Origin of the sequence: Microcoleus sp. S13_B4 (genome assembly GCF_036700885.1) — a bacterium.
Classification (GTDB): domain Bacteria; phylum Cyanobacteriota; class Cyanobacteriia; order Cyanobacteriales; family Microcoleaceae; genus Microcoleus.
Window position 1 is genome coordinate 1 of the sequence record NZ_JAUBPU010000014.1, and the last position, 57671, is coordinate 57671.

General features: G+C 46.7%; 54 protein-coding genes and 1 pseudogene (1 of these 55 running past the window's edge). 31 read left to right on the top strand and 24 right to left on the bottom strand.

The annotated features are described in order from the left end of the window. Positions 1 to 302 precede the first annotated feature (302 nt). On the bottom strand, positions 303 to 1961 hold the full coding sequence (locus QT994_RS10790; protein ID WP_333174293.1) for an alpha/beta hydrolase: 1659 nt from the start codon (positions 1959 to 1961) through the stop codon (positions 303 to 305). Positions 1962 to 2808: 847 nt separating this feature from the next. Continuing rightward, a complete protein-coding gene (locus QT994_RS10795; RefSeq protein WP_333174296.1) occupies positions 2809 to 4206 on the bottom strand; it encodes an amidase in 1398 nt (465 codons plus the stop codon). A 306-nt stretch (positions 4207 to 4512) separates the two neighbouring features. Here QT994_RS10795 and QT994_RS10800 point away from each other — a divergent pair, with 306 nt between their 5' ends. Then, positions 4513 to 5775: a type IV pilus twitching motility protein PilT gene (locus tag QT994_RS10800; RefSeq protein ID WP_333044101.1), complete on the top strand. Its 1263-nt coding sequence runs from the start codon at positions 4513 to 4515 to the stop codon at positions 5773 to 5775. Between the two features lie 61 nt (positions 5776 to 5836). Further along, the gene (locus tag QT994_RS10805; RefSeq protein WP_333174299.1) at positions 5837 to 6637 is read left to right on the top strand and encodes a circadian clock KaiB family protein; all 801 of its coding nucleotides are present in this window, start codon (positions 5837 to 5839) and stop codon (positions 6635 to 6637) included. A gap of 339 nt (positions 6638 to 6976) precedes the next feature. Here QT994_RS10805 and QT994_RS10810 read toward each other — a convergent pair whose 3' ends face one another. Beyond that, a complete protein-coding gene (locus QT994_RS10810) occupies positions 6977 to 8617 on the bottom strand; it encodes a thioredoxin-like domain-containing protein (RefSeq protein ID WP_333174302.1) in 1641 nt (546 codons plus the stop codon). A 213-nt stretch (positions 8618 to 8830) separates the two neighbouring features. Here QT994_RS10810 and QT994_RS27805 point away from each other — a divergent pair, with 213 nt between their 5' ends. Both QT994_RS27805 and QT994_RS10815 read left to right on the top strand, forming a co-directional pair. Continuing rightward, positions 8831 to 9082 (top strand): helix-turn-helix transcriptional regulator, encoded by a 252-nt coding sequence (locus QT994_RS27805; protein ID WP_333040048.1) that lies wholly within the window; start codon positions 8831 to 8833, stop codon positions 9080 to 9082. Continuing rightward, the gene (locus tag QT994_RS10815; RefSeq protein ID WP_333174304.1) at positions 9060 to 9809 is read left to right on the top strand and encodes a hypothetical protein; all 750 of its coding nucleotides are present in this window, start codon (positions 9060 to 9062) and stop codon (positions 9807 to 9809) included. Before QT994_RS27805 ends, QT994_RS10815 begins: the two co-directional genes overlap by 23 nt. Here QT994_RS10815 and QT994_RS10820 read toward each other — a convergent pair. From QT994_RS10820 to QT994_RS10830, 3 genes are all read right to left on the bottom strand, one after another. Then, positions 9772 to 10929, bottom strand: coding sequence for a DNA cytosine methyltransferase (locus QT994_RS10820; RefSeq protein ID WP_333174306.1), 1158 nt, complete (start codon positions 10927 to 10929; stop codon positions 9772 to 9774). The genes QT994_RS10815 and QT994_RS10820 overlap by 38 nt on opposite strands. 176 nt (positions 10930 to 11105) lie before the next feature. Continuing rightward, positions 11106 to 12074 carry an arsenosugar biosynthesis arsenite methyltransferase ArsM gene (gene arsM / locus QT994_RS10825; protein ID WP_333174309.1) on the bottom strand — a complete coding sequence of 323 codons (969 nt, stop codon included), beginning with the start codon at positions 12072 to 12074 and terminating at the stop codon, positions 11106 to 11108. A gap of 83 nt (positions 12075 to 12157) precedes the next feature. Beyond that, the gene (locus QT994_RS10830; RefSeq protein ID WP_333174312.1) at positions 12158 to 13795 is read right to left on the bottom strand and encodes a hypothetical protein; all 1638 of its coding nucleotides are present in this window, start codon (positions 13793 to 13795) and stop codon (positions 12158 to 12160) included. A gap of 642 nt (positions 13796 to 14437) precedes the next feature. On the opposite strand from QT994_RS10830, the gene psaA reads away from it, so the two are divergent. The 5 genes from psaA (at position 14438) to QT994_RS10855 (ending at position 21136) form a co-directional block, all read left to right on the top strand. After that, complete coding sequence (gene psaA, locus QT994_RS10835) at positions 14438 to 16732, top strand: photosystem I core protein PsaA (protein ID WP_333044014.1); 2295 nt, start codon at positions 14438 to 14440, stop codon at positions 16730 to 16732. Between the two features lie 110 nt (positions 16733 to 16842). Continuing rightward, on the top strand, positions 16843 to 19071 hold the full coding sequence (gene psaB, locus QT994_RS10840; protein ID WP_333174313.1) for a photosystem I core protein PsaB: 2229 nt from the start codon (positions 16843 to 16845) through the stop codon (positions 19069 to 19071). Positions 19072 to 19239: 168 nt separating this feature from the next. Then, positions 19240 to 19770: a GxxExxY protein gene (locus QT994_RS10845; RefSeq protein WP_333174315.1), complete on the top strand. Its 531-nt coding sequence runs from the start codon at positions 19240 to 19242 to the stop codon at positions 19768 to 19770. A 9-nt stretch (positions 19771 to 19779) separates the two neighbouring features. Further along, positions 19780 to 20598, top strand: a complete 819-nt coding sequence (locus QT994_RS10850) for a ParA family protein (RefSeq protein ID WP_333174475.1) — start codon at positions 19780 to 19782, stop codon at positions 20596 to 20598. A gap of 1 nt (position 20599) precedes the next feature. Continuing rightward, positions 20600 to 21136, top strand: coding sequence for a hypothetical protein (locus QT994_RS10855; RefSeq protein ID WP_333174319.1), 537 nt, complete (start codon positions 20600 to 20602; stop codon positions 21134 to 21136). A 79-nt stretch (positions 21137 to 21215) separates the two neighbouring features. Here QT994_RS10855 and QT994_RS10860 read toward each other — a convergent pair whose 3' ends face one another. After that, complete coding sequence (locus QT994_RS10860) at positions 21216 to 21410, bottom strand: hypothetical protein (protein WP_333174320.1); 195 nt, start codon at positions 21408 to 21410, stop codon at positions 21216 to 21218. 370 nt (positions 21411 to 21780) lie between these two features. On the opposite strand from QT994_RS10860, the gene QT994_RS10865 reads away from it, so the two are divergent. Together QT994_RS10865 and QT994_RS10870 are read left to right on the top strand one after the other, a co-directional pair. Then, on the top strand, positions 21781 to 22320 hold the full coding sequence (locus QT994_RS10865) for a group 1 truncated hemoglobin (RefSeq protein WP_333174323.1): 540 nt from the start codon (positions 21781 to 21783) through the stop codon (positions 22318 to 22320). Position 22321: 1 nt separating this feature from the next. Then, complete coding sequence (locus QT994_RS10870; RefSeq protein WP_333174325.1) at positions 22322 to 22663, top strand: hypothetical protein; 342 nt, start codon at positions 22322 to 22324, stop codon at positions 22661 to 22663. Positions 22664 to 22771: 108 nt separating this feature from the next. Here QT994_RS10870 and QT994_RS10875 read toward each other — a convergent pair whose 3' ends face one another. The 3 genes from QT994_RS10875 to QT994_RS10885 all read right to left on the bottom strand — a co-directional run bounded on the left by QT994_RS10875 (position 22772) and on the right by QT994_RS10885 (position 23709). After that, complete coding sequence (locus tag QT994_RS10875) at positions 22772 to 22966, bottom strand: hypothetical protein (protein ID WP_333174328.1); 195 nt, start codon at positions 22964 to 22966, stop codon at positions 22772 to 22774. Positions 22967 to 23196: 230 nt separating this feature from the next. Then, positions 23197 to 23409, bottom strand: a complete 213-nt coding sequence (locus tag QT994_RS10880) for a helix-turn-helix domain-containing protein (protein ID WP_006631308.1) — start codon at positions 23407 to 23409, stop codon at positions 23197 to 23199. 87 nt (positions 23410 to 23496) lie between these two features. Then, a complete protein-coding gene (locus tag QT994_RS10885) occupies positions 23497 to 23709 on the bottom strand; it encodes a helix-turn-helix domain-containing protein (RefSeq protein ID WP_006631306.1) in 213 nt (70 codons plus the stop codon). Positions 23710 to 23837: 128 nt separating this feature from the next. Here QT994_RS10885 and QT994_RS10890 point away from each other — a divergent pair, with 128 nt between their 5' ends. From QT994_RS10890 to QT994_RS10905, 4 genes are all read left to right on the top strand, one after another. Beyond that, positions 23838 to 24308: a hypothetical protein gene (locus QT994_RS10890; RefSeq protein WP_333174331.1), complete on the top strand. Its 471-nt coding sequence runs from the start codon at positions 23838 to 23840 to the stop codon at positions 24306 to 24308. 83 nt (positions 24309 to 24391) lie between these two features. After that, complete coding sequence (locus QT994_RS10895) at positions 24392 to 24631, top strand: hypothetical protein (protein ID WP_333174333.1); 240 nt, start codon at positions 24392 to 24394, stop codon at positions 24629 to 24631. After that, complete coding sequence (locus QT994_RS10900; RefSeq protein ID WP_333174335.1) at positions 24628 to 24891, top strand: type II toxin-antitoxin system RelE/ParE family toxin; 264 nt, start codon at positions 24628 to 24630, stop codon at positions 24889 to 24891. The genes QT994_RS10895 and QT994_RS10900 overlap by 4 nt, the downstream gene beginning before the upstream one ends. An 80-nt stretch (positions 24892 to 24971) precedes the next feature. Then, positions 24972 to 25190, top strand: a complete 219-nt coding sequence (locus QT994_RS10905) for a type II toxin-antitoxin system HicB family antitoxin (RefSeq protein ID WP_333174338.1) — start codon at positions 24972 to 24974, stop codon at positions 25188 to 25190. Here QT994_RS10905 and QT994_RS10910 read toward each other — a convergent pair. The 8 genes from QT994_RS10910 to QT994_RS10945 all read right to left on the bottom strand — a co-directional run bounded on the left by QT994_RS10910 (position 25187) and on the right by QT994_RS10945 (position 34900). Further along, on the bottom strand, positions 25187 to 25393 hold the full coding sequence (locus QT994_RS10910) for a hypothetical protein (RefSeq protein ID WP_333044023.1): 207 nt from the start codon (positions 25391 to 25393) through the stop codon (positions 25187 to 25189). The two genes, QT994_RS10905 and QT994_RS10910, sit on opposite strands and share 4 nt — an antisense overlap. Positions 25394 to 25672: 279 nt before the next feature. Then, positions 25673 to 26995 carry a CO2 hydration protein gene (locus QT994_RS10915; protein WP_333174340.1) on the bottom strand — a complete coding sequence of 441 codons (1323 nt, stop codon included), beginning with the start codon at positions 26993 to 26995 and terminating at the stop codon, positions 25673 to 25675. Positions 26996 to 27193: 198 nt separating this feature from the next. Beyond that, positions 27194 to 28744, bottom strand: a complete 1551-nt coding sequence (locus tag QT994_RS10920) for an NADH-quinone oxidoreductase subunit M (RefSeq protein WP_333174341.1) — start codon at positions 28742 to 28744, stop codon at positions 27194 to 27196. A 244-nt stretch (positions 28745 to 28988) separates the two neighbouring features. Next, on the bottom strand, positions 28989 to 29708 hold the full coding sequence (locus QT994_RS10925) for a carbonic anhydrase (protein WP_333174343.1): 720 nt from the start codon (positions 29706 to 29708) through the stop codon (positions 28989 to 28991). Between the two features lie 104 nt (positions 29709 to 29812). After that, the gene (locus QT994_RS10930; protein ID WP_333174346.1) at positions 29813 to 31672 is read right to left on the bottom strand and encodes an NAD(P)H-quinone oxidoreductase subunit F; all 1860 of its coding nucleotides are present in this window, start codon (positions 31670 to 31672) and stop codon (positions 29813 to 29815) included. Positions 31673 to 32081: 409 nt separating this feature from the next. Further along, the gene (locus QT994_RS10935; protein ID WP_333174349.1) at positions 32082 to 33074 is read right to left on the bottom strand and encodes a glycosyltransferase; all 993 of its coding nucleotides are present in this window, start codon (positions 33072 to 33074) and stop codon (positions 32082 to 32084) included. Between the two features lie 340 nt (positions 33075 to 33414). Continuing rightward, positions 33415 to 34530 (bottom strand): phospho-N-acetylmuramoyl-pentapeptide-transferase, encoded by a 1116-nt coding sequence (mraY, locus tag QT994_RS10940; RefSeq protein WP_333044029.1) that lies wholly within the window; start codon positions 34528 to 34530, stop codon positions 33415 to 33417. Between the two features lie 130 nt (positions 34531 to 34660). Beyond that, entirely contained in the window at positions 34661 to 34900 is a 240-nt protein-coding gene (locus QT994_RS10945) for a DUF3134 domain-containing protein (RefSeq protein WP_333044030.1), read from the bottom strand. A 433-nt stretch (positions 34901 to 35333) separates the two neighbouring features. Here QT994_RS10945 and QT994_RS10950 point away from each other — a divergent pair, with 433 nt between their 5' ends. Further along, on the top strand, positions 35334 to 37010 hold the full coding sequence (locus QT994_RS10950) for a glycosyltransferase family 4 protein (RefSeq protein ID WP_333174352.1): 1677 nt from the start codon (positions 35334 to 35336) through the stop codon (positions 37008 to 37010). 148 nt (positions 37011 to 37158) lie between these two features. Next, positions 37159 to 37743 carry a PAP/fibrillin family protein gene (locus tag QT994_RS10955; protein WP_333174355.1) on the top strand — a complete coding sequence of 195 codons (585 nt, stop codon included), beginning with the start codon at positions 37159 to 37161 and terminating at the stop codon, positions 37741 to 37743. Between the two features lie 119 nt (positions 37744 to 37862). Here the strand turns inward: QT994_RS10955 and QT994_RS10960 are convergent, their stop codons facing one another. Further along, entirely contained in the window at positions 37863 to 38102 is a 240-nt protein-coding gene (locus tag QT994_RS10960) for a helix-turn-helix transcriptional regulator (RefSeq protein WP_333174357.1), read from the bottom strand. Between the two features lie 164 nt (positions 38103 to 38266). On the opposite strand from QT994_RS10960, the gene QT994_RS10965 reads away from it, so the two are divergent. From QT994_RS10965 to QT994_RS11000, 8 genes are all read left to right on the top strand, one after another. Then, entirely contained in the window at positions 38267 to 38491 is a 225-nt protein-coding gene (locus QT994_RS10965) for a hypothetical protein (protein ID WP_333174360.1), read from the top strand. A 72-nt stretch (positions 38492 to 38563) separates the two neighbouring features. Beyond that, a complete protein-coding gene (locus QT994_RS10970; protein ID WP_333174363.1) occupies positions 38564 to 38719 on the top strand; it encodes a hypothetical protein in 156 nt (51 codons plus the stop codon). Between the two features lie 164 nt (positions 38720 to 38883). Further along, positions 38884 to 39138, top strand: coding sequence for a type II toxin-antitoxin system ParD family antitoxin (locus QT994_RS10975; protein ID WP_333155264.1), 255 nt, complete (start codon positions 38884 to 38886; stop codon positions 39136 to 39138). Next, positions 39135 to 39440, top strand: coding sequence for a type II toxin-antitoxin system RelE/ParE family toxin (locus QT994_RS10980; RefSeq protein WP_333174366.1), 306 nt, complete (start codon positions 39135 to 39137; stop codon positions 39438 to 39440). Before QT994_RS10975 ends, QT994_RS10980 begins: the two co-directional genes overlap by 4 nt. A 211-nt stretch (positions 39441 to 39651) precedes the next feature. Next, the gene (locus QT994_RS10985; RefSeq protein WP_333174367.1) at positions 39652 to 40467 is read left to right on the top strand and encodes a PD-(D/E)XK nuclease family protein; all 816 of its coding nucleotides are present in this window, start codon (positions 39652 to 39654) and stop codon (positions 40465 to 40467) included. A gap of 186 nt (positions 40468 to 40653) precedes the next feature. Next, the gene (locus tag QT994_RS10990; protein ID WP_333174369.1) at positions 40654 to 43209 is read left to right on the top strand and encodes a DHH family phosphoesterase; all 2556 of its coding nucleotides are present in this window, start codon (positions 40654 to 40656) and stop codon (positions 43207 to 43209) included. 348 nt (positions 43210 to 43557) lie between these two features. Then, positions 43558 to 45861 carry a serine/threonine phosphatase gene (locus tag QT994_RS10995; protein WP_333174371.1) on the top strand — a complete coding sequence of 768 codons (2304 nt, stop codon included), beginning with the start codon at positions 43558 to 43560 and terminating at the stop codon, positions 45859 to 45861. Between the two features lie 809 nt (positions 45862 to 46670). Next, the gene (locus tag QT994_RS11000) at positions 46671 to 47912 is read left to right on the top strand and encodes a protein kinase domain-containing protein (protein ID WP_333174374.1); all 1242 of its coding nucleotides are present in this window, start codon (positions 46671 to 46673) and stop codon (positions 47910 to 47912) included. A 172-nt stretch (positions 47913 to 48084) separates the two neighbouring features. On the opposite strand, the gene QT994_RS11005 is transcribed toward QT994_RS11000, so the two are convergent. Continuing rightward, complete coding sequence (locus tag QT994_RS11005; protein ID WP_006631282.1) at positions 48085 to 48303, bottom strand: DUF4327 family protein; 219 nt, start codon at positions 48301 to 48303, stop codon at positions 48085 to 48087. A 651-nt stretch (positions 48304 to 48954) separates the two neighbouring features. Here QT994_RS11005 and QT994_RS11010 point away from each other — a divergent pair. Further along, positions 48955 to 49935, top strand: coding sequence for an aspartate carbamoyltransferase catalytic subunit (locus tag QT994_RS11010; RefSeq protein WP_333037021.1), 981 nt, complete (start codon positions 48955 to 48957; stop codon positions 49933 to 49935). A gap of 137 nt (positions 49936 to 50072) precedes the next feature. Here the strand turns inward: QT994_RS11010 and QT994_RS11015 are convergent, their stop codons facing one another. Continuing rightward, a complete protein-coding gene (locus QT994_RS11015; protein ID WP_333174377.1) occupies positions 50073 to 50447 on the bottom strand; it encodes an SH3 domain-containing protein in 375 nt (124 codons plus the stop codon). Positions 50448 to 51081: 634 nt separating this feature from the next. On the opposite strand from QT994_RS11015, the gene QT994_RS11020 reads away from it, so the two are divergent. The 3 genes from QT994_RS11020 (at position 51082) to QT994_RS11030 (ending at position 53093) form a co-directional block, all read left to right on the top strand. Further along, complete coding sequence (locus tag QT994_RS11020) at positions 51082 to 51573, top strand: molybdenum cofactor biosynthesis protein MoaE (protein WP_333174478.1); 492 nt, start codon at positions 51082 to 51084, stop codon at positions 51571 to 51573. Between the two features lie 115 nt (positions 51574 to 51688). Continuing rightward, complete coding sequence (locus QT994_RS11025) at positions 51689 to 52348, top strand: sigma-70 family RNA polymerase sigma factor (RefSeq protein WP_006631278.1); 660 nt, start codon at positions 51689 to 51691, stop codon at positions 52346 to 52348. A 139-nt stretch (positions 52349 to 52487) separates the two neighbouring features. Continuing rightward, positions 52488 to 53093, top strand: coding sequence for a zf-HC2 domain-containing protein (locus tag QT994_RS11030; protein ID WP_333174380.1), 606 nt, complete (start codon positions 52488 to 52490; stop codon positions 53091 to 53093). Positions 53094 to 53262: 169 nt separating this feature from the next. Here QT994_RS11030 and QT994_RS11035 read toward each other — a convergent pair. Then, positions 53263 to 53520: pseudogene (locus QT994_RS11035) on the bottom strand (NACHT C-terminal helical domain 2-containing protein); the annotation flags it as partial. A 21-nt stretch (positions 53521 to 53541) separates the two neighbouring features. After that, a complete protein-coding gene (locus QT994_RS11040) occupies positions 53542 to 55791 on the bottom strand; it encodes an NACHT domain-containing NTPase (RefSeq protein ID WP_333174385.1) in 2250 nt (749 codons plus the stop codon). 542 nt (positions 55792 to 56333) lie between these two features. Between QT994_RS11040 and QT994_RS11045 the strand changes: the two genes are divergently transcribed. Both QT994_RS11045 and QT994_RS11050 read left to right on the top strand, forming a co-directional pair. Continuing rightward, a complete protein-coding gene (locus QT994_RS11045; RefSeq protein WP_333174387.1) occupies positions 56334 to 56576 on the top strand; it encodes an ATP-binding protein in 243 nt (80 codons plus the stop codon). Between the two features lie 57 nt (positions 56577 to 56633). Next, entirely contained in the window at positions 56634 to 57353 is a 720-nt protein-coding gene (locus QT994_RS11050; RefSeq protein ID WP_333174389.1) for a response regulator transcription factor, read from the top strand. Between the two features lie 20 nt (positions 57354 to 57373). Here the strand turns inward: QT994_RS11050 and QT994_RS11055 are convergent, their stop codons facing one another. After that, positions 57374 to 57671, bottom strand: partial view of a gamma-glutamylcyclotransferase gene (locus QT994_RS11055; protein ID WP_333174391.1) — the 3' portion only. It continues 107 nt past the right edge of the window; the window shows 298 of its 405 coding nt (coding positions 108-405); its start codon lies beyond the right edge, outside the window; the stop codon is at positions 57374 to 57376.

Sequence of the window (57671 nt, forward strand, 5' to 3'; positions counted from 1 at the left end):
GGTTTTTAGCTGGCATTTTTGTAGAGATTGACTAAACTCATTTTTTATTATACCCTATTTAAAGGCACAACAGCTTAAGGGGCCGCGCATACAAAAGGAAAGGCTGCTAGTCGCAATATGATGTCCCCTCTAACTACCACTACAAACACCTTTATTATAGGTGTTGGAGCGGAAATCCGATTATTAGCTAATGACTCATAGCGGTAAGGTGCGCCTAGCACACCCTACATCATTAGGTACTGAGTCGAGAACTGTACAAGATACTATGGTATTTGGGCGCTTACCTACTTAAGGACTAATGACTACTTATTCCCTTGAATAAAAGTTTGCACTACTGCATTAATTTCTGGAGTAATTTCTGTTACCAGCCGCACCGGGATTGCATTTGTAGAAGCAAATTGCGCGTATTCTGGCGTTAGAAAAACTGCATATTTGTCAGCTTCAGCAGTTAGTTGAGCGGCGGTAGCTAAACTTACAGCTTTTATATAATTGCGTATGCTAGCAGCTTGGTCGCCGACAACTTCATCCCCGGTAATTACTGTGCTAGGTCTGCGAAGTTGGTCTAAAGTTGTACTCGGATCTTTGACGCTTAAGTGGGTTCCTCCTACAAAACCGACTAGCCATTTGGGAGAGGGAATCTTTGGGAATCCGGCAATTTGTTCGGCTAAGGCGGGAGTTGTTTTGTCGGCAGAAGATGCTACTATTAAGGTGGGAATTTGAATTGCACTTAAACCCGTTTCTCCAAATAGTAATGATGTGATCGGATTCATGGCGATCGCCCTTTTAATCCTTGCATCCCGCAATTGATACCGTTCTTCGGGCAATCCCGCCGCCGCGCACTGAATTCCTTCGCCTAAGCTGAACCCTATCAAATCTCCCTGACACCGCTGTTTGAGTCCGCTCAATTGCAGTTCGGCGCCGGCCACGGACAAGGCTGTGGCACCGCCAAATGAATAGCCAATTATTACGGCTCGGTCGATCGCGATTTTCCCCTGCAAGCTATCATCAGTTTGGTTCAATTTTGTCAGTTCGTCGAGCACAAAACTGATGTCTTTGGGACGGTCTAAAAACTCTTGAGGAGCTAGCAAGGGAGACTTACCCGCCATCGCAGCATTGGTATTCGTTTCATTGCTTCCCGGATGTTCTAAAGCTGCTACCACATAGCCGTGAGACGCCAAATGCTCGGCTAAGTAGCGCAAATCGGTGCGGACGGAACCCAACCCGTGAGAAAAGACGATCGTCGGTTTGTCGGCTGTCGCAGCTCTCGACCAGTACACATCAACCGGAATAGGTCGATTGCGGGCGCTATCGTTCAAATCTAGCGCCCGTACCTTCACGGAATTAGGGCCTGGTTGGCTGGGGTCGAAAGGAAGGTTGAGGGCTGGTTTAACCGCTGCTAATTGAGGTGCGATCGCCGCCATAAAGCGCTGAGTTTGCCAAAAACTTGCGTTCATATTTCCCAAAACTGCGAAAGCTCGATCGAGATCCACCACCACCCGCGAGCTCGGATAAGATTCAATGAAACTCAATATCGATAACCCTTCCGGCGCCTTTGCTCCCTGCACCAGAGCGGCTCGCAGCGCTTCCACACCCCCACCGTCGCGCCTGGGTATCACAGTAGTCAAATCCGTCAGGATGCCAGTGCCGATGCCCGTATTTAGCAAGTTGCTCAGGCCGACTACATTTAGGGGAATTTTCGCTTGCAGTGCCCGAAAAATTTTACTCCGCTGTTCCTCAGACAGGAGATTGGCATAAGCTTGCAGTTGGGCGGGGACTTTTCCTGTTTCTGCGAGTTCGCGCAAATCCGCAACCGATATCGAGGATTCTAAAATACCTTTGCGGACAACAACAGTTTCAGCAGCTTTTACAGGGGATGTCACGTCGCTGAAAGGATTAATCGAGATTGAACCCAAAACACTCGCTACCGAAGAAAACCATCTGAAATTTGGTCTGATGCTCATTTTTACGTTATTGAACTAGAGGGGGTAGATCACCATATTCTCAAAATTCTCCCAGATACCGAGATATTGTTCTAGATGCCGAGAAATTGCCTCCATCGGAGTGCGATCGGCAATGCCTCTACGCATATTTACTTGCCGATCGCACATTCCCTACCTAAGTGCACTTCTTGTGCGGGTGCTAATGATGATGAGTTGAAGGATTTTTTAATCGACCGCCCAAAAAATACAAACTTCGCGAGTGAAAAAAGCGATCGGTTCTTAACTGTCAGGTTTTCTTTTTTGGGTTAATCCTGTTATCCTGGAACTTCACAACTATCCACATTGAATAATTTTCCTAGTTTTTGCCTAAAAACTGATCGGCAATTTTGGCATTCATTCAATATTATTAGGAAATACCGCACCTAAATACAAGATTCGCTTCATTTATTCGAGCCATTTATGGCAAACAAAATTTAGGTTATGGCAACCGTGTTGGCGGTTGCCATAACCTAAATTTTTACCCTAAATATTGGCAGGGATCGACCACCTGTTTTCCGATAAAAAAATCACAAGCATCTATCAATTCCCAGAGGTATTAGGGAAAATTTGCAGCAGGTAATTGATAATAAGTAGGACTTGCCCGGAGCAACCCGATTTCTTGGCAAAATATGGGTTTGCTAACCCGAAATATCTGAAGAAACCTGGTTTCTAGTTCCCGGTTTACCTGGAACAACCCGGTTTTTTTAGTAAAATCTGGGTTGGCTAACGAGAAATCTCTGAAAAAATCCGGTGTCTAATTCCTCGCACATAAATCCAGATTTGGAACACCAGTAAAAAGGGGAAACGTGCTTTTATCCGTTGCCCTTCCCTATTGAAAATCTAAAACCGGGAAAGGTTTCGCCGCTTCCATCTGCGCCGCTAAAGCAATTAAAGTTGCTTCCGCCGCCGGCCGCCCGATAATTTGAATTCCCACGGGCAAACCGTTGTTATCTAAAATGGCAGGAAGTGCGATCGCAGGCAAACCACTAGCATTAAATGGCGGACAAGGAGCTACCCAATTAATAATGCGCTGCAAAGTTTCTTCAAAACTCAAATCCGCCCACTCCCCAACCCGGATTGGCGAGTGCATATAAGTTGGCAAAACTAACACATCAAATTTTTCAAAGAATCCCACAATCCGCCGTGAAATAACCTGCATTTGATTCACCGCCCGCAAATATTCCCCAGCGGAAATAGTTCTTTCTAACAGCCAGCGATTCATCGGTTCCAAAGCAGGGCCTGGAATGCCACTTGCCGCCGCCCCCGACTGCCAAATTGCTATAAACGGTTCGATTAAACCCGTAAAATCTGGGCATCCAGGTTCGACATCATGACCCAAATCTGTCAGTAACTTGACGGTTTCGAGTACGGCTTGCTGACAGATAGCCGAAGCCTCGCCCACAGGGGAAATACTCGTAGAAAACGCAATTCGCAGCTTGCCCGACTTTTGACGGGAAGCCTCTAAAAACGTCGGATTTGAATCAGGTAGCCAGTACGGATCGCCCGTTGTGTAGCCTGACATCACGTCCAAAAGTGCGGCGGCGTCAGCTACAGTGCGCGCCAGTGGGCCGTTTGCAGAAATGCCGCTGAGGTAATCTCCGACAGGTGCCCAGGAAACTCGCCCTCGCGACGGTTTAATGCCCACTAAACCGCAGCAGGAAGCTGGGCCTCGAATCGAACCGCCGCCGTCTGAACCTTGGGCGATCGCGCACAAACCCGCTGCTACAGCCGCCGCTGAGCCTCCGCTGGAACCTCCGGGCGTATAGTCTAAATTCCAGGGATTGCGCGCGGGCGGGAAACCTTCTGGTTCGGTGTAAGGTAATGAGCCAATTTGAGAGGTTGCTGTTTTCCCCAGAATGTTAAATCCTGCTGCTTTGATCCGCCATACTACTGACTCGTCGTAGGCAGAGATGTTATCCAGCAAAGCCTGAGTGCCGTATGTACACGGAACGCCCGTAACTGGTGTCAAGTCTTTAATGGCGATCGGCACTCCGAAAAAAGGTGGCAATTCCTGTGGCTTGTTTAACCCAGCTAGTTTTTCGGTTTGAGATTTAGCTAGGGCGATCGCCCGCTCGGCCGTTACAGTAAAATAACTGCCCAGCTCAGGGTTTAATCGCTCAATGCGTTCCAAGTACAGATTGACAATTTCTAGGGGCGACACTTCCAGAGCGCGGATCGACTCCGCCAACTCCAGAGCTGGAGTAAAAGCCCGATCGACAGAATTCATCTGTTTAAGTCCTTAATATTTGGCTAAAGTATCCATTTATACTGCTTGGTTGCGGAAAACTCTTTTCCTTAAAAAAAATTCTCCAAAAATGTGGAAAATCCATATTTGGTCGTAGATAGAGAGTGAGCGCATCCTCCTATTGGCAGAATATTTCCTTTGTATTGCACCAGTAGAACCTGATCTTGCGATAGACTGAGTACAACAGTTAAGCTTTTGTGCAAGACCCGCACAATGGCGATCAGCATTGTCCAACTCCTACAAATCATCTGTTCGAGTCAGCCTTCTCACCAACTTAAGGTAGCGCATATGACACAGCAGCATCCGCCAGCTCCTCGCCCGCCCGTACCCGGAGCTCCCCCACCGCCAGGAATGCCCCGCCCTCCAGCTCCAGGGATGCCTCCCAGAGCAGCAGGAATGCCGCCCGCACCGCCGCCCGCACCCGCACCAGCACCAGCACCGCCGCCACAATCCTTCGCCACACCTAAAAACCCGATCTCTAGCAGCGGCGGAGCTCCGACTTTGAAAGAGCTCGTCCTCCGAGCCAAAGATGAAGGGGTATCCGACCTTCACCTCGGCGTAAACGAAGTGCCCCGCTTCCGCACGCGAGGCGAAATTGCAGACATCGGCTATCCACCAACAGATTTAGATACGTTTTTTGGCTGGTTGCGGGAGTGCATGAGCGATGAAGAAATTGAAATTTTCCAAAAAACCCTAGACTTTGACGGCGCTTTCGACTTCGGGTTCGTGCGGATTCGGATTAGTTGCATGGACTCCTTAGCCGGGCCGGCGATGGTGCTGCGGCTAATTCCTGCCAAAATAATGACACTGGAGGAATTGAAGCTGCCGGAGGTCTTTAAGAAAATATCCGGCTACCACAAAGGGCTGATTTTGGTGACAGGCCCGACAGGTTCGGGTAAGTCTACCACCTTGGCTGCGATGATCGACTACATCAATAAGAATAAAGCCTACAATATCATCACGATCGAAGACCCGGTAGAATTCGTACACGAAAGCAAAAAATCCTTGATCAAGCACCGGGAAGTCGGCAGGCACACCCTGAAGTTTATGAGCGCTCTCAAAGGCGCTCTGCGGCAAGACCCGGACATGATGCTAGTAGGAGAAATTCGGGACAGAGAGACGGTGGAAATCGCCCTCAAAGCCTCTCAGACCGGTCACTTAGTTGCAGGAACCCTGCACACCAACAGTGCGATTAAAACTCTGAACCGGATTCTGGATATGTTCGGGCCCGAAGAACAGGAGGCCATACGGGTTTCACTTTCCGAATCCCTAGTGGCAATTATTGCTCAACTGCTGTGCAAAACCACAGACGGGAAGCGGGCTGCTTTCCACGACGTTTTGATCAATACCGACGTGGTTAAGGAATACATTCTGAAGGGCCAGAATGAGGAAATTAATCAAATTATGATCAAAGATACTTATGAAGGCATGACGACGATGAATAAGTCGCTCTATGGCCTTTATCAAGAAGGTCGGATTACTGAAGAACTTTGTGTAGAAAACTCGCCGTACCCGAACGAAATGGCTCAGATGCTTCGAGGTCGAGTCTAAAGGTCGAGTGTTAACAGTTAACTGTTAACAGTTAACTGTTAACTTTTATTGGTGTACTGAATTGAAAGTCGATCGCCCGATTTTGCCAGAAATTTTCAAAGGCATTGCGCTGTTTACACCAGGGGGAGACTTAATCTATTGCATAGACCCCCGCAAGCAAACTCGGTGGCACTTGCAGTTGTGCGTAGCTCTACAGGAGATGCTCGGTTTGTCGGAACCGCCGCATTTTCTGATACCTTGCTACACGGCAACCGTTGACTGCTGGCTCGATCCAGGCGATCGGCAGGTGCGGGTTGCTGCGGAGGCCTACCCCCCGGTTCTGCGACATCAAACGCTGCTGAACGCTATTTTTGGGACTGGCGACTTGGTGTGGCATCCCCGCAGCGAAGAAATGTGCGAACCGATGGCAATTGCTACTTATCACGAACAATTCCCCGAACTTTGGGAAAATCACGACTTAGTTGTACAGTATGCCAGCCCCGAAGCTCGATCGGACGGGAGCACTTCGATAGTAACTCCCTTGTGCTTTCCGCAATCGCAGCAAACTCGGCTTCCCACACCAACAGCACTCACCCCAGCGCCACAAACTCAAGGGTACGTTTTGCGTCTGTTTGTTTCTGGCAGCAACCCCAGCACTGAACGCACTCTGGAAACTTTACACCAGTTTTTAGAGAAATGCCTCGATCGTCCCTACACTTTAAAAGTAATTGATGTTTTGAAACATCCAGAACAAGCGGAGGCAGATCAGATTTCAGCAACTCCTACTTTGATTAAAATCTGGCCGCAACCCGTGCGGCGAATAGTCGGCGAATTGAACGATGCTGAAAAAATAGTGCGGCTGCTGAGCTATTCGGAATTTTAGATTGGGGCGATGATTTTTGGGATTATTTACTAATGGCGATCGCGGTTTTAGTAGCGATGGAATTAACAACATTTAGTAATTCAGTCCTGGACGCAAAAAGTGGTTGGGCGTTCTACTTATATTGGTTAGGGGTTCTTGAGCCGTACACCCTAAATATAGAAGTTCTGCATCCCGGAGTGAATTGCGGCTAAGGCAATGCACTCGCCGCGAATAATTAGGTTAATTTACTTGGCTTGAAAATTGTGGTAAGGTGCGCCGAAGAGCACCCTACGTTACCACAATCAATCTGGCAATCAGGAGAATTGAGAACCGTGCCTGATGTCAAAAAAGTCGATCGACTTAATCAGGCAAACAAACATCGGGAGGGCACAAATTGGGGAAATCCAAAGTTGTCACTTCCAGGGTATCCAACTCTACTCTCCGAATTACATGATTGTTCGTATCAGCAACAAACAAGTGAGGCCCGATCGCGCTCAACCCTGAAGGTTCAAAAAATCGAGCCTTAAGGCCTTTAGCGTCAACCAAACCCGCTGTACCCTCTCCAATCATAGTTCTGCACGTACCGCCCCGGTGGTCGATCCGCTTAATTTTGTGATTATAAGTATCAGCCACCCATAGGTAATTTTGAGCGTATTCAACACCCAAACAATGCTGCAACCTTACCTCATCAGCGCGACCATCTTTATCCCCAAAACCAAACAATTCACCGCTACCGCAAACAGTTCGCACCTTCGGTTCTTCATCTATACCCACAGCGCGAATCGAACTAATTTCGCTGTCAGCAACAAACAACTCCGATCGATCGGTAGACAGACCACTGGGCTGAGAAAAAGCAGATTCTGCCAGATTCCCGTCCACACAGGATTCTCGGCCAATACCCGCATAAGTGCCGATCGTGCCCGTGTCTAACTGCATTTCCCAAATTTGGTGGGAACCCGCCATTGCAATAAAAAGTCTATTTCCAACTCTTTCTAAATCCCAAGGCGAATTCAATTGCGTTTCTAAACCCTTGCCGCTGCGGGGTGAAATTTCGTGACTTTGTTCGCCGGTACCAGCAACAGTTTCCACCCGTTGAGTCGTAAAATCAATCTTTCTGAGGGCATGATTTTCCGTATCAGCAACATATAGAATTTGACTTTCTGCATCAAAAGCCATACCTTGAGGTGCAAAAAACTCAGCCTCTTCAAAGTCCCCATCAGTTAAACCCGGCTTGCCACTACCGATGACGTGCAGCACCTCACCTTCGAGGGTGCTGACAACAATCCTATTGTGGCCAGAATCCGCAATAAATAAGCAAGAACCGACTAAGTTTTGTATGACTGAATTAGCAGGCCCGGGCAATACAGTTTCATCTACAGATTCATTTTCCTGACTCATTTCGCCCAAAAGCGCTACCTGTTGGTGAAGCTGTTTTGCCTCCGTTGCAGCGATCGCAAATGCCAGCACTTTTCCGGGAAAAGCCAGCGGTGTTGATACAGGTTTGCGCTGTTTTTCTAAGCGAAAACTGAGTTGTTTAAAGTTAAGTGCATTTTTATCTTTGTATTCAGCAATTAACTTGCCAACTAACTCGTCAAGTGCTTCTCTATTGCCTTCGCCCGAAACAAAGCCGACGACATAACTTTCAGGATCGATCACCATTAAAGTCGGCCAAGCGCGAACGGCATAGCTTTGCCAAACTTTCATGCCGCTGTCTACAATTACCGGATGTTCGATATCGTAGCGGAGGATAGCTTGGCGGATGTTTTCTACTTCTTTTTCGTTTTCAAATTTAGCCGAGTGAACGCCGATAACGGTGAGGGAATCTTTATATTTTTGTTCGAGGTATTTTAAGTCGGGCAGGACGTGCAAGCAGTTGATGCAGCAGTATGTCCAGAAGTCGAGAAGGACTACGCGCCCTTTTAAGGATTCAATGGATAAAGGTTTTTCGGTGTTTAGCCAGGGGTAGTTTCCGGGGAATTCTGGTGCTCTGACGCGAGGCATGGCATCTCCTGGGTAGGACGTGAATGATTTTTTTACTTCTTTAATTTAGCGGGAAGTTTGGCAGGATGGGAAGAAAGCTTACTAAACCGGGGCTTGTGGAGACAGCCAAGATGGCTGTGGCACTCCTAGGAGGGCGAACTCAGTGCTCATAGTGCGGCATTGAATACTTTAGTCTGTAGAACTTTGGTATTCAAAACCTTAATATTTCTCTTCATGCAGCCTAGCAAACTAGACCAAACTTTAGGACTAGAAATACAACGTCGTCGCATAGAGAAACGTTGGTCACAAGAATATCTGGCAGAAGTCACAGGTCTGCACAGAACCTATATCAGCCAGCTTGAGCGAGGACTGAAAAGTCCATCTGTTAGAGTTCTTAGTCACATTACAAATGCTCTGGACATAACAATGGGTGAATTTTTACGCGTTGTAGAGGAACTCTTGAGTGCTGACGGAAAACGAGATTGAAAGATTGAGGCAAGCCATTATTGCTACCATTGCATCTCCAGTTATAGGCTCGATAGAGGATTATACTTGGGAAGCTATTTTTCATTATGTCAAGCATATTCCTTTATCAGATCCAGCATTAGGACGTAGCAAACTCCTCTATGATGCTGTTGACACCACGACTGCAACGGGTTGGTCACTCAAATCTCTTCAACTGAATAGTCTTAGTGTTGTAAATACATTTTTGTTTGTCATTCAGAGAGCAGATGTTATCAAAAAGGCTGCCAAACTTGGTTTTCCTGGTTTGACTGAACAATCCTCACCTGCTGAACTTGGAGCAGCTATTGTTCAGCATTGGAACGAGAAAATTATATCGAGTCAAGCAGCACAGAGCATTACCAATAGCTATGAAGGCATACTGCTGAAAACCATTAGAGGATATGAATATATTTACTGTGAATTCCCTCTTAATCCACTTGACCCAAATGCTTTTTCTTGGGCTTGGACAGTTGATAGAGTTACGGGAAGATCGGGAGCAGGCCTACAAGGCAACGTTGCAGGTAAGCTAGAGTTAGTTTGGTACAAGAATCAAAAGCAACTTTTTAGAGCTAGAACCATTCCTCCAGAAGCAGTTCACATCAGGGTTAAGCGAACTCGTATTACAATTGATCGATATGTGCAAACTGTTCTATCTGCTTTGCAAGAGCAACTCAGTACACAGTCTTTTGACAGTGAACTTGGAGAATAGATGCAGCTATTGCTTTGCCTAGAAGTGGGGGTACTGATTCTCCGATTTGAGAAGCCATATCAGTGTATGTTCCCAGAAAGTGAAAGTTATCGGGGTAAGAGTGCAATCTTGCAGCTTCACGGATTGTAATTGTCCGATTTTGGGTAGGATGAAAAAACCTGCCCGATCCTGGATGGAAAACCCACCTTGTGATAGTTCTTGCTGGTTTATCCCAGTAAAGCCTTCCATATGCACCGCTATAGTGCTTTTTAGGAGCTAATTCTGGTGGCAAGTCTCTAGCATCTTGCCCTTCACTAAGAAGACGCACTCTTGACATTTGAATGGGACTCAAAGCACGAGCAACGTGATTGAAAAGTTTCGTACTTCCATTACGTATCATTGCTTGGTACGCAGTTTGGGGTGGAAAAGGATAAACTTCAGCATTATATTCGTCTCCTGCGTTCAATGACGGCAAATCTCCAACCGCATCTCTAACTGTGACGACTGAAGAAATGTTTGATGTTAGGAGACTAAGTTGGTAACAAGATTTAGTAGCTCTGTAATCGCTTCTAATCTCGCCAGCGTGTGTAGGTTCAGGGAATTGAAGTGGTTTATCTAAACTAGCCAGGAAAAAAGCCCTCGATCTGGTCTGCGGTACTCCATAATGCGCGGAGTTTAGTGAGCCATAAGTGACTTTATAACCTTGCGACTCAAGTTGCTGTGTAATTTCATTCTTAACTACACCACCATAAGCTTTCAAGATTTCAGGTACGTTCTCCATAACAACGTAAAGGGGTCTAAATTCCTGTACGAATTCTAAAAATGTCCGATATAACTGATTGCGAGAGTCGCTGAGGTAGCGATAGTCAGCAGGAATATTTCTTGAAAACCCTTGACATGGGGGGCCACCTATCAACGCTGTTAGTTCCTCCCTCTGCAAACCCAAACATAATCGCAAATCCAAAGGATTGAGCTCACGTATATCCTGATGAACAATTTTGGTGTTAGGGTAATTGTGCTTATAGGTCGCTAGAGCTTTCGCATCCACCTCGATCGCACATAAAGATTCAAAACCAGCCAGGTGAAATCCTGTAGTCAAGCCACCCGCACCAGAAAATAAGTCAATAGTCTTATATGTCATTATCGAATACTATAGTATTAGGAAGCTATTGTCAACCAACTTCAGCAATTGGCGTCTCTTATCTTCTGCTAAATTTTATGCTTGCTTTTCCCTGCAATTATTTTCCAAAATAACCAATACACCGTTAATTTTATTCTGGTCGATCGCACTTGCGATCGACTTCACCCACACAAAATCTAACAGCAACCGCCACCGTTATAATGCCAAGTCGAATCAGTAATTAATACCTTATCGGGCATTAATCCCCCCAACTTCCCAGCAGTTTTATCGCAGACAGCCGCCGGCACGCCCCGCTGCAAAACGTGACCCGCTCCGTCATCAAACAGCTCCTCAGACCCCGCATAAATCGCCGTCTTGCCAGTGAAAATGCAAGCTCCATCATCCGGTACAGGCACTTTGAAAGACACCGAATCCAGGCTTTCTAACAGCAAATCCGCATCTAATTGATAATTGTGTTTGTCGAGCAGCCGGTAAGGACGGCGCGCCCGCACTTCGACTTGCCCAAAACCAACGTCTACAAGGTGTTGAACGTATTCTGCGTATGTCAAAGCGCCGGACAAACACAAGGCCCGCAAGCGTTGGTCTTCCTTCAAATGCTGCGGAATGGGGCGAGTTGCGATCGGATCGCTCATCAACAATCTGCCACCGGGTTTTAACACCCGATAAGTCTCTTTTAATGCTTTAGCTAAATCCGCCGGTTCAAAGATATTAAACAAGCAATTTTGTGCGACAACATCTACAGAAGCATCCGGCACTGGCAATGCAAAAGCATCGCCTTCTATAATTTCCACAAAACTCGCATCAAACCAATCATTTTCTTGGGCGGCCATTTGCAAGTTTCGTGCAGCCGCTTCTCGCATTGCTGGAACCGGATCGACGGCAATAACTGCTCCTTTGTGTCTTGAAAAATATGCAAATTGTAGTGCTTCTAAGCCGCCGCCGACGCCTACATAAAGTACGAATGGATTGCCGACGAGTTCGGCGGCGTGAACGGTTGTGCCGCAGCCGTAATTCATTTCTTGCATTTGTTCGGGAATTTTTAATCCTGGCAATTGCAAGGGGCTGCTTTGGACGCAGCAAAGTCCGATTTGGGGTGTTTCGGCAACATCGCTGTAGAATTTGGCTGCAGTTTCAAGGTAAGTCATTTTCGATTGTCCTGATTTTTAATTTTTGACCGCAGATGGATCACGGGCGGGACGCCCATGCCACGAAGCCCAGAAAGTTTTTGTTAGGTGGCAAATTCGACTTTTTGTTCGGATTTGGGCTGATTTTCGGGTTCGGACACTGTTGTTTCGGGAGGGGCTAATTCGCTGGTTGGCTGGCTAGGAGTTTCAGCGGCAACTGGTGGCGTTGGCGGTACAAGATTGGGAGACGGTTCTGGTATCGCGGGAGCAACTACTTTTACTTTTGGTACTGGAGCTTTTTCTGTTATTTCGGGCAGGGTTGGTGGATTTGAAGGAGTAGCAGGTTGGGGTTCTTGATGCAAGAAGTTGCGGAACCGATTGTAGTATCCTTTATATTCCTGTTTTTTTGTTTGGGGAGATGCTGTTGGGGTCGGTTCTATTATTTTAACGGGTGCAACAGCTTTCGGGGTTTCTAACGGTGGAGCTGCTGTCGGTGTCGGTTCTATTATTTTAACGGGTGCAACAGCTTTCGGGGTTTCTAACGGTGGAGTTGCTGTCGGTGTCGCTTCTATTACTTGAACTGGTTCTACAATAATTTTCGGCGCTTCGAGTTGGGGAGATGTTGTCGGTGTCGTTTCTATTACTTGAACCGGAGCAACTTCGGGAGCAACTGTTGGCTCTAAGCTGGGTTGGGTAACAGGGGTTTCTTGAACCGCTGGTGAGGGTTGGACAACTGGTGTTTTTTCTAGTTCAGGTATCGGTTTTGGTTCGGGGGTTGGCGTGGGTTCGGGCTGGGGGGCTTGGTAGGTGCGATCAACTATACCGCGAGTTTCTGCTGCTGTTAGTTCGCCCCGCACTAATTTTGAAAGAGGATCTTGACCGAGCGGTTGGAAATTTATCAGTCTGACTGTATTATTAAAGGCGTTTGTGACAATTTTTCCCCGTTCGTCAATTAATTCTAGCTGTACCCAATTTTTCCCAGGCTTGAATCCTTTAAGATATATAGGTTGCCATTGGTCGATCGCAAAGCTTTCGCCATTGACTGTGGCTCGAATTTTCCAATCGAGTATTTCATCTTGGGAATTTTCTTGGGCCACTTGGTGCGGGGGGGCATTTGTCAAGTAAAAGTCGAGCAGGATGGGTTGTTCCCCGTAGGTGCCTTGGGGGCTGTTGTACGTTAATAGGGGCAATGTTCGATCGGGATTATTGTCGTCGGTTTTGGTAAAGACGTGAAAGGTGGTTTGAGCCGCCGCACCTTCGTTTTTAAAACTTTCTTCCCAAGGGCGAGCGGCGAACACTTGCAGGGTATGGGTTCCGGGTTCTAAATTCGACAGCGTTACAGGTTGGTTGATGTCGTAAACTGCTGCATAAGGTTGGTTGTCTAATAAAACTTGCAGATGGGGCCCCAAACCCAAGTTTGCATCTTTAAAAATGGGGAAGTCCTTAACTTGGAACTGAACAGACACATTTATATCCTGAAGCACTTCGTCAGGTAATGGATTCAAAATACTAATTTGAGGCCGGTAGATTTCTAGAGCCTTACGCAGTTGTTGAATGGCTTCTGGGGGAGAAACCTCTGAGATTCTGTTTACCTGGGCGGTAGCTGAGCCGCTCTTGTTCCCTGATTTGGGCAATTCGGGATTGCCCGCGCCACAACTTGCTAAACCCAAAATTAATACTGCTGCTGCGAATAATGCCAGCAGCCTGCCTGCAACCGTTCTGTGCCAATTGATGCCAATCACGCAACCATACTCCTAGAAGCCTTCTCATAGGGAACTATAGCCCAAAACCGAATTTAGTATTTGGGAATTGCCGATCGGGAATTCGCCATGCCCGTCTGAATCGGATGGAGGCAGCAGCGGGCAACCCATCCTCTCGGACTCATAACTCCCGCCGCCGTTTTCCCAAACATCTGTCTACAAATCACTATTCCTCCATTACCTTATCTTTGAGTTTTGTAAAGTTAATGGCAGTACCTCTTGACTTTTTCGAGGGACTGTGGAATTTAAAGGCGTTATTACATCAAGAATTGAGCCTTTTTTAAGTATTGTTAACAAGCGATTAATACTCCTCTAGCAAGCTTATAATTCATAAAACTCCCTCAAAAGGAGCAGTCGCATCAAGTCTGAATCAAGGACGCGATCGACCGCTCATCTGGTGAGAAGAGTTGGCAGTACCCCGTCACATTGTTAGCGACACTGGGAAACTGGCTTCTTCAAAGAAGCAAAATGCTTGGGGAGACGATGCACCGGGGTCTAGCTCTGCAAAGAGTAAAGTCCATTACAGTGTCGGCTTTCCTGAGAATCCCCCGCCTAATCAAGCGCGGGGAGTGTCCGGTACATTATTCAGTTCTCGTTCCTTGTCTTACCGAGAGGAGAGTCTTCATGACCATTAGTCCTCCAGAGCGAGAGGTAAAAGCTAGGGTAGTAGTCGATAAAAATCCGGTTCCAACTTCCTTCGAGAAGTGGTCAAAACCCGGTCATTTTGATCGCACTCTAGCTAAGGGGCCAAAAACCACCACTTGGATTTGGAACCTCCACGCTAACGCTCACGACTTCGACAGTCATACAAGTGATTTAGAAGACGTTTCGCGCAAAATCTTTAGCGCTCACTTCGGCCACTTGGCAGTAATCTTCGTCTGGTTGAGTGGCGCATATTTCCACGGCGCTAAATTTTCCAATTACGAAGCTTGGCTGACAAATCCTACAGCCATCAAGCCCAGCGCTCAAGTGGTCTGGCCGATTTTTGGTCAAGAAATTTTAAATGCAGATGTAGGCGGCGGCTTTCACGGGATTCAGATCACCTCTGGTCTGTTCCAACTGTGGCGCGCCAACGGCATCACTAACTCATACCAGCTATATTGCACTGCGATCGGCGCCCTGGTAATGGCAGCTTTGATGCTGTTTGCCGGTTGGTTCCACTATCACGTCCGCGCTCCGAAACTGGAATGGTTCCAGAACGTGGAATCGATGATGAACCACCACTTGGCAGTGTTGTTGGGCTGCGGCTGCTTGGGCTACGCGGGACAGCAGATTCACGTTTCGCTGCCGATCAATGCTTGCATGGACGCGATCGATGCAGGTTCACCGCTGACAGTCGGCGGCAAGCTGATCAAAACAGTTGCTGACATCCCTCTGCCGCACGAGTGGATTTTGACACCGGGCTTGATGGCTGACATCTACCCGAGTTTCGCTAAAGGTTTAACCCCCTTCTTCACCCTCAACTGGGGCGCATACACAGACTTCCTGACCTTCAAAGGCGGTCTGAACCCGACCACAGGCGGTTTGTGGCTGAGTGATACAGCACACCACCACTTAGCTTTGGCAGTGCTGTTCATCGTTGCTGGTCATATGTACCGCACGAACTGGGGCATTGGCCACAGCATGAAAGAAATCCTAGAGAACCACAAAGGCCCCTTCACTGGTGAAGGTCACAAAGGTCTCTACGAAATCCTGACTACTTCTTGGCACGCGCAACTGTCCATTAACTTGGCACTGATGGGCTCTCTGAGCATCATCGTGGCTCAGCATATGTACGCGATGCCTCCCTACCCCTACATCGCGACCGACTACCCGACTCAGTTGTCCATCTTCACCCACCACATGTGGATCGGCGGATTCCTGATTGTTGGAGCAGCCGCTCACGGAGCAATCTTCATGGTTCGGGACTACGAACCGAGCGGTAACGTCAACAACCTGCTCGATCGCGTGATCCGTCATAGAGATGCGATCATTTCCCACCTGAACTGGGTTTGTATATTCTTGGGCTTCCACAGCTTCGGTTTGTACGTTCACAACGACACGATGCGGGCTTTCGGTCGTCCTCAAGATTTGTTCTCGGATACCGGGATTCAGTTGCGTCCGATATTTGCCCAGTGGGTGCAAAACATCCACGCCTTAGCTCCTGGCACAACGGCGCCTAATGCAACGGAAATCGTCAGCCACGCTTTTGGCGGCGGTGCAGTAGTAGTCGCCGGCAAAGTAGCGATGATGCCGATCGAGTTGGGTACGGCGGATTTCATGATCCACCACATCCACGCTTTCACCATTCACGTTACAGTCCTGATTCTCTTGAAGGGCGTGTTGTTTGCACGCAGTTCTCGCTTGATTCCTGACAAAGGCAACTTGGGCTTCCGGTTCCCTTGCGACGGCCCAGGCCGTGGCGGTACCTGCCAAGTTTCGGGTTGGGATCACGTGTTCCTCGGCTTGTTCTGGATGTACAACTGCATCTCGATCGTGATTTTCCACTTTAGCTGGAAAATGCAGTCGGACGTGTGGGGAACAGTATCGCCAGACGGCACAATTTCTCACATCACCGGCGGCAACTTCGCACAAAGTGCGATCACGATTAACGGCTGGCTGCGGGACTTCCTGTGGGCGCAAGCTTCTCAGGTTATTCAGTCCTACGGTTCGGCACTGTCGGCCTACGGTCTGATGTTCTTAGCTGGACACTTCGTTTTCGCCTTCAGCTTGATGTTCCTGTTCAGCGGCCGCGGCTACTGGCAAGAACTGATTGAGTCCATTGTTTGGGCTCACAACAAGCTCAAGGTCGGTCCCTCCATTCAGCCTCGCGCTCTGAGCATTATTCAGGGTCGGGCTGTGGGTGTAGCTCACTACCTCCTAGGAGGAATTGTCACTACGTGGGCATTTTTCCTAGCGCGAATCATTTCGGTAGGGTAAACTACCCCTAGGTTTTGGATTCTGGATTTGGGAAGAATCTCAAACCCGGAATCCAAACTCAGAACCGAATCCCTTCAACTTTGTTCAGGATTCAGGATTAATCAAGGCTTATGGCAACGAAATTTCCAAAATTTAGCCAAGACCTTGCCCAAGACCCGACCACACGGCGGATCTGGTACGGGATTGCCACAGCACACGACTTTGAAAGCCACGATGGCATGACGGAAGAAAATCTTTACCAAAAGATTTTTGCTTCTCACTTCGGCCACATAGCAATCATTTTCTTGTGGACTTCGGGCAGCCTGTTCCACGTAGCATGGCAAGGTAACTTTGAACAGTGGATTAAAGACCCCCTAAACGTCCGCCCGATCGCTCACGCGATTTGGGACCCGCAATTCGGCGCTCCTGCAGTAGAAGCTTTCACTCAAGGGGGCGCTTCTAACCCGGTGGATATCTCTTACTCCGGTGTCTACCATTGGTGGTTCACCCAAGGGATTCGGACAAACGCCGACCTGTATCAAGGAGCTATCTTCTTGCTACTTCTGGCCGCTGTCTTCCTGTTCGCAGGTTGGTTGCACCTCCAACCCAAGTACCGCCCCAGCTTGTCTTGGTTCAAAAATGCTGAATCTCGCCTCAACCACCACTTGGCTGGTTTGTTCGGTGTCAGCTCTTTGGCTTGGACTGGTCACATGGTTCACGTTGCTATCCCCGAATCTCGCGGACAGCACGTAGGTTGGGACAACTTCTTGTCTACCCCGCCTCACCCGGCCGGTTTGGCTCCGTTCTTCAGTGGTAACTGGGGCGTATACGCCGAGAATCCAGATGCAGCGAACCATGTCTTCGGTACTTCCGAAGGCGCAGGAACCGCAATTCTGACTTTCTTGGGCGGCTTCCACCCTCAAACAGAATCCCTGTGGCTGACAGACATCGCTCACCACCACTTGGCGATCGCAGTTCTGTTTATCGTTGCCGGTCATATGTACCGGACTAACTTCGGTATCGGTCACAGCATCAAAGAGATGTTGGATTCTAAGGCTGGTTTGGTCGGCGGTAAGAGTGAAGGGCAGTTCAACTTGCCTCACCAAGGCTTGTACGAAACCTACAACAACTCGCTGCACTTCCAACTGGCATTTCACCTCGCTGCTTTGGGCGTAATTACCTCCTTGGTAGCACAGCATATGTACGCGATGCCTCCCTACGCTTTTATAGGTAAGGACTTCACGACTCAGGCTGCGCTTTACACCCACCACCAGTACATTGCTGGATTCATCATGGTCGGCGCTTTCGCCCACGGAGCTATCTTCTTGGTGCGGGACTACGATCCTGAAGCAAATAAAGGCAACGTGCTCGATCGCGTGTTGCAGCACAAAGAAGCGATTATCTCTCACTTGAGCTGGGTGTCGCTGTTCTTGGGCTTCCACACTCTCGGCTTGTACGTTCACAATGACGTTGTAGTGGCTTTTGGTACTCCTGAAAAGCAAATCTTGATTGAACCAGTGTTCGCACAGTTCATCCAAGCTGCTCACGGAAAAGCTCTCTACGGCATGGACGTGCTGTTGTCTAACCCTGACAGCATTGCTTCTACCGCTTGGCCCAACTACGGCAACGTATGGCTCCCAGGCTGGTTGGATGCGATTAACAGCGGTACTAATTCTCTGTTCTTGGCGATCGGACCTGGCGATTTCTTGGTTCACCACGCGATCGCACTAGGCTTGCACACCACCACCTTGATCTTGGTCAAGGGAGCTCTCGACGCTCGTGGTACTAAGCTGATGCCGGACAAGAAAGACTTCGGTTATGCTTTCCCCTGCGACGGCCCCGGCCGTGGCGGTACTTGCGATGTCTCTGCTTGGGACTCTTTCTTCCTGGCGATGTTCTGGATGCTGAACACCCTAGGTTGGGTAACGTTCTACTGGCACTGGAAGCACCTAGGCATCTGGCAAGGTAACGTGGCTCAGTTCAATGAGTCTTCTACCTACCTGATGGGCTGGTTCCGCGATTACCTCTGGCTGTATTCTTCTCAGTTGATCAACGGTTACAACCCGTATGGTACTAACAACTTGTCAGTCTGGGCTTGGATGTTCTTATTCGGACACCTTGTGTGGGCAACTGGTTTCATGTTCCTGATCTCTTGGAGAGGTTACTGGCAAGAGTTGATCGAGACTTTGGTTTGGGCTCACGAGCGCACTCCTTTGGCTAACTTGGTTCGCTGGAAAGACAAGCCTGTTGCTTTGTCGATCATCCAAGGTCGTGTTGTTGGTCTGGCTCACTTTACTGTGGGATACATCCTCACTTACGCGGCTTTTGTAATTGCCTCGACGGCCGGGAAATTCGGGTAACTCTGAACTCTGGTTTCTAGGTAATTAAATGAAATCCCCTGCCTTCTGGCGGGGGATTTTTTTAGGTATTTTGGTTGATGGAAGCTGTTAATCAGGAATCTGAGGGCGATCGCCCTGTCCTCTAAACCTCATTTTGGGTAATAATAGAGAAAAGCCTGAGTCTTCAACATGGTTCAACTGTCTTCTGACTGGAATAATGAGGCTTATGTGTCTCTGCATCTGGTTCAGACAATGCTAGAGATGGCGGGTTTGCCTCGCAAGAGCAGTTATTCTCACTGGATTCCAGAGTTTAAGGTTAAAGTACCTAAACTGACTGCCCATAGTCAGTTAGTTTGGACTCAAAAAGAGGTTGATTTCTTAGTAGAAGACTTGAGTCGGTATATTAACTTTCTGGTTGAAATTAAGACGGCTAAAACTAGACTTGATGCGGCAGCTCGCATTCAGTTACAAACGTATCTCAAATACTCTAATACAAGATTTGGGATACTGATCGATCCGTTTTTAGTGGAGATTTACGAATATACACAAGGGCTCGCAACTCTAAAGTGTAAGCAGAATATAGAAAACCCAGAACAAGTTCAACCAGTAGCAAATTTCGTTAGAAATTTTTTGGATACAGTTAAAATGCGTACAATTGCAATTTACACAGCTAAGGGTGGAGTTGGCAAAACCACTTTAGTTGTTAACATCGCTTATTAATTAGCCAAAATAGGTAATAGAGTTTTAGTTGTTGACTTGGATGAGCAAGCCAATGCTAGTCTATCTTTGGGAGTTAATAAAGCTGATGAGTTAGATAAGGCTACAACTTTGAAAGAGTTCGTGCAAATCTTAGATTCTTTGAAGGAACGAAAAGAATTGATAAATTTTCTCAAAGAATACGATCAACCTGGATTTAAACCTAATGAATATATTCAACCTTCAGCTTTGAATAAAATATTAAGCCTCCATAATCAGGCCAACGGTAAAATAGATGTTCTCCCAAGCAGCTACCAAACAACCGATAGTAGCATCTTAAGTTTGGGTTTATATTGCAATAAAAAGCTCGATAATGCCCTGAGAAAAACGGGTTTATCAAAAGAATATGATTATGTAATTATTGATACCCCACCTAGCTTGACTGCTGTTAGTCAGAACGGTCTCCTTGCTGCTCAGTATATTATTATACCTTCGCAAATGGAGTATTTCTCAGTATATGCAATTAGGAGACCCATAAAAAATGCAGAAGAGATTCACGACGATACCAACGGTAAGAGAGGAAATATCTTAGGAATAATTCCTATGATGGTTGAAAATGTCAATCTACACACTACTATAAAATCTTTAGTTTCTAAGGTATTTAAAGATATCCCTCTTCTTCCAGAGATAAAGCGAGCTACCGCTGTTGGTCAAGCTTCTCATGAGCGCAAACCTCTTTCTTTATTTGCTGAGCAGAATAAAGGAGCGAGTAGTGTAGCAACACAATTTTCAAATTTGACAAAACAAATCGTCACGCAAATAGATCACTTAGAAAGGAATAGCAGTAAGTAACATGGTCAACTTTTACAAAAAAATTGAGAGCCAACCTTCTTTTGTAGTCTTAAATCAGATAGAAATTGCTAGAGAAAATTCAGGCACTTCAACCTCAATCATCAAAAAAGTTTCGCAATCTCTAACAGATTGGAACTTTAACCTATCTCTGCCGATTGTTTGTCTCACCGATGAAGAAGATCACTACCATTTGTTAACGGGTTTACCCATCTATGAAGCAGCTAAGGCAGCTAATCTAGTCAGGCTGTGGGTGTTTGTGATTGCAGCCAAACAACCAGAAGCAGAAAAGGCTATTGAACAAGCTGTTTTGCAGTCAAAGCTGAACGAAAGAGTTGTTGAGCCTCAAGACGTTACAGATTTCTTGGATTTTATTAACAATCCAAAATCTGACCTTACCTCAATCCCTGGAGTTAAAGATGGATACGCAAAGCTGATCCGCGATAAGCGTGTTTACAGTTCTCTGGAAGATATGCAAAAAAAACTAGGTGCTAAGCGGGGCTTAAATTGGCTAAGAGCATACAAGCCATCAAAAAGTTAAGCTCGCCAGTTATTGAAGTTTTGAGAAGCGCGATCGCCCCGAACCTCACTTCACCAAAATGGCGATCGCCCTCAACCTCTCAAATCTCGCCATTCACCTGCATTTGATGCACCTTGTCGGCTAATTCTTGCAGGCGCTTTTCGTCCAACTCCTCAATCGCCAGCATCCCGACATAGAAAATTTCCTTCAGCGTTAGTCGGGTTGCTAGCGCCTTTTTCTGCACAATATCCTTGATAATGTGGCTGACTCCAATGGCGGTACTTGCTCTGGTCACAAAACTAACCGGAGATTAACAACTTCGATTAAATCTTAGGACTTTTAACCTGAGTTTTTAGCTGCGATGCAACTTGTTTAACCGCGTTTGGACAAGAAGCAACACAATGTGAAGTCAATCAATCAGCAAAGGCTGACTTATCTAAGAAATATTACAAAATCTACCGTAAGATGATTTGATGGTAAAGTTATGAATTGATGTAGAAAGCGATCACTCTTTACCCTCGCATCTTTACGATCGCACAGAGCGAAAGACTAAGTTTAGTTCTGCTTATACTTCGGTTGTCGGCTTCTTAAGCCTATGTATCTCTAAATCACTTAGTGCTGAAGATTCAATTAACCATATTACCATCACAATTGGAGATTTTTCAATGAAACTCAGTAAATCTTTGGCAATGTTGTTGACATTAATTTGTATGACAGTCATAGTTGTGACTACTTTCAGATTAAGCCCTAGTTTCGCTCGTTCTACGCCGGTGACGCCAGCACAAGAATCAGCAGAAAAAGTAACTACAGATCTGATTGCACAAGTTCCCGGAGGAAATTCTCTATACACTAGGCTAGGAGGCTACAACGCGATCGCAAAAGTCATTGATGATTCAGCAACTTTCATATTCGCTGACCCAGTAATTGGTAAATACTTTATTGGCTTGGGCACCAACTCACAACAGAGGCTGCGTCAGTTGTTAGTGGATCAATTCTGCCAAGCGGCAGGGGGGCCTTGTGTTTATACAGGGCGGACTATGAAGCTTTCCCATAGTGGAATGGATGGAGGTCTCTCGAACAATGAATTTAACGCTTTTGCTAATGATGTGTCCCAAGCTCTCGATAAAAATAGCGTCAATCAATCAGAGAAAGCCGAAGTCCTGGCATTTGTTAATAGTCTCAGAAGCAAGATTGTCGAAAAGTAATATGAAACGCTCGAATCTCGTCCTGCTTTCGGTGGTATTTCTCCTACTGTCAGGAATGGTAATGGCCGACGCAGCCCGTGCAAAACCGTCAGAGCCAACCACCGAGATGAAAGTTCCAGTATCCCCAATGCCGAGGCAGTCTTCTGAGCGCTTTTCCATGCCTGCTCTTTTTGCTCCACCCCAAGCTCAATCCAACGATCGACCTTTTTGTTTTTATCAGCGCTCCGATAGCACGATAGTTGATTTAAGCAGACTTTGTGGGGCTAAGAGCACCGAAACAGGTATCAATACTAGATGGGAGAACGCTCCTGTTGATGAGAAGAAGACCCCCATTTATTGGTAGAAAAATGAGAATTTGTTTTAGTAGACGAATTCCATAGGAACCCCCTTGCCTTACTTGACCCGAAGTACGCGCGGCGTAACTATCCCGTAGGGAATCGCCCTCATCCCCTCAAATTTCACCATTCACCTGCATCTGATGCACCTTGTCAGCCAACTCTTGCAAGCGCTTTTCGTCCAACTCCTCAATCGCCAGCATCCCGACATAGATAATTTCCTTCAGCGTTAGTCGGGTTGCTAGCGCCTTTTTCTGCACAATTTCCTTGATGAGGGGACTCACCCCGATGGCGGTACTGGCTCTAGTCATCCAATTTTAGATTTTAGATTTTAGATTTTAGATTTTAGATTGATCCCACAGATGAATCCCAGGCCCCGAACCAAATTGCTTGATTGTCACAAAGGTAACGGGAGATTAACAACTTTGACTAAATCTTAGCACCTTTAAGCTGAGCTTTTAGCTGCGATGCAAAATGCTTAAGCGCGTCTTGACACGACGTAACGCAACGTTTATAGTGGAAATGTGGAAAGGTCGATCGCCTACTCCTCAATAATCTCAACCAAGTCCTCAATCATCACATCAAATGCCCGCGCTAACTTGTACAGGGCGGTAAAGTCAACCATTGATATTTCTGAACGACGAGCATAGCTAGTTATGGTGCTATAGATCACGCCCGATCGCTCAGCCACCTCCTTGAATGTCCAGCCCCTCTCGGCCGCTAACTCTCGCACTTTTACTCTGACTAAACCCATGCTTGACAAATAATGCAGTTGCGTTTTAAGATAATTGCATCTGAAAAAGCGATCGCCCCCGGGCGTAGAAAACTCAAGGTCGATCGACTATTCCTCCAAAACCTCAACCAAATCCTCAATCATCACATCAAAAGTCCGAGCTAATTTCAGCAGCAAAGTAAAGTCAACTGTTGTTAGCCCTGGACAGCGAGCATAATGCTTGACCGTGTTGTATACCACCCCAGAACGTTCTGAAACTTCCTTGAATGTCCAGCCTTTCTCTGCTGCTAGTTCTCTGACTTTAATTCTTACTAAACCCATGCTTGACAATGGGTGCTATAACACCTTAGAATAAATTCATCTAAAAAGCCGATCGCCCCCGGTCTAGACAACTAAAGGGCGATCGTTTTCAAAACTTAAATAGACAGTTACTAGCTGTCTGACTTACTATGATAGCATTATCCCAGCTAAAATCAAGCACTTTCGCCTGCTCCAAAATAATTCACCAATCTCCCATCCTGCATCCGCTGGCGAGATTTGTCACAGAAGAAACAGTTGCACTCCTGTTCAATATATCCGCAGACGAGATTTATCGCATCGAATGCTGCCGCTACATGGTTTACGTTCACGCCAAAGGCATTAGTCGCTTTGTCAGCTACGCCGATTTTCCGCCGATTGTCGGAGTAAATGCGATCGCACCTCAAGATTTTGGCAGATGGTACAAACGCTGGAAAAGCAAGCAAGCACCAGCATTTTGGATGAAATTCTATACGTACAAGTTCAAAAAAGCTGTTTCTGTTGACAGCTTGCTGGAGTGGGGCCAATTGGTAGCTACTGTTAAATCGGCAATTTCTGGGGCGGCGCTGCAACAGCTACGAGATGTCTATGCCAAAGAAAAAGATTTGATGGAGAAATTTTAAACTGCGATCGCCCCGACGAGCAATTTCGAGAATGGGTACAGGCACAATTAAAAATGTAAAACTAAATAGGGAGAAAAGTTTGAATGGCTGAGAATACCGTGAAAGTAGACATCTCATTTCAATCATTGCTAGAAGCAATTTCGTCACTGGAAATTGCTGAAAAACAGAAGCTTTGGGAACTGTTGGAAGCTGAATTATTCCCGGATGACGAAGATTCTCCAGAAGATATTGCTGAAATTGAGGCCGCCCGTGCTGATTACAAAGCCGGTGAATACACCACGTTCCACCAATACACGACTCAACGGGCAAGAAAGTCAACATGACTTATACAATCATTATACCCAAAGCTGTGCAAAAGCAGCTAGATGCCTTGCCTGATGATGTTTACGAGCGTATCGCTGTCAAAGTCCAGCAACTTGCGGAAAACCCGCGCCCAGATGGAGTGGTTAAACTGAAAGGTTCTGAAAATGAATACCGTATTCGCATCGGTGATTATCGCCTTCGATATGAAATTGAAGATGAAGAGCTCAGGATTCTGCTGTTGCAATGCAAACATCGGCAGGAAGTTTACAGAGGAGGTTGACTCCTCACCCACTATCTCACCCATTCCAAGCAGTTGGCAATATTGTTAGCCGAACTCGACGAATTAAAGGAGGAAGATTCATGAATCGATACAGTATGATCGTCCAATGGTCTGACGAGGATGAACTTTTCCTCGTGACGATTCCAGAGTTTGCCGATCGCGTTGTCATGCCCTGTACCCACGGCCAAACCCGCGAAGAAGCCATCCGACATGGCGAAGAAGTGCTCGAAATGTATCTAGAAGCTTGGCAGGAAGAAGGTGAACCCATCCCCGCACCTAGCATTCTTCAAATCGCCTAGAAAACCTCATCCTCGATTCCCAGCCACCATTCCCCCAGATTCATTAAATCTTTGTGAATGTCCGTAAGTTCTGTCATATACTCTTCAGCAGAAATCTCCGATCGCCTTTCTTGCAATTTTTTGAGTCGCAGTTGCACCAACAGCCAAGGTTTGGAAATCCCGTCCTTTGCTTCGATATATTTGGCTAGATCGTTGCTGTCCATAGTTATTGGTTATTTGTTATTGGTTATATCATTTCCGGTTGTATCGGAAATGATATAACCGCAGAGAACGCAGGGAAATTAGAGGAAAAGAAGAGAGAGAGATGAATAATTACGATGCCAACTGGCTTAATATTATAGGACTTTTGAAACGGTTTAAAAAAGCTCTGATTTTTCCCAGTCGGTTTCAACCGACTCGCAGCTTTGAGCCAGGGGTTTCAACCCCTGGCGGACTAACGGACTGGCGGAATTTTCAGGTAAGATGTCTCCCGCAAACATCCTTTACCTATAATCGGAAGTCTGAATGTTCTTCAACTTCGCAGCATATTTCATGCCGTATTCCGGGCGACAGAAGCGATCGATCTGAGACTCAAAGAAAGCTCGATTTGCCTTCAAATGCTTTGGATTAGGGTCATCTAAAGGATACAAAAGAGCAGTCCGCAAAGCTTGAATCACCGCCGAAGTAACGCAGTACATCGATCGCTGAAATGTCACCCCAATTTGATTGAGGATATCATCTTCGCCGCGACAGCGCTGTTTGTAGAAATCCATCAAATAAGGTGGCAGGAAATGCAGCATATCTTGTGCTAGCAAAGTCGGCGGAATCCCCGCCGTACCTACCGGGAATTTGTCTGCATACAAAACTCCGAAGTGGAAGTCTTTTTGGTCGTCAGGAACTTCCTTAGCTTGAGCGTTGTAAGATTTGGTGCCTCGGAATGGCGAAGTGCGGTAAAATACAGCTTCCACGTAAGGTAACGCTGCTTCATAAAGCCAAGTGAAACCTTTAGATTTCGGGATGATTTCGTAGGTTTCGCCGTCGATGTAAACGTGGTGGTAAATCGGGCGTCCGGCGATCGCAAATATGCCATTTACTATGAAATCCATCGCCTGCGGGACTGTGGTAATTTTCCCTTCGTCGTACAAGTCGGAAACCTCAAAAAACACCGGGGCCATGACTTCCCAGAATAAACCGAGATTGCTGTAATAAGACATTTGGCGGCACTGTTCTAAAAACATTTCTGGAAATGCTTTGTGCAGTGCCAGCATGAACGGGTCTTTTTTGAAGTAAGCTTTAATTGCCCGATCGGCATTAGCCTTATATTCGTCACTGTCCAAATAAGGATCGAATTGATTGGTCGGCACGTACAAGCCCCGGTGCCAAAGCATTGCCCTCATGCACTCTTCGGCAAATTCCATGTTAATGCGATCGTGCCACAAATGGTGAAACAGCCGCGGCATTTTCCCAGTTTCACCCTTCTCCATGAACTCCAAAAGTTCCGGGTGAACACTTCCAGTCCCGCACCAGATCCGCAAATCTGCACCGTCGCCTGCATAGTGATTTTGTAAATCTAAATACTCTTGAGGTAAAAAGTATTTAAAGAAAGGAAGCGGGTGTAAAAATACCCGTTCGGCGATGTAAAGCAAATCCCGCCAGTAGAAATCCATCGGCACTGCGTAAGCTTTCCAAATAGCGATGATTTGCATCAGATTTTCAGGCGTATCTGGAATCATCGCGCCGCCAGCTTCCAGCCTGTGAATTACTTCGGCAAATTCGTGTTTGGAAGGAGGTAGTTTAGTTGCTGGTTTACTAGGAGTTTGTACCATTGTTTCTTCCTTGGATTGAGTGAAATTTAAGATTTATCTACTTCCAGGCTCTGTCTATTGGTGAGAACTTAACGTAAAACCGATAGTCCAGAAGTCCGGCAGGGGTTTCAACGCCTGCCTCAAAGCTAAAGTCCTCGTATGAGGACTAGAAAACTTATTAGTCCTCATAGCGAGGACTTTCGCTATTAGACAGGGAATTCATTCCCTGGCGGACTTCGTTTGTGTAGACGCGATTTCAATCGCCGAGTGTTCTAGGGGATAGCTAATAGCAACTTGGGTATTTCTGTCCGCCGGCAGAGTAGCAACGATCGCATTTGTAGTAGATTCGCTCCACTTGAGCAGCCAAGCAGGTTGAATTCCCAACACAAAAATGATGCCCGCCAAAACCAGCGCCGGCATATTTTCAGCAAACGTAACTGGAGGGTAGTAAGCCGTGGCATTGTCCAACTTGCCAAAACAGGTGCGGTTGAGCAGAATTACAAAGTAAACTGCTGTTAACCCGGAGGCTAAAATGCAGATTAAAGTTGGAATTGGAAAGATTGAAAAACTCCCCTGAAATACTAAAAATTCGGCGATAAAACCCACTAAACCGGGAATTCCGGCGCTTGCCATGCCGCCCAAAACTAACAGGGAACTGGCAGTGGGTAAACCCCGCATCGGGTTCATCAAACCGTTGAGCACGTCCAAATCCCGCGTGCCAACTTTGGTTTCGATGATGCCTACCAAATAAAACAGCAAAGCTAAAATTAAGCCGTGGCTTACCATTTGCCCCACAGCGCCGATTAATGCCAGCTTGGTACCTGCGGCGCAGGCAACGAGGATGTAGCCCATATGCCCGATCGAACTATAGGCTACCATGCGCTTGATGTCTTTTTGGGCGATCGCGCTCAAAGCCCCGTACATCACGCTCACCGTCCCGATAATCGCTAAACCGGGAGCTATAATCGACCAAGTTTCGGGAAACATCTGCAACCCAAACCGCACTAAACCGTAAGTTCCCAACTTAGCCAGAATCCCTCCCAGCAAAATGGCTGTTGCTGGCGAAGCTTCGACGTAAGCATCCGGTAGCCAAGTGTGCAGGGGCACCAACGGAATTTTAATTCCCAACCCAATTAGCAGAATTGTTAGCAGGATTAATTGCGTTCTCAATGGCAATTCTTGAGTGGTAATCGCACTGTAATCGAAATTTAAAGAACCGCTCAGCCAAGCCACACCCAAAAATGCTGCCAGCACTAAAAGTCCCGAAACTGCCGTGTAGATCAAAAACTTCATGGCAGCGTATTCCCGCTGCTTTCCGCCCCAAATCGCAATCAACAGGTAAAAAGGAATTAATTCTACTTCGTAAAACAGTACAAACAGCAGCAAATTTTGAGACATCAAAGCTCCGGCAATACCAGCATTGATTAGCAAAATCAATGCGTAGTAAAGCTGGGAGCGCTCCATATTTTCCCCAGTGCCGTAAATGACTAATAGCGTCAGCAAAGCACTTAAAACCAGCAGTGGCAAGGACAAGCCGTCAATACCCAAGTTGTAGCTCAAACCTAATTGTGGAATCCAAGGCAAATATTCTTGAAATTGCAGTCCCGAATTGGCTGTATCGAATTGAGTCAACAGCCAGATATTCACAATGAAAATAGCAGAAGCAAAAGCCGAGGCTATGGAACGCAGGCGCATCCCATTGATATTTCCGGGCAGGAACCCGACTACCGCAGCGCCCAACGCGGGCAACCAGAGCAAGGCACTAAGCATAATGTGTCAAGAGTAAAGAGTAAAGAGTAAAGAATCAATTTTTCTGGTTTTTGTGTGTGATAATTTCCGTCCTGGACGCAAAGGACACAGGTGGTAAGGTGCGTCCGAGCCCCAAGCCCTCGCTAATCCGTCTATAACTCAGTATGACGCACCCTACAAGTCGATCGTCCTATGCCTGGGGCTTTGATCCTGAATTTGAGAGTTTAGATGTTAACTTTTCTCAAATTATCACTCCCAAATTGCCTCACGACTCAGGAAGAATAGTGACTGTCCCCGTGTCTAAATCGTAGTATCCACCAACAACTTTCAGTTTCTTCTCTTCAATTAACTTAGAGATAACTGGAGACTCTTTCAACCTCTTAGCTTGCAGTATAACATTCGCTTTGATGGCATTTTCTAGACGATCGCCCGGTTGGTTTTTCGAGCTTTCTACAGCCGGCTTAATGGCGTCGATCAAACTGCTAATTTGACCGGGAACTTGATCTCCTTTGATGGTTGCGGTTACCGCACCGCATCTTTCATGCCCGACTACGATAAGCACTTTTGCTCCTAGTACCAGCGTGCCAAATTCCAGGCTGCCAATTTCTTCTGGGGTAGCCAAATTTCCGGCCACGCGACAGACAAATAAATCTCCAAATCCTTGATCGAAGATAATTTCCGAAGGAAAGCGGGAATCTGCACAGCCGAGAATACAAGCAAAGGGTTTTTGAGTTTTGGCCACTTCGGTGAGGCGCCCAAAGTCTTGGTGGGGATTTTGGCGTTTGCTCTCAACAAACCGTTTGTTTCCGTCGATTAACTTTTGCAGAGCTGCATCGGGAGTTGAGTCATTTTGAGCAATTACTGGTTCGGGTGCAGCCAACTCAGCGCCTGCTCGTGCTGCGAGTATCCCTGTACCAATAGCACCTGCGACAAATTTGAGGGAATTGCGCCGAGAAAGATTGAATTGTCTGTTCTTTGAGTTCATCTATGCTGCCTTATTTGAACGAGTTGGAAATCTTTGTTCAAGACTTCATATTTTTAAGATTTTAGATTAAAACGGTGACCTAAAATCTTAAATTTTAGATATTTTTACCCGCCTACAATCAGCGACAGGCGAGCTAGGAGTGGCCAGCTTATGAGCAGTCCCAAAAGTGCCACTCCGCACAGAATTGTCAAGGCGTAAAACTGAGTTTGACCGTTAACGTTGTATTTGAGGCTTTGCCCGCCGAAAACCGTTGCAAAACCGATTAAGTTCACGAATCCGTCAACAATATTGCGATCGACCCACGAGATAACTTGAGCAACTAGACCGACTGCAAATATCACTGTCACCCGGTAAAGTTGGGCAGTGTAAAAGTCGTAGGCAAAAAAGTCTTGCAAAGCTTGAGAACCAATTCGCACCGGTTTTTCCCATTTGTCGTTCAGGTAAACAAATGCTCCGGCACCGATGCCGATCGCCGTTGACAAAACTAGCAGTCCACTTGCGGTATAATTCAAGCTTGCCCCAGGCAATAAATGCCACGCAGCCAGCAAGTGGGGAACGTGCAAAGTAAAGCCCATTAAAACAGTCATCGGCAAGATAAAAGGCCAGTGAACTTCCGGCGAGCGTTCGGTCATTTGCTTTGGTTTGCCGCCAAAAACTAAACCGAAGACGCGCACCAACCCAAAAGCAGTGACGCCGTTTACAAACAGCACTATTCCTAACAAGAAAGGGTGAGCTTCCCAAAGCCCGGATGTGAAGTCTTCTAAAGCCCAGAAGCAGCCGAAGGGCGGCAGTCCCACCAATCCAGCGCTACCGACAATAAACGATATGGCCGATATCGGCCGCTTTCCCCACAAACCGCCGAGAGCTCGGACATCCTGAGTGATGCTGTTCCAAACTACCGAACCTATGCTCATCACCAGCAAACCCATTGCCAAGGTGTAGGCAAATATCAATGTCAGGGCTGTTTGGGCTTGTCCGGTGCCGACGGCGATAAATACTAAGCCCATGTAAGCGCTGACTATATAAGAAAGCGTGCGCTTGATGTCGATTTGGGCGATCGCAATTAATGAAGCACCCACCGCTGTCGCAGCACCCACAGCAATAGTTGCCGTCATCCCAATCGGCGACAAAGCAATCACCGGCTGCAACTTAATCAATATCCAAGCACCAGTTTCGACAACTACGGTGTTCCGCAAAATCGTCGCCGGCAGCGGGCCTTCCATCGCCTCATCCAGCCACAGGTGCAAGGGAAACTGAGCACACTTACCCATCGGGCCGGCAATCAAAGCTAAAGTCAGCAGTGTCGCTACAGTAGGGTCAAGCTTTGCAGTCTGAGCCCAAACGGCCAATTCGTCAAAGTTCCAAGTTCCAGCCAAAGGCAGAATTGCGACTACTCCCATCAGCAGGAATAAGTCACCCACGCGCTTTGTTAAAAAAGCATCGCGGGCTCCTGTCACCACCAAAGACTGATTGAACCACAGCCCGACTAGCAGGTAAGTGCCCAAAGTCAGAACTTCCAAAATCATGTAGCTGAAGAACAGGGAATTGCACAGTACCAAGCCGCACATCCCCGCTTCAAACAGCCCCATCAAGGAAAACAACCGAGCCCAGCCCCAGTCCATTTCCATGTAACCGAAAGCATAAATCTGCGCTAGCAAGTTCAGTCCGGTAATCAAAACTGTCGCGCCGACGGTGACAGCAGAGATTTCTACGGGAATGGTTAAATCTAAACCTGCTACATTCAGCCAGGGAATTAACTGATGTTGTGCCGGTTGGTTCCAGATAGCTGTGAGGGCGATGACGCCGTGTAGGAAAGCGAACAACGTTAATATGGCGTTCACATAACCGGATGGTCTTGGCCCGGTGCGACGGGTAACTGCCGGAAACCACAGTATCGACAGAACTCCGCCGATGAGTGGATAGCAAGGTATAAACCAAACCGTCTGGAGTAAGATTTGAGCCATTGGCATTACCTGTAAAGGTTACAAAAATTTAAAATTCTGAGAATAAATCCGATCGCGCTGACGACAGCACTCAAAAGCCACAAGGCAGAAGTAAAGAAAATTTTGGGGTTTGCCTCTGAGTTCCTTCCCGTCGTCAAACCGAGCGCATCAGAATCGACTTATTAATTTTATATTAAGTATTGCATTAAATTTTCATATTTCTGATTTAGCATATCTATATGCACCAATAAACTGCACTTATAGGTATTTATAGGCGCCGATTGTAGACAAACGAATCTTTGTCGATTTCACATCTTGCGCCCTTTTGATGAACAGGCAAGATGCCTGTTCCACAAAAATTCAATTTTTTTTGTGGGGAATAGGGGTTGGGCCGGAGTGCCCGCCCGTGAAAGGCTTATGTTGTAAAATATTAAAATCGCTCAATGTCCCAAGCTGATTCGGGAAGTTTGGCTTGGCGCTGTCCCATCGCCCTTGCCCTAACATTCACTAGACCGATCGGCGTACTAAACAAATCTACCAGATCCGCTCGGCCCATCCTCTTCGAGGGCTTCGCTAACGCACTTTTGGCAGCCGCAACCGGAAATTCCTTTAACAGCCATCTAGCCAGCCGATAAAAATATTCTTGTGCTGTCAATTCTCGCATCAAATCGACACCATAGAGTTCGTGCAAATATTTATTAGATTCGCCGTACCGATACCATTGACTTTGCAACTGTTTTATTGTAGAACGGTGGCGGTGTAGGACTATCGCATTTTCGGCAAAATACATTTTATAGGATGTTTCTCGCAAAATCCGCCAACACAAGTCAGCATCGCCGCCACTGGTGAGGTAAGGGCGAAATAATCCTATTTGTTGTAAAACTAGCCTCCGTACAGCTAAGTTGGCAGTTTGACCGTAGGGACAAAAAGGGTGAGTGAGAGTATGTTTTTGAGATAAAGTATTTTGGCGATCGGCGTGTTGTTCTAAGATAGTTTTACCGGGCAATGCGAGTATTTCCCCAGCGCTAATTCCTATTTCTAAGTCCACAAATGGCTTAACTAAATTTTCCAGCCAGTCAGATTCCGGGCGACAGTCTGCATCGGTAAATGCAATGATTTCGCCTGTGGATGCGCGAATTCCTTGATTGCGGGCGGCGTAGGAACTTTGAATCTGATTTTCGGTGAGGTGGCGAATGATTATTTGATTGAAATTGCTTCCTCCCCTTACCAAGGGGGGGTTAGAGGCTGCTGTTTGGAGGAGGGTTGAAGTGCGATCGCGACTTTTGTTGTCTACTAAGAGATATTCTACTCTGTGTGGCGGATAAGTTTGCGATCGCAGGCACTCGATCAACTCCGGCAAATCCATCTCGCCGTTGTAAACAGGCACAACCACCGAAACCTCCGGTAAAAACGTTTTAGTCATTCACAAACAACCGTAAACGATAGCATAACTAATATTGAGTAAGATTAAACGAACCGCAAAGGCGCTAAGGAGGCTAAAGAAGATAAAGAAGCAAATGTAGTTCTTCCTTCCTCCTATAAGCCTCTTCGCGGTTCTTCAAATAATTAAAAAGCCTTACTAAGTTCCCTTGCATTAACTGGGGGTATAAATTGTCAAAATTATAACTTCCGAGCCTTAAACAGGCAAGATGCCTGTTCCACAATAACTTAATGCAGTTGTGGAACAGGCATCTTGCCTGTTTCTTTCCAATAGTAGAAAATATCTCTTACATTCCCTGTGCAATCCGTCACGCAATCCCTTCTCAACTGTTTCTAGTCAACATCAAAATCATTAACACTAACACCCCGTTTGTTAAATAAAAAATGCCCACAACCTGAGTTTCCAACCAGCCGCACAGTTCTAGATGATGATGGAGTGGAGCCATTCTTAACAGACGCTTGCCGATTCCATCAGGCCCTTTTGTAGCTTTGTAATAACCTACTTGAGCAATTACTGACAGCGTTTCAATAAAGAAAATCCCGCTGATAATTAATAATATCCAAAGGCTATTTGTTAATAGAGCTACCGCACCCAAAGCACCGCCTAAAGCTAAAGCACCTGTATCGCCCATAAACACCTTGGCTGGATTGCGGTTGTGTGCTAAGAAACCGAGACAACTGCCGCTGGTGCAGGCGCAAAACAGCATTAATTCTGGCGAAGTTGAGGCTACAGATGCGCCCAATCCCAAAAGTGCGATCGCCCCCAAACCTCCCATCAACCCGTCAACGCCGTCAGTAATATTAGTAGCGTTGCTTTCAGCTACCAGCACAAAACCCGCCAGCGGCCAAAACAGAAAACCTAAAGGCAATACCCAACCGAAAGGCAAAGCAATGCTGGTAGAAATACCTGGTTCGCGGAACATCAACCACAGACAAAATAGAGCTGCAAAACCTGTTTGCAAAGCCAATTTCATCCGAGGTGAAATACCTTTATTCGACTTAAGGCGCAGAATTTGCCAGTCGTCTATCCAGCCGATGAAACCGTAAGCTAAAGTTAAAGCCGATACGGCAACAACATCTGAGTTAAATCTAGACCAAAGCAAAGCAACTGCGACTCCTGCAGGCACAAAAAAGATGCCTCCCATTGTCGGCGTTCCCGCCTTTTTTAAATGAGCTTGGGGGCCGTCTTCGCGAATTATTTGTCCTGCTTTTAGTTGCTGGAGTAAAGGCACAACTACACAGCCCACACCCGATGCAACTACAGCACAAACAGCTAGTGGCATAAATAGCGATGCAGGCGTATTTAAAAGTCTACCCGCTGCTACATCTAAACCGATCGCTACAATGCCGAGCCCCAAACCCAGCAGCAGGAATAAATTCCTGCCTGTAAGTTTGAAAGGCATACTCAAAGGGATTTTCTCATCCAAAAAGTTATCCATAACACTCCTCACCACACACTATTTGAGAATAAGCAATTGAAAATTGGGGAATAGGGTGGCATACAGGAGACTGAGAAATCTCTTAGTTTTTCTTCCCTGTTTCCGGTTGATTTCTTCACCCTTCTACCAGTTATTCTTCGCCTACACTCACATCATCTTCTACTTCTTCTTCTAAATCATCGTAAGGACTGTCGTCAACTGCCATCAGTTCCGAAATTTCTTCTTCGTGGAGATAGTCGGGTTCTTGGACATCCCTTGCTAACAGGCGATTGTTAGATTCCAACCAGTCTAAAAGAGAAGATTGCTGCTTTAATGGAATTACATCCGCAGGCAAGTGGCGAGGTATTTGACGCAGAGATGGGTTGTACATGATTCTTGGTTTTTAAAGACAAAGACGCGATCGAGTAGAGCGAATATTAGGCTGACTGACTTGCTGACTGAGTGACTGACGGATACTGTGATCAAGCACTTGCAAATCGGGGACTTAGCAAGGCTAAAGCATTATACCACAAGCTCCGTTTGGTTCCGGATGGGATAAGATGGGAGACCGAAAAGGCGATCGCCCCAATCATGGGCCTCAGAATAACACTAAAATCCGCTCTTGCCAATCCTTCTTTAGCCGTAAGCATAGTCATCCTAAACGATCGTCTATTAAGATATCGCGGGACACGCGACGATCCTATTCTGCAAGCTTCGCTAACGGCAAGGCGTTGATTCACAACGGTCTCCTGGTTTTTGCATCAAAGCCTGAGCCCGAATGCCCTCTGGCTTCTTCAGTCAACTCTCAAGCAATAAATCTCAGAATGGATATAACGGCAGCGATTTTATACAACAAAGAGGGTTACCACACCGGAGGGCAAAAACTTCTGGGGCGACATTCAGCCGGAGAAGGGTTTCTCAAAAGCTTAGTCCAACACGGAACCGCTGACTCTCTCTACTGTTGCGCCGATAGCGAAACAACCTTTAAGGAGTTTTGTTCGCACATCCAACCTTGGCTGCAAAAACCTCGGAAAGTCCGCTGGATTCCGATGGAACGACCGGATTTGCTATCTCAACCGGGCACAATTTACCGACCCGATCCGGTTCTGTCGCAGATGGTTTGGGCGCGCAGATTTGTCGATCAGCGGGCCTACAGCGTTTGCGGCGTTACTCACACGATCGGTACAAAATACATCATGGAGGCGATCGGCGATTTGATCACCGCACCCATGCAGCCTTGGGACGCCCTGATCTGCACCTCTGCCGCCGTGAAAACAGCAGTAGAAGGAGTTATGAGGGAGTGGTCTGAATATTTAGCCCAGCGGAACGGCGGTAAACCGGAAATTTTGGTCAAATTCCCCGTTATTCCCCTAGGAGTGGATTGCAGCGCGTTTCCGCAGGGTGTGGAAGCAGTTAATAGTCGTCGCCAACTGCGGCAAGAACTCGGCATTTCTCCCGAAGATATTGTTGTGTTATTTGTCGGTCGATTGACTTTTTCTGCAAAAGCTCATCCGGTACCCATGTACCTCGCCCTAGAACGGGCATTACAACAGACAAAAGCCAAAATCCACTTAATTCAAGCCGGTTGGATCGAAGATCCGAGAGAAGAACCCGACTTTAAAAATAGCGCACAAATATTTTGTCCCTCGGTAAATGCTATTTTTTTAGATGGGAGAAAGCCCGAAATTAGAAGAAATATTTGGTCGGCGGCCGACATTTTCATTTCGCTTTCCGACAACATTCAAGAATCCTTCGGACTGACACCAATAGAAGCCATGGCGAACGGACTGCCGGCCATAGTCTCCGATTGGAACGGATACAAAGAATCTGTACGCCACGAAATAGACGGCTTCCGCATTCCCACACTCATCCCGCCGCCGGAATCTTGTTTAGATTTAGCCCTAAATTATCTTGACGGCAGCTTAAATTGGCCGACTTACATGGGTCACACTTCCCTCGCCACAGCAGTTGACATTGATGCTTGCACCCTGGCGTTGTGCCAATTAATTGAAAACCCCGAGTTGAGAAAGCGGATGGGGGAAAATGCGAGACAAAGGGCGAGGGAAACTTATGATTGGAAAGTAGTGATTGCTGCTTACGAACACTTGTGGCAGGAATTAGCAGAAATTCGCCTTGCGGCACCGGAGTCAGCACCTTTAAAACCTGGGAAGCCACCTTATCCCCTAGGCGACGATCCGTTTCGGGTATTGGGTAATTATGCGACTAGAAGTTTAAGCAATGAGATGATGCTGAGTCTGGGTGCGATCGCCACACCAGAACTTTTAAAGCAGGTACAGACAATTAGGTTTACCAGTTTTGGTGAGGATAGGAGAAGATCTGTTAGCATTCAGGGGGAGATATTGGATACAATTAAGCACGAAGGTGCGATCAGCGTTGGAGAAGTTATCCGACGCTACGTTAAAAACGAGCAAGAATTAGCCTACCTGTATCGGACTCTGCTTTATTTGGTGAAATTTGATATCTTAGTAATTAGTTCTTAGTCCTCGGCGATTAAAATCGCGTCTCCACAAACTTTCGTCCCTCTCGCTTGAAACTAAAGAGAATAGCGGTCTGACTTTGCCTCAAGTTCGATAATTAATCAGTGTATCCCTGTCAAAATCCGTGTCGTGCCTTCCTTCTTAAAAAATCATGCTTAGAAAATCTGCACTATTAGAGATAATTGCTGGTAAGAATCGCGGTTTGCTGGCGACTCCCAGCGACAAACAAGCGATTTTAAGCGCGATCGCCCAATTGGAAGATTACAACCCCACAACGCGCCCTGTCGAAGCTGGAGAGCTTTTAAATGGAGATTGGCGGTTATTGTACACCACCAGTCGCGCCCTGCTGAATCTTGACGGTTTTCCCTTGGTGAAATTGGGTTCAATTTATCAATCTATCCGCGTCAAAGAATCTAAAATTTACAACATTGCCGAACTTTACGGCTTGCCTTACTTAGAAGGAATTGTCAGCGTGGCTGCGACATTTGAGGCGACTTCGGAACGGCGGGTGCAGGTGAAGTTTGAGCGGTCAATTTTCGGTTTAAGCAGGTTGATTGGCTATGAATCTCCTGTCAAGTTTATCAATGAGATTGAATCGGGTAAAAAGTTCGCTGCTGTAGATTTCGGGTTCGATAGTCGCGAACAGCAGGGATGGTTGGATATTACTTATTTAGATAAGGATTTGCGGATCGGGCGCGGGAATGAAGGAAGTGTCTTTGTGTTGACAAAAGAGTGATTTTGTACTGTTGATGTGCAGGGTGATCGCAATTTCATCCGCGTTTATCCGCCTGCATCTGCGGTTGAAAAAATAAAATCTATTACTTTAACAAACAGTTCAAGACTGCATAAGTATTGTTACTCCGTCAGTTTTGTCTGTTCTTCCTTTTGCGTCGGCATTGACTTTCTGACAGCTAGGACCAACTCCGCTTCGCTACATCGATACAAATCTCGCATTCGGAATACTTGCCAAACTTCCATCTTTGGCAAGGTTCGGCTTTTTTCCCAGTTGCGAATTGAAGACTCCGCGCATTCTAGTTCCCGTGCTACGTCTAAGATTGTCAGCCCTGCACGTTCTCTCAAGGCTCTCAAATCCATAGCTGAATAAACCTTTCAATATAGCCAGTGTCAATATTTAGCGCTAAGTATTGACAGATAAGTAAAGTTTGGTGTTTAATCATAGTTGTAGAGGCGTTAGTCGATTTCCGCCAAGAGACTTACTAACGCCCTTTCCTGTAGTCCATAGAGGATACTAAACCATCATGCCACAAAACGGTTATCAACAGGGATTCTCCGCGAATCCTGGGGCGATCGCGTACCAAAAACGCCTTTACCCTTGGGCGATCGCCAAACTCATGCCCAGTATGCAGCGGGCGATTGTGGGGCGATTTCGCAGTCGATCGGATGCTGACGGACACTTGCTGTGTCTGCGTCAACTGATGCCTCAAGTAAAGTTTGTCGTAGTCTTTGACTTGCAGCCAGACTAAAAGTAGGGTCAAACCCCCGTGGTTGCCCCTCTAAGAGTAGGGTAGACACGGGGACATTACCCCTGCAAGTTGTTGACAATTCATCCAGGATTGCGAGCTCGGGAATGGGATTTTTCGGGTGCACTTGAGGGATTGCCAATTGCTTTACTGTCGCAGAGTTTAAAACTTTTGGGTGAGGAAAATGGGACGGTGGCGATGTGGCTTGCTCAACAAATTGGGAAGTTGTAGAGAAGTTGGCGAAAAGTGCGATCGCACGCGATTCACAATAATTTTTTCAAGCTCGACTCTAGGGCGGCCACAATCTCTGAGAATGTTGATATTTATGCTAAGCTAATCTACAAAAGATGTCACGATCGTGCAGTAACCTTTCTGTGATTTAAAGGAGCAAGTCAATGAATATTGTCTTAAAGCCGGAATACGAAGAGTTTATTCAAGCGGAAATTCAAAGCGGAAAATATGGCAGCGCTGAAGAACTAATTGGAGAAGCGATCGCACTTTTAAGAGAACGAAAACAACGCATCGAAGAACTTCGCCAGAAAATAGCAGTGGGAACTGCACAAATTGCTAAGGGACAAGTGACAGATGGAGAACTTGTGTTTGCCAAAATTCAAGAAAAGATCGATCGAAGAGAACAGTCAGGGGCATGAACAGTTATACATTTTCAGATGAAGCCGTCCGAGACTTGAATGAGATTTGTGAGTACATTGCTGGCAATAGTTCCAGGGCAGCCAGCGAGCTTTTTGATGTAATTCGTCAAAAATGTAAACTTGTCGCCGAATTTCCCAATATGGGCAAACGCTATGAGAGGTTATCCCCCAACTTGCGCGGATTTATTGTTAGGAATTATTTAATTTTTTATTACCCCAGATCGGACGGGATTGATATTGCTCGCGTGCTGCGGGGCGATCGAGACTTGGAATTATTGTTTTCAGAGTTAGGGGAAGGCTAATTAGCTTTGAAGATATCTGAACGGGCGATCGCACTTGGGAAAGCAAAGGGCGATTCCCTACGGGATAGCTACGCCGCGCGTACTCTCCCCCAAAAACGCGATCGCCCTAATTTATCTGCATTTATCTCCGTCCATCTGGCGACATCTGCGGTTACAAAAAGATCTATACCCCTTACCATCAAAAAAATATAAAATCTAAAATCATAAAAAAATGCTCCGACTCTCCCAAACCCAACTCAAAATCCTCGAAGAATGTCCCCGCAAATTCCAACACAGCTACCTCGAACTACTCGCCACCACCGCATCCCCAGAACACAAAGAAAAACTCACCTGGGGAAGCCACTTTCACCTATTGATGCAGCAGCGAGAACTCGGACTTCCCATTGAATTTATCATCCAACAAGACCCCGAATTGGGACGCTGTGTGGCAGCATTTATCAACACCGCACCCGAACTTTTCGCCAATTCAGAAAATAGCGATCGAGTTTTCCGCCAAGCCGAACACCCCCGCACCCTAATTTTCCAAGACTACCTATTCACCGTTATCTATGACTTGCTAATAGCAGAACCAAACGCCGCCCAAATTCTCGACTGGAAAACCTATCCCCGCCCTCAAAAGTCAAAATGGATAGCCGAAAGTTGGCAAACTCGCCTCTATTTATACGTCTTAGTAGAAACCAGCGATTATTCCCCCGAACAAGTTTCCATGACATACTGGTTCGTACAATTGCAAGGAGAAGAACCGCCGCAAAAACTCACATTTTATTACAACCAAACAGAACACGATCGCACAAAAAAAGATTTAACCCACCTATTGCAGGAGCTAACCGACTGGCGACAGCGCTATACCGAGGGCGGCGAATTCTTACCCCAAGTAGAAATTAGTTCCAATCTTTGCGATTCCTGTCAATTTGCCACTCGCTGCAACCGCACAACAGACACAAAAACTCCCTCACCTGATCTTCTCGCAGAAACTCCCATAGATTGGCTACCAAATCTTGCTATAATCGACGAAATATATATTTAACAGGACTACTGCAAAGTGTCACACGCGCGATCGATTTGTAGGGTGCGTCAGAGTTGCGTTATCACTGGATAATTAAGGATTTGATCCTGACGCACCTTACCATATATGCCACTCGCGTCACTCCTATTTAACATACAAATAAGCCCCCGGAGCGATCGGTGGTCACAATCTAAAATCTAAAATCGAATGGCAGAAACCCCTCAAAACTGGCAAAATCAACCCTTACTCCAACCCCCAGCTTGGCTGATCCAAGCTGTCAGGAACCACGCACCAGAGCTCCCCGGAAACTATGCCGCCACACTTCTCTGGTATAGAGGAATTCAAAACCCCGAACAAATACCCGGTTTCTTAAATCCCAAACTTTACCAACCAGCAAGCCCCTTTGAATTCGGACTAGAAATGAACTGGGCGATAGAAAGAATCCAGCAAGCACGAAACAGCGCAGAAAAAGTCGCAATTTGGGGAGACTTCGACGCCGACGGCATTACCTCAACCTCCGTTTTGTGGGATGGACTAGGAGAATTTTTTACTCAAAACGACCAATTAACTTATTACATTCCCAATCGCTTAACCGAATCTCACGGACTCAATACCTCGGGAATAGACGCATTAGCCAAATCGGGAATTAGCTTAATTATTACCTGCGATACGGGCAGTACAAACATCGCCGAAATCGAATATGCCACCAGCTTAAACATCGATACAATTGTCACGGATCATCATACATTACCGGACGATCGCCCGCCAGCTACAGCCATTATCAATCCCCGCTACTTTCCCCCAAACCACCAACTATTTAACCTTTCAGGAGTGGGAGTAGCTTACAAATTAGTTGAAGCATTATATCAACTATTGCCGGATATTCCGCAGCGCCAGCTCACAGATTTATTAGAATTAGTAGCGATCGGCTTAATTGCCGATTTAGTTCAACTTACAGGAGACAGCCGCTACCTAGCACAAATCGGCATCCAACAACTGCAAAAACAAATCGCAAACCCCACTCGCCCAGGAGTTGCAAAATTGCTCGAACTGTGCAAAAGATCGGGCGATCGCCCAACCGACATTTCCTTCGGACTCGGCCCCCGAATCAACGCCGTCAGCCGCATTCAAGGTGACGCCAGCTTCTGCGTAGAACTCCTCACCAGCCGCGACAAAAAACGCTGCGAAGAACTAGCAAATTTAACCGAAATTGCCAACTCCCGGCGCAAATCTTTACAAAAAGATGTTGCTAAAGATGCCGCCAACAAATTATCCAAACTCGACCTTTCAACTACTAGCGTCATCGTCCTCAGCGACCCCCAATGGCCCGTAGGAGTATTGGGATTAGTAGCGGGACAAATCGCCCAAGAATACGGCCGCCCCGTGATTTTATTCAGCACAGAAGGAAGCGAAGAAATTAACGAAAATTTCCCGGAAACGCAATTTACCTCTTTCTTAGATTCAGAATCACCAACACTTTCCCCATCGAAAATTGCCAGGGGTTCGGCGCGTTCCGCCAATCAAATTGACCTTTACCAATTAGTCAAAGACCAAGCGCATTTATTGCACAGATTTGGTGGTCATCCCTTCGCCGCCGGATTGAGTCTGCCTGTGGAAAATATCCCCCTATTTACCGATGCGGTAAATCAGCAACTGCGACAACAATACAGTACAGATAGTTTAACAGCAGCCCCCGTTCAAGCCGACTTAAAAATTACTGTCTCCGAATTAGGCAAAGACTTATTTCAAGAACTAAAATTGCTCGAACCGTGCGGTATGGGCAACCCCGCACCCAAATTGTTGATTGAAAACTGCTGGTTTGACAATCTCTGGAATCAAAAAATTAAGGATTTGAAAGGGCAAAAAGTAGAATATATCAAAACAGAATTTACAATTAGGGACGAATCTAGCGATACGGGATTTCCCGGCATTTGGTGGGGACATAATCAAAACGAAGTTCCCCAAGGCCGCTGCGATGTTACCGTCGAACTCGATTTTAATACTTACAAATCGCGGTATGAAGTGCGTCTCGTAGCACTGCGGGAACGCACGGAAGACAACCCAATCAATTCGCTGACTAAAATAGATTGGATCGTAGACTGGCGCAATACAAATAACGATGAAGAGTTGTTAGCAGCCAGCACAAACTTAGAAACTCCAATGCCGATCGAGAATCTAGTTTACAATTCCGAAATGGTCGATCGCGAAAACTCGATCGTCCTCAAAGAATGCCCCGCAAGCTGGGACGAACTGCGGATCTGGTTTCGGCAAGCACAGCACACTCAGAAAAAACTCGCGATCGCCTACACATTACCCCCACTCGTACCCCCACAGCAAATCTGCCAACAGCTAATCGGCATCGCCAAATACCTCAGCCGCACAAAAAAACCAGTCACCAGACAGCAACTCCGCCAAAAACTCGGCATCAGCGACACCTCCCTGCAACTGGGGTTCAAAACCCTAACATATCTCGGTTTCAAAATCAATTATCGCGATCGAGCTTTCCACATCACCAGACAACCCGAAACCGCACAGCAGGAAGACGCCCCAGAGCAAATCCCCCAACAGTTATTACATAGCCAATCCATCCAATCCTCAGTGCCAAATTCCCCCATCGCCGCACGTTTTGCAGCGCAATTCCTAGCAGCAGTCTCCGAAGAACAATTCCGGCGGAAATATTTCTGTGAAGTACCCCTTTCCACCATTGTGTCGATCGCCCGAGAGACCGTTTTCCAAGAAGATTCTACAGCAAATCTTTTCTAACTGATATCTGCCACCATTGTTAAGCATAGGCAAGATGAGAGTTCCACTCATGAGATAACTTTTCTTGTGGGGCCCGCGCTCGCTCGCGGCGGTGGAGCTGGCTTTCTCGCCTGTGAAGTGAGAGAGGTTGTTGTAGATGTGGCTTAGAGGCCTATTCCTGACACGGATGCAACATCTCAGTTCTAAGAAATATCTTACTTCTGAATTCATCCCGATAAAATAAGGCATAGGGCAATGAGAGTTATCCGTTGCCAGTCAGGCCCAAAACTCATAACTCCTAGCTCACAAGCCAAAACCCAAAACTCCCCACCGCCAAACTCGATCGCCCATCTCCAATTTAAAACCCCTATGCTTCTCTGTCCCCGCTGCCAATTTGAAAATCCCAATCCAAACAAGTTTTGTCAACAATGCGGAAATTCCCTAATTTACAAACCTTGCCACGAATGCGGTGCCCAAGTCGCTTTTAGCGCCAAAGAATGTCAGAATTGCGGCGTCGCAACAGGTCAAGTGTGGCGGGCCATTATCTGCGGTCGATCGAATTTTCCAGCAGTCGAGGCAGACGAGTCCACCCTACCCCCAGCCGAGTTTCCGCAAAAACCCGACATAATTCCACAAACTACATCGCCCCAAAACTCTGCTGAACCAATCACAGACGCCATTAAAACAGAAATCACCACCCCAGCCGAACCCCCAATAGCAGTCGCATCAACTTCTCCACAGCCAAGCGACGGCGAATTCAGCAGCACAGAAAGTGACGCTGTGGTAGCCGTGGGGGCGATCGCACCAGCATCCTTTCAAACAACCGAAAAAAGCTCTACTACAGCACCAGAGCGCGAAATAACCCCATCTGAGGCGAATTTTACAACCGCACCACAGCCTAAACAAATCCAGGAAGCAACAGAGAACTCCGACAGCGCAAACATAGCTGACATCTCCCCCCCATCTCCAGAATTCCCCGTCGCCAATTCAGAATATTTAATCCCTTCCCAGCAAGCAGGAGCTTATTTAGACACTCAGCAGCGTTACCAACTCCTAGAAACCGTGCCGCCGAGAAAACGCTCCGACACAGTAGAAGTAACAGTATTGGACTGTCAGCCGCTGGAAATGTCACCCCTCAAAGCCATGCTAGCAGCCAACTCTGCCAGCGTCGCCAGACGAACATCCCCCTACACCGCAGTAATCAAAGGTGGAGAAAATTCAACCAATTCCGCTTTAGCAGAGCTTTGCCAAGGCATAGCTGAACCTTATCTGGCACTCCGGTGGCAATTCTCTCAAAACCTGCCAGTCATTCACGATAGCTGGTCAGACAACGAACAGGCAGTGCTGCTGCTAGAAGACTGCTCCCAATGGCCGCTGCTGGTAGAACGGTGGAATCAACCCGAAACTTCCATCCAGCAAATTTTATACTGGCTACACGAAATGACAGAACTGTGGGCTGCCCTAGAACCCTGGCGCTGTCGGCAAAGCTTGTTGGAACTGACTAATTTGCGAGTCAACCCCGACTCTTCCTTTTCCTTGGCTTCTTTGCGGCTGCAATACCTCTATCCCGAACCCGCCGGCTCAAACCTGCAACTGGTAGATTTGGGGCAACTGTGGCAGGTGATATTTAGCCAGTCCGATCATCGCACTCAGTTTGGCGCATTGCTCGAACTCCTGCAACAAATGTACAGAGGCGAGATTAACACAATAGAAGAATTGCGATCGCGCCTAGAAACAGTTCCCCTCGAACTCCAACCCGCACCTTCACCAAGCTCAACCCCGACGCGCAGGCATTACCGCAGCCCCGACGAGTCCCCCCCCGAGGTTGGCGAAGTCTTAACCCAGCCCATGCCTCTCCAGATTTACAGCTTAGAAGACGCAGGCCTCACCGATGTTGGCCGCACGCGCGACCACAACGAAGACTTCTTCAGCATCTGGACTCAGCTCAACAAACTCGAAAGCTCCTTCGGTCGCATCTTTCAAACCAAAGGGCTTTACATTCTCTGCGACGGCATGGGCGGACACGACAGCGGAGAAGTAGCCAGTCAACTAGCGGCTGAAACCCTCAGAGAATTCTTTCAAACCAGTTGGGAAAATCAACTACCTCCGGCAGACACCATCCGCGAGGGAGTGCTGCTAGCCAACAAAGCCATCTTTGAAATCAATCAAAAGGACGGACGCTCCGGCAGCGCCCGCATGGGTACAACTCTAGTCGCAGTCTTAGTTCAAGACACCCAATTCGCCGTTGCCCACGTCGGCGACAGCCGCCTCTACCGACTGAGAAAGGGACAAACCCTAGAAAAAATTACCTCAGACCACGAAGTAGGGCAGCGCGAAATTAAGCGCGGGGTTGACCCTGAAACTGCTTATGCCCGTCCTGACGCCTATCAACTAACTCAAGCCCTCGGCCCGCGAGACAGTAATTTTCTCAAGCCTGACGTGCAGTTTTTAGACTTGTCCGAAGATACCTTATTAATTTTGGCTTCCGACGGCCTGACAGATAATGATTTGTTGGAAACTCACTGGCAGAACACTCTCGAACCCCTTTTCAATCCCCAAGCTGATCTCGACCAGGGAGTTGCCCAGTTGATTGAACTGGGTAACAAACGCAACGGTCACGACAATATCACGGCAATTATCATTCGGGCGCAGGTAGGCGCATTTCGATTTTAGAATTTGGATGCTGCCAACTTTTTCCAAGGTAGCGTCTTTCCCCCGTGACTGCCTGGGTTAAACCTGCAATTGTTGCAGAGAAAAAAAACAGCTTCTGCCGTTTCTGGGCAAGGCTTTACTGCTCGCTCTGTTTTTAGGTATCCGGTGTTAAAACAGCTTCGGTTTGAGTGTTAAAAAACTGATTACAGACCCATACGATTGCAGAAAAGCTTTGGAGGACAAACCATTTATCCGTAGCTTTAATTTTGAGACTCGGTTCAGGGAATCTCCTGAAAAAAGTAGCTTGATAGTAAGTGGATTGATCATATTTGAAAGAGCTTTCACTTACAGAAAGAGTTAGTCTAATGAAAAAATTTAAACTAAAATGAAGTGAGGCAGCAGGTGGGCTGATGCGAAATCTGTTTTATACCCGATCGCTATCGGGGCAATGTGGTATAGGCGGGAATAGCCCGCCCTACATGATGTCGGACGTAAATCACAACCTCCTGCAACATCAAATTTACGTAAAAGTTTAGCGATAGTTTACCTAGTTTTTGTATTTTCAAGTGTTAAATCGATCGACTGTGTTTTCATGAGCGATCGACCCCTATGAATTTTGAGGGATAATTGTTTCCCAAAAACTATTTATAACTTAATTGTTTATGGAATCTTTAATCACAATCAGGATATTATAAAGTTTTAGTGAAACTCACCTGTGAAGCTCATAATTAATTTTTAATTTCTAATTTTTCAAAGCCCTACGCCCCTAATCTGTAAATTCCCGCCAACTCTCACTGCCACATCAGGGAGTTCAACCACATCAATCAAAAATGCTGCTGACTCTTTTAGATCCTGACAAACAGACCCCCCTGCAACAGTGGAGTTTCGAGAGCGAATCCATTATTCGCATCGGCCGCTCTCCTGAAAATCACGTTGTGATCCCCAATGCTCTAGTGTCGAGGCAGCATCTGGAATTGCAAAGAGTTAATAGCGGCACGTCGAGTCAGTGGTATTTAGTCAATTCCGGGACAAATGGGACTTTGGTTAACGGTATTCTGATGTCTCAGGGTTGGATATCGGACGGTGCCCTGATCCAGTTGGCGCGGGGGGGCCCAATTCTGCATTTCCAAGTGGTTACTATTGAACTCGGTGGCAAGATTGAGGCGAACTCCACCGTCAATCTCGTGGCACCGAGGTGTACCCACGCGGGAAACCCGCCGGGGAATTTATTCTGCATCCACTGCGGGGAACCGATTAAAGTCGATCGCACGGTGCGCCACTACCAAGTGCTGAGAACTTTGGGCCAAGGCGGTATGGGGACAACGACTTTAGCCTGGGATCGAGAGAAAGCGAAAGCTCAACAACCCGGAAGTTCCCCCGCAGCTTCTCTGGTAGTCCTCAAGGAAATGAATGCTGATATGGCTCAAATCGCCAAAGCTCAAGAACTGTTTGAACGTGAAGCTAAAACTCTCAATGCCCTCCACCATCCGGGAATTCCTCAGTTTTTTGACTTCTTTGTGGAAGGTGGCAAAAAATACTTGGTGATGGAAATGCTCCATGGCGAGGATTTAGAAAAACGCATCTACAACCGCGGGCCTGTTCCTCCCCAACAAGCAATAGAGTGGATGATCCAAACCTGTGAGGTTTTGGACTACATTCACTCTCAAAAACCCCCGATCGTCCACCGGGATATTAAACCTGCTAATTTGCTGGTGCGCCACCGCGACAATTGCATTACAGTGCTGGATTTTGGAGCCGTTAAAGAAATCGGCACTCCTCCAGGGACTCGCATCGGCGTTGAAGGCTACACCGCACCAGAACAAGACCGGGGACAGCCTCTCCCTCAGTCGGATTTATATGCTATTGGGCCTACTTTGATTTTTTTGCTGACGGCCCAAAGCCCTCAAAACTTTTACGGGAAAATAGCTGGAGGTTACGGGTTTAAGCTCGAAAATATCCCGACCATCGCCCCCAAGCTGCGAGATACCATTTTGCGAACCACGGCAGCTAAGCCTGGGGATCGCTTTCAAACTGCTCAACAATTAGCTAGAGCTTTAGCAGCTTCGGTTTAACCAAAGTCAGAAGTTAAAACTCAAAAGCCAAAAGCCAAAAGTCACAAGTCATTAGGAAGAGCGCAAAGGGAAGAGGGAAGAGGGAAGAAGCTAGCAACGGAAATTTATGAAAGAAAATTTACCCGATCGCCTCGAAATTTCTCTCCGACACCCCAGTCCTTCGTCTCCTCTGTTATTCTTCGTCCCAAGCTTCTACAGCTATCAACTCGCTCACGGGGTCTTGCATAGAAAAATCAAACTCTAACAATTGCTGTTTCCAATACGGCCATTCGTCGCCGTAAAGTAGAGCAATTTTCCAAATACTGTCTGTCGGCTTGATAATGTCAGACGTGACGAGAGAATGCACCTGACGCTGGAACTTAACCATCGGCTGTATAACCTGCTGGCTCATAATACCTCTTGAATTGTTTAAATCTTGTGTAATTACCACTTCCCAGCTCTCACTTTTTACCGCAGTTTCGCCAAGAACAGTCTCGCCAAGATACGTGTAGATTTTTGTCGGGAAGCTACATATTCAACTTGTATCTTAACAGAGTTTGTTTTGACAAGGGCCTATAAGCAGGACTGAAGAGTCAAGACCGACTTCAAAGAATTAATCATCTTTAAAATGTCCCGCTATATGCTGTCGATCGACAGTGGGAGGTTGGCCGCCTCGATTGTTTCCACATCGTTGTTTCCACATAGTGGTAGATGCAAGGGCTACGTTCGGCTTGTTCTTGACAAGGCTGAGTTTGCGTAGGAGAAACTGCAACTACTGCGCTTTCGCTGCTACAGCGTAATTTCCGCTTTCCTGCGGGTAAACCACACGTGTTTCACCTTCGACGCTGGGTTCGCTGTGAGAGTGGGGTCTGAGCTACATAAACTGATTATAACTCTACTGACCGCAAAAGCGATCAAAAATTGTTGGATACTGTTGATTGCCACCCCTAAATGTCGATCGAACATTCTAGGCTGGCCCACGTGGGCCAGCAGGCAAGTTTCAAACCCATCGTCCGTCTTGATTCAATAAATCTAAAATCTAAAATCTAAAATCTAAAATTGTATGACTTGGACAAGGCGACACATTCTCACTCTGGCTGATTTTACCTCGGACGAATACGATACGGTGCTGCAAACAGCAGCCAGTTTTCGGGAGGTGCTCGGCCGCCGCACGAAGAAAGTGCCGGCCCTGCAGGGTCAAGTGGTCGCGAATTTGTTTTTTGAACCTTCTACCCGGACTCGTAATAGTTTTGAGTTGGCGGCGAAGCGGCTGTCGGCGGATACGCTAAATTTTACCCCGGGAAGTTCTTCTCTGACGAAGGGGGAGACTATTCTGGATACGGCTAAGACTTATCTGGCGATGGGAACGGATTTGATGGTAATCCGGCACGAACAAGCGGGAGTTCCCAGCACCATTGCTTCGGAAATGGATCGATTGGGTTCGAGAGTCAGCGTTCTGAATGCTGGAGACGGCCAGCACGAACACCCATCGCAAGGTTTGCTAGACTTATTTACTATTTGTGCTCTGTTAGATACCGAACGTCCGCGGCTGGAACTTTTAGCGGGCAAAAAAATTGCTGTGGTGGGCGATATCTTGCATTCGCGGGTGGCTAGGTCTAATATTTGGAGTCTAACGGCTTCTGGGGCAGAGGTTCATTTGGCAGGGCCCCCGACTTTGCTGCCGCTGTTGTTTGCTGAGTGTGGCGATGGTAGGGAAGGCAAATTATTTTTGCACTGGCAGCTTGAACCTGCTTTGGCTGATGCTGATTTTGTGATGACTTTGCGGCTGCAAAAGGAACGGATGAGCGACCATTTACTGCCGAGCTTACGAGAGTATCATTCTTTGTACGGGATTACGCGCGATCGGCTCAAACTCTGCAAGCCGGATGTGAAGGTGTTGCACCCAGGCCCGGTTAACCGCGGCGTGGAAATTAGTTCGGATTTGATGGATGATGCCCAGTTTAGCCTGATTTCTCAGCAAGTTACCAGCGGTGTGGCGGTGCGGATGGCATTACTTTATCTAATCGGCGGCGGTAAAGTTTAGGCTGTTAGTTGTTAGTAATGGATTTCGGATATTCGATTATTTTCAGGAGCGATCGCCTCTTTACAATAATCGTTACCCAGTATGGCCGGGTAACGATTAAAACTCTTTCTAGAAATTTAAATTGCTCTAGTTAAGAGTTAGGAGAGCCAGGAGGTTGACACCCAGCCGCCACCTTCCAGTTGAGCCCAGCCGTTTCTGTAACGACCGGTCAATGCCACATTGTCTCCATCGTATAACTTGCCGATGACATGAGAACAGCCATCGGGGCGGTGGCGGATATTTAGTCGGCCGCCGTTGGTGGCAACTTCGGCGTAGCTGTGACGGCTGTGGCCGCCGCAGTGACTGTAGCCGCAACTTGCCTGCGCTTCACCACCGACACCCAGAACAGATAGAGCTACTGCCATACCTGCAACGCCTACCCATGCAGAATTAGGAATTTTCAATTCCAGTTGGACTTCGGACTCTGGAGATTCATAAGCAACAAAAGAGTGGCTCAATGCTAGTGCTTCCATAGTTTCCTCGTGATTGTTGTTAACATTTGTTGGTGCAGACTCAGGTCGAAACCTCAATTAACAGCCCAAACCATTAACTTCTGTTTCAGAAAAGGCACAAGAGGGCGTTACGGTCTTGCTTTGGCTGAGTAGTCGCCAATTTTCCTGAATCCTGCACAGGTATATCATGCCATCTAAGTAGCTTTCCGGAACAAAAAAATAAATAAAGTTTACATCTGCTGCTTAAAGATTTGGGCTAGGAGGATTAACTAGGAAGGCAGAATTAAACTTAACTGTGTCATTCAAAAGGGAAGAAAGTAATCGTTTGAGGTTTGAGATTGCTTGTACTGAGTGACGAATGACACTACTTATTGGGTGTGCTTATTTATTGAGTTGCTACAGCAATATGGGCAGTTAATTTGATCCAAAAAGCATCCGGCTCGTCTTGAAGCACGGTATTAATTGGGTTTTGGTGAGTCATATTGTAGCCGATCGCACTCGTGCAGAAGTTGGGGGCAATGGCGTCTGATCCTCACCCGTGCTACGAGATGGGTCTCAACATTAGCCGCCCCGTTTCCCGGACAAGGATGCAAGATCGATCGCGACTTGATTTGTGTCAAGATCAATTAACTTCTCCACCACCACTTCTTTGGCAATGAAATCTAGCGCTGCACTTTCGATCGGCACAATTCCTCAATGCCATGAATCAGACAGCTTCGCCATTACCATAGCGCCGTTGTCTGTAGAGGAAATATACGCTTTGGCAGATGACCCCGCGAACGGAGCCGTGGTAATGATGAGCGGTACAGTCCGCAACCAAACTGACGGTCAAGCTGTAGTTTCCCTAGAGTATCAAGCCTACGAACCGATGGCCGTGCGAGTATTCCAGCAAATCGCTACGGAAATCCGCCGCCAGTGGGCCAATGTCAATCGGGTCGCCATTCACCACCGCGTCGGACACTTGCAGGTTGGAGAAATCAGCGTACTGGTGGCTGTTGGCTGTCCCCACCGGGACTCAGCCTTTGCAGCTTGCCAGTACGCCATAGATACGCTCAAACACAACGTACCGATTTGGAAAAAGGAACATTGGGCCGACGGTTCTAGCAGTTGGGTTAGTATAGGAGCGTGCGAGGTTGTCGGGCATTAGTAAGCAGTCATTGACTGTCTGATGACTCAAGCCGATCGCAGTTTCCGAGGGCGGGAACCAATCGCGATCTGCTAACGTCAAAAAATGTGGAATGTTCGATGAGCCAATTCCACCGATGAGCGACTTTATTTCCGTGTCCTGGTCTGCGGTTGTGGCGACCGTTCAAAGAGTGCAATTGCCAGCCGAAAAACTCTCTAATTATGACTTGGTATTGCGTTGTCAGGAAGGAAATCGACCTGAGAGCACTGCCTTTTCAGAACTGTTGAAGCGGTATCAGTCCCACGTAGACAGGGTACTCTATCACTTGGCCCCTGACTGGCAAGACCGAGCAGACTTGGCTCAGGAAGTGTGGATTCGGGTCTACCGCAATATTAACCGCTTGCAAGAGCCTGTTAAATTTCGGGGCTGGCTGAGCCGCATCGCCACTAATTTGTTTTACGATGAGTTGCGGAAGCGCAAGCGGGTGCGAACTCCGCTGTCTCTCGACGTACCCCGTGCTCTGGAAGATGGCGAGGTGGATTGGGAAATTCCGGCCGACAGTCCGGGACCTGATGAAGATTTGACGACTAGAGAATTTTACGACCAGTTGCGGGTGGCGATCGCAGATTTGCCGGAAGTATTCCGCACGACAATTGTTTTGAGAGAAATAGAAGGTTTAGCCTATGAGGAAATAGCCGAAATGACCGGAGTTTCTCTGGGAACAGTCAAGTCGAGAATTGCTAGAGCTCGCCAAAGATTGCAGTTGGAATTGCAAAAATATCTCGATGGTAATTAGCAAGAGTAATTTCAGAGGCGGGTTAAGAAGATTTGGTGATATTTGCTGTGACATCAAAACTTCTCTTTTAAAATATAAATAAGCAGTAAATCATTCTAATAGCGAGTGCGTGATTCCCCAATTAGAGCAAGTGTGAAATATGAATGGTAATTTTGAATCCGATAAAAATCAGAATCAGCAAGGTGTCGGGGATTCACTCGCTGAAACTCAAGTTAACAACAATTATGCCCAGGGCAATGTAACTACTATGATGCGCGATCGATTTGAATTGCTGAGTGCCTACCTCGACGGCGAAGTGACGGCTGCAGAACGCAGGCAAGTTGAGGAATGGCTGACAAATGACCCCACTACGAAACGTTTGTACTCGCGACTGCTGATGATGCAGCGGGGTTTTCAGTCAATGCCGGTGCCTGCAGCGGAACAATCTGCACAGGAGTTGGCGGCGAAGGTTTTGCAGCGGGTGGAACGCAAGCCGAAACGGGCTTGGATTTTGGGTGGAGGTGCGATCGCAGCTTTGTTGATTGCGGTGGTGTCTGGTGTCGCTGGCGGCCGCCAATTGTTTGCTCCCCAGTTTGCTCGATCGCCCGTTCCTGCTGAATCTGACGGTTTGATTGTGGCTTTGAACGAGCCACTGGTGGAGATTGTTAATCCCAACGATTTGATGCTTGGCGTGAATGCACCTATAATGGATATTCCCAAAGTTGGTGTAGCAACCCCTCAAAAGTCATTGCCAAAGGCGCAGTAGAATTTCTGTTTTGAACAATAACGGAAGTCGCGAAGCTCCCTAAAAAAGGGGGCTTTTCGCCGTTTTTCCCAGTTTTTCAAGGTGAATATATCCTTTGACATTTTCCTGGCTTTGAATGACGTATTGTGGGGCGATCGCATCTTGATATCGGAGTAGGTAGCGAGGGGAATTAGAGCGGGCGATCGCACTTGTGATCGGTTTTTTGCAGATTTGCGATCGGCAACAGCAATGTCTCCTCAATTTCCTGCCGCACAGCAGGAGATAAATTACAACCGCTATTGAGCCCATCTACCAACAATTTATTAGCATCATAATACTTCCTCAGCAATGACTTCTGTTGTTCGCTGAAGCTCCAATTGCGACCTATATTGCGATACTTAATCATCACATTTATTAATTGCTGAGTCCAATCTCGACCTTTAGCATTCCACCACTCCCGCTCGCTTTTCTACCACTCCTGTATTCTGTTTGTATATGCTGAATCATATAGTTGGTCTCTGAGTTGTTGCAGAGATTGCTTCAATTCTGGTTCCAGATTTAAATTGAGAGTAAAGGCGAGGATAGAGAGAAGATTGCGACCTGATGCAGCAGCATAAGTATAGGGAATATTAAGGTCAATTGCATAAAACATTGCCACATCAAGAACAATATCAGTAGCCAAGTCAGAGTGGCGTTCAGTAGTCAAGCCAGAGTCACGTTCATTGTCATAATAAGAAGTAAAGTCCAAGAAAAAAAGTTCAAGGGGTGGTTTAAAGGTATGGTCAACGGCATAAGCAAGAATACGGATCAAATTTAAGTCAAAATTCAAGTTAGAACGAGGGTTACTAACGCGCTCTATCTCTCGACCCAGATAAAAAGCGCGGATAGCTGATGGTTTATAGGGAGCCTCAATGGAAAAAGATTTATTTCTTACCCACATTAGGAACTGCTGCAACTGCTCATCATCAGCGACCAGTCCATCAACTTGCTGTTTCATTGACAGTAACAAGTCATCAGCTTTTTGCAACATCCCAACTGCTAAGAACAATACTTCTCGCCAACGCTTCTCGGTTAGGTGGCTGACCAGTTTTTCCAAAGCTTGGGGAGCGGAATTTTTAACAATTTGTCTAGCAGTGAAATACTCTTGGAATGTTAGATGAGAAAACGAATAAATCCCTCTTGCCCTCTCCACTAATAATCCATGTTGTGCCTCAATCGCCTTCAGCACAACCTCACTATGGATCTCGAACTTAACGGGGTCAGTTGTGCCATCGGGCAAGTTAGCTAGATAGTCGGCAATCAATTGCTGAACTGTGTTTTTGTCAAAAAAGTAATCGCCCCGTTCAAAAGTAATAGCTGCCACAAAAGCAAGTAAATGTTGCTTGTGGGAAAAATTTAAATTACGATAAACTTCATCCCGTTGAATGCCTCTCGTTTCATCCCATTTTCTGAGCATAATTTCCAGTCCTTCCTCATACAACTTGGCTCTGTTGGATGGGAAATCTACTTTGGCTTGGAATACTAAACAAGTCAGATTAAGCAAAATTGGCGTTACTGCCAGTTCTCGGATTTGCTGATTTTTTTGCAGTTTCAGCTTCTCTACAAATTGAGAGGCTAAAGCTTTCCCTGCCTCCAGATTATGGGAAAAAGCCACAAACCAATTGAGCGCAAAGGCAGCGATTTGCTTGTTATTAAAATCGGCTACCTCAACACAGGTAAAAGCTTCGTCGTGAAATCGGTACTTAGCAGCGGCAATTCGACAGGTAATTATAAACTGATTGTTGTAATACTTTTGGACAAACTGACGAATCTGTCTGACGACTGCATCGCTATCTGATTCTGGCACTTCGTCTAAGCCGTCCAATAAAATCAAGCCTCTGCCTTGACTGAGTGCGAATTCAGTTTGTGATCGCCCCTCAACTCCGCAAGTGGCAAATTCGTCGCTGATATATTCTAATAAGTCAAAATTAGGGATTTCAGCAAAGGTTTTCAGAGGGATAAAAATCGGTATTTTGTGTGCTTCAAATTTGGCGCGATCGCACTGAATGGCAATGTGTTTCAAAAAGGTAGTTTTACCGGAACCAGGTTTGCCGAGTACCATCAATTTAGAGTGAGATTTCACCGCATCCAATCCTGGTACTCGTTTCTGGCGCACTTTGCCTAAACCCAAGCGGTTAAAGTTATCTGCATCTGGGTTGAAGTCTCTGAGTAAATCGCTAATTTCTCCCGGCTGCCAACTGGTAATTTCCTCCAAAATGTTGACTTCAACGTAGAGGTTGCTGACATCAACGGGCTGTGCAATATCCAACAGTTGCATTTTGCTGTAAAGCTGTTGGATTTTGCTGTGGCATTTTTGCCGGATCTCTTGCACTAGGGAATCAATAGGCTGTTGGCGAAAATCTCTAACCCCCCCAACCCCCCCTTGGTAAGGGGAGGCTAAAGGAGGACGATCGACAATTTCTTCCCAATTCAACTGCAAAACCGTGCAGAAAGCCTTGAAAGCATTAGCTTTAATTGGGTCTCTTCCTCCTAAAAAACGCCTCCAAGTTGGCAGCGAGAGGCCATCGGCATAGGGCCCGGCCTCTGTCCAAGTTCGATCTGGTTCTAATTTTTGACTAGCTTCTACTAGCCATCTGGGGTCTTCTATCGTCCCTCCCCTTTCTCTTCTAGCTTGCCTAATTTTTACTAATCCCTCCTCAGAGGCTTTGAGGGTCGTCATTATATAATTTACTTCTCTAATTGTCAATGTCAGTTTTCGATCAGTTTAGCGATCGCAAACTGAGTTTGTCAAGACCCCAGCAAAAAAGAGAAAATGATCCTGACAACAAATGCACGGCATAGGGGAAAAGTCAGGTATAAATCATGCCAAATTAACCCTTCAGAATGCCACTCTCTTGTGTCTCTAAAAATCACCTATTAAATGATGAGAAAGGATAGCAACATGAGAAATAATTTCAATGAAATTCCCTCCCGTGGAATAGGCATAAAACTTATTAGCAAAATTGCCGATAAGCTCAGCTATACACGCACTTCTGACCATGGCAATTGTCTGTCAATTGTGAAAGATTTCCATCCAGGTATAAGACCACCCCAACCTCCCACTAGCTCGGGTTATTTGAAGCGGGTACTTGACTTTTTAAACGCCTTTGTTTTGGGGTGGAAAAAGCAACGAACTCACCAAGTTTTTCAAACTTATAACCAGCCAATTAAAACAATTCACCTTCAACTAAATACTGACCTCAATAGTGTTGCTCAAGTTTTATGGTGGATCGAGCTAGTGTTTTGCAGCAGTGCAAACTTGCTACGATCGAAGGGTTTACGAATGCTGTTCGCCACGCTCACAAAAATCTGCCCTTTGAAACTCCCATCAACCTTGAAATAACCGTATTTAACGAACGCCTAGAACTCAAGATTTGGGATATGGGAGAGCCTTTTGACCTCCAAGCTAAGTTGATTGAAGAATTGCCAGTTATTTGGAGCGAGCTGGGATTTATGCTTGACTAAAGAGGCTGTTCTGTAATTGCCAACTTTCAAGTGATAACAAAAATAAATTTTTTGGTGATGACTACTGATACTGCTCCCAAGATTCTCGTTGTGGATGATGACCCATCCATCCGCACTCTCGTACATCGTTTTTTAACTCAGAAATATCAAGTAGATTCGGCAGCAGATGGCGAGACGGCTTTAACATTGTTTGAAAAATTCAAGCCACGGCTAGTCGTTCTTGATTGGAATTTGCCCGATACTACAGGCTATCAGCTCTGCCAAGAAATGCAGCGTCGTACTAATGTTTTTGTGGTAATCCTAAGCAGCCGCACGGACGAAGCTGATAAACTTAAAGTCCTGTCCGCCGGTGCTGATGATTATATCTGTAAACCCTTTGGTTTGGCCGAGTTGGCAATTCGTATAGAAGTGGTGTTGAGACGCATGAGGTCTGTCACTTCATCACGTATTGTATTCGATCAATTCGCGATCGATTCAGCGCGTCGGGAAGCAACACTCAACGACAAAATTATCAAGTTAACAGCCTTGGAATTTAATATTTTGTATTTTTTGGCTAGTCATTCCGGTCAATCTTGGAGTCGCCAACAGCTAATCGAAAAAATCTGGGGGTGGAACTGCAACGACACAGGAGAAGAGAAAGTTGTTAGCGTACATATCGGTCAGATTCGCAAGAAAATGATTCAAGTTGATGATACTGGAGCGCAGTTTATTAAAACTATTCGGGGTTACGGTTACAGGTTCGAGCCACCTTCGCCCCCTGCAATGGCAATTTCCTAAGCTCATCGGCATTAACTACCTTATTTGGTGAAAAACCGATTTTCCCACCTGCCGTGGGGCAGCCAGATGCCTCCTAGAGAACGAACGCGATCGGGTAACATGAAGTATGCCCAAGCCGTCCCTAGAGGTTTGAGGTGTCGATCGAAGATTTCAATTTCCTGCCGCTGATATTCGTTTTGTGTCGGTTCCCGCAGCGGATCATAGTCTTCCAGTCGGTCTAAATCGTCCAAAATAGCCGAGTTTGCGAAACAAAGGAGAAAACCGCAGACTGTGCCATCTCCGGCCATCATCGCAGGATAGCCGATCGGCAGCGCAAAA

What these genes read in the sequence shown, in the direction of transcription:
- QT994_RS10820 (WP_333174306.1), bottom strand. Translation starts at nt 10,929, where the DNA reads ATGACATATAAGACTATTGACTTATTTTCTGGTGCGGGTGGCTTGACT.
- QT994_RS10790 (WP_333174293.1), bottom strand. Translation starts at nt 1,961, where the DNA reads ATGAGCATCAGACCAAATTTCAGATGGTTTTCTTCGGTAGCGAGTGTT.
- QT994_RS11025 (WP_006631278.1), top strand. Translation starts at nt 51,689, where the DNA reads ATGAGCGACTTTATTTCCGTGTCCTGGTCTGCGGTTGTGGCGACCGTT.
- QT994_RS10920 (WP_333174341.1), bottom strand. Translation starts at nt 28,744, where the DNA reads ATGCTTAGTGCCTTGCTCTGGTTGCCCGCGTTGGGCGCTGCGGTAGTC.
- QT994_RS11010 (WP_333037021.1), top strand. Translation starts at nt 48,955, where the DNA reads ATGACTTGGACAAGGCGACACATTCTCACTCTGGCTGATTTTACCTCG.
- QT994_RS10955 (WP_333174355.1), top strand. Translation starts at nt 37,159, where the DNA reads ATGCTTAGAAAATCTGCACTATTAGAGATAATTGCTGGTAAGAATCGC.
- QT994_RS10865 (WP_333174323.1), top strand. Translation starts at nt 21,781, where the DNA reads ATGAAACTCAGTAAATCTTTGGCAATGTTGTTGACATTAATTTGTATG.
- QT994_RS10800 (WP_333044101.1), top strand. Translation starts at nt 4,513, where the DNA reads ATGACACAGCAGCATCCGCCAGCTCCTCGCCCGCCCGTACCCGGAGCT.
- QT994_RS10910 (WP_333044023.1), bottom strand. Translation starts at nt 25,393, where the DNA reads ATGGACAGCAACGATCTAGCCAAATATATCGAAGCAAAGGACGGGATT.
- QT994_RS10960 (WP_333174357.1), bottom strand. Translation starts at nt 38,102, where the DNA reads ATGGATTTGAGAGCCTTGAGAGAACGTGCAGGGCTGACAATCTTAGAC.
- QT994_RS10950 (WP_333174352.1), top strand. Translation starts at nt 35,334, where the DNA reads ATGGATATAACGGCAGCGATTTTATACAACAAAGAGGGTTACCACACC.
- QT994_RS27805 (WP_333040048.1), top strand. Translation starts at nt 8,831, where the DNA reads ATGCAGCCTAGCAAACTAGACCAAACTTTAGGACTAGAAATACAACGT.
- QT994_RS10905 (WP_333174338.1), top strand. Translation starts at nt 24,972, where the DNA reads ATGAATCGATACAGTATGATCGTCCAATGGTCTGACGAGGATGAACTT.
- QT994_RS10990 (WP_333174369.1), top strand. Translation starts at nt 40,654, where the DNA reads ATGGCAGAAACCCCTCAAAACTGGCAAAATCAACCCTTACTCCAACCC.
- arsM (WP_333174309.1), bottom strand. Translation starts at nt 12,074, where the DNA reads ATGACTTACCTTGAAACTGCAGCCAAATTCTACAGCGATGTTGCCGAA.
- mraY (WP_333044029.1), bottom strand. Translation starts at nt 34,530, where the DNA reads ATGGATAACTTTTTGGATGAGAAAATCCCTTTGAGTATGCCTTTCAAA.
- QT994_RS11020 (WP_333174478.1), top strand. Translation starts at nt 51,082, where the DNA reads ATGAAATCTAGCGCTGCACTTTCGATCGGCACAATTCCTCAATGCCAT.
- QT994_RS10810 (WP_333174302.1), bottom strand. Translation starts at nt 8,617, where the DNA reads ATGCCTCGCGTCAGAGCACCAGAATTCCCCGGAAACTACCCCTGGCTA.
- psaA (WP_333044014.1), top strand. Translation starts at nt 14,438, where the DNA reads ATGACCATTAGTCCTCCAGAGCGAGAGGTAAAAGCTAGGGTAGTAGTC.
- QT994_RS10925 (WP_333174343.1), bottom strand. Translation starts at nt 29,708, where the DNA reads ATGAACTCAAAGAACAGACAATTCAATCTTTCTCGGCGCAATTCCCTC.
- QT994_RS10880 (WP_006631308.1), bottom strand. Translation starts at nt 23,409, where the DNA reads ATGGGTTTAGTCAGAGTAAAAGTGCGAGAGTTAGCGGCCGAGAGGGGC.
- QT994_RS10975 (WP_333155264.1), top strand. Translation starts at nt 38,884, where the DNA reads ATGAATATTGTCTTAAAGCCGGAATACGAAGAGTTTATTCAAGCGGAA.
- QT994_RS11045 (WP_333174387.1), top strand. Translation starts at nt 56,334, where the DNA reads ATGGTGGATCGAGCTAGTGTTTTGCAGCAGTGCAAACTTGCTACGATC.
- QT994_RS10995 (WP_333174371.1), top strand. Translation starts at nt 43,558, where the DNA reads ATGCTTCTCTGTCCCCGCTGCCAATTTGAAAATCCCAATCCAAACAAG.
- QT994_RS11005 (WP_006631282.1), bottom strand. Translation starts at nt 48,303, where the DNA reads ATGAGCCAGCAGGTTATACAGCCGATGGTTAAGTTCCAGCGTCAGGTG.
- QT994_RS10855 (WP_333174319.1), top strand. Translation starts at nt 20,600, where the DNA reads ATGGTCAACTTTTACAAAAAAATTGAGAGCCAACCTTCTTTTGTAGTC.
- QT994_RS11030 (WP_333174380.1), top strand. Translation starts at nt 52,488, where the DNA reads ATGAATGGTAATTTTGAATCCGATAAAAATCAGAATCAGCAAGGTGTC.
- QT994_RS11000 (WP_333174374.1), top strand. Translation starts at nt 46,671, where the DNA reads ATGCTGCTGACTCTTTTAGATCCTGACAAACAGACCCCCCTGCAACAG.
- QT994_RS10900 (WP_333174335.1), top strand. Translation starts at nt 24,628, where the DNA reads ATGACTTATACAATCATTATACCCAAAGCTGTGCAAAAGCAGCTAGAT.
- QT994_RS10915 (WP_333174340.1), bottom strand. Translation starts at nt 26,995, where the DNA reads ATGGTACAAACTCCTAGTAAACCAGCAACTAAACTACCTCCTTCCAAA.
- QT994_RS10935 (WP_333174349.1), bottom strand. Translation starts at nt 33,074, where the DNA reads ATGACTAAAACGTTTTTACCGGAGGTTTCGGTGGTTGTGCCTGTTTAC.
- QT994_RS10945 (WP_333044030.1), bottom strand. Translation starts at nt 34,900, where the DNA reads ATGTACAACCCATCTCTGCGTCAAATACCTCGCCACTTGCCTGCGGAT.
- QT994_RS10890 (WP_333174331.1), top strand. Translation starts at nt 23,838, where the DNA reads ATGATAGCATTATCCCAGCTAAAATCAAGCACTTTCGCCTGCTCCAAA.
- QT994_RS10985 (WP_333174367.1), top strand. Translation starts at nt 39,652, where the DNA reads ATGCTCCGACTCTCCCAAACCCAACTCAAAATCCTCGAAGAATGTCCC.
- QT994_RS10930 (WP_333174346.1), bottom strand. Translation starts at nt 31,672, where the DNA reads ATGGCTCAAATCTTACTCCAGACGGTTTGGTTTATACCTTGCTATCCA.
- QT994_RS10870 (WP_333174325.1), top strand. Translation starts at nt 22,322, where the DNA reads ATGAAACGCTCGAATCTCGTCCTGCTTTCGGTGGTATTTCTCCTACTG.
- QT994_RS10965 (WP_333174360.1), top strand. Translation starts at nt 38,267, where the DNA reads ATGCCACAAAACGGTTATCAACAGGGATTCTCCGCGAATCCTGGGGCG.
- QT994_RS11040 (WP_333174385.1), bottom strand. Translation starts at nt 55,791, where the DNA reads ATGACGACCCTCAAAGCCTCTGAGGAGGGATTAGTAAAAATTAGGCAA.
- QT994_RS11015 (WP_333174377.1), bottom strand. Translation starts at nt 50,447, where the DNA reads ATGGAAGCACTAGCATTGAGCCACTCTTTTGTTGCTTATGAATCTCCA.
- QT994_RS10980 (WP_333174366.1), top strand. Translation starts at nt 39,135, where the DNA reads ATGAACAGTTATACATTTTCAGATGAAGCCGTCCGAGACTTGAATGAG.
- psaB (WP_333174313.1), top strand. Translation starts at nt 16,843, where the DNA reads ATGGCAACGAAATTTCCAAAATTTAGCCAAGACCTTGCCCAAGACCCG.
- QT994_RS10875 (WP_333174328.1), bottom strand. Translation starts at nt 22,966, where the DNA reads ATGACTAGAGCCAGTACCGCCATCGGGGTGAGTCCCCTCATCAAGGAA.
- QT994_RS10795 (WP_333174296.1), bottom strand. Translation starts at nt 4,206, where the DNA reads ATGAATTCTGTCGATCGGGCTTTTACTCCAGCTCTGGAGTTGGCGGAG.
- QT994_RS11050 (WP_333174389.1), top strand. Translation starts at nt 56,634, where the DNA reads ATGACTACTGATACTGCTCCCAAGATTCTCGTTGTGGATGATGACCCA.
- QT994_RS10885 (WP_006631306.1), bottom strand. Translation starts at nt 23,709, where the DNA reads ATGGGTTTAGTAAGAATTAAAGTCAGAGAACTAGCAGCAGAGAAAGGC.
- QT994_RS10895 (WP_333174333.1), top strand. Translation starts at nt 24,392, where the DNA reads ATGGCTGAGAATACCGTGAAAGTAGACATCTCATTTCAATCATTGCTA.
- QT994_RS10845 (WP_333174315.1), top strand. Translation starts at nt 19,240, where the DNA reads ATGGTTCAACTGTCTTCTGACTGGAATAATGAGGCTTATGTGTCTCTG.